The organism is Pseudomonas sp. TH49 (assembly GCF_016650625.1).
Taxonomy (GTDB): Bacteria; Pseudomonadota; Gammaproteobacteria; order Pseudomonadales; family Pseudomonadaceae; genus Aquipseudomonas; species Aquipseudomonas fluorescens_H.
The window spans coordinates 112,621-170,291 of record NZ_JAEKFL010000002.1 but is presented as its reverse complement, the minus strand read 5'-3'; the positions used below and the strand labels follow the sequence as shown (position 1 = coordinate 170,291).

Annotated in this window: 51 protein-coding genes (1 of these 51 running past the window's edge); 27 read left to right on the top strand and 24 right to left on the bottom strand. The window is 61.4% G+C overall.

What is annotated here, in order from left to right; translation table 11 throughout:
• The 4 genes from JFU48_RS18115 to JFU48_RS18100 all read right to left on the bottom strand — a co-directional run.
• On the bottom strand, window positions 1–966 hold the 5' portion of the coding sequence (locus tag JFU48_RS18115) for a lipocalin-like domain-containing protein (protein WP_201137191.1). Its footprint begins 105 nt before the window's first position; the window shows 966 of its 1,071 coding nt (coding positions 1–966); it begins with the start codon at window positions 964–966; its stop codon lies beyond the left edge, outside the window.
• Window positions 956–3,427 carry an FtsX-like permease family protein gene (locus JFU48_RS18110; RefSeq protein WP_201137190.1) on the bottom strand — a complete coding sequence of 824 codons (2,472 nt, stop codon included), beginning with the start codon at window positions 3,425–3,427 and terminating at the stop codon, window positions 956–958. The genes JFU48_RS18115 and JFU48_RS18110 overlap by 11 nt, the downstream gene beginning before the upstream one ends.
• On the bottom strand, window positions 3,424–4,077 hold the full coding sequence (locus JFU48_RS18105) for an ABC transporter ATP-binding protein (RefSeq protein ID WP_003226276.1): 654 nt from the start codon (window positions 4,075–4,077) through the stop codon (window positions 3,424–3,426). The genes JFU48_RS18110 and JFU48_RS18105 overlap by 4 nt, the downstream gene beginning before the upstream one ends.
• 304 nt (window positions 4,078–4,381) lie before the next feature.
• Entirely contained in the window at window positions 4,382–6,079 is a 1,698-nt protein-coding gene (locus tag JFU48_RS18100) for a sulfatase-like hydrolase/transferase (RefSeq protein WP_201137189.1), read from the bottom strand.
• A gap of 389 nt (window positions 6,080–6,468) precedes the next feature.
• On the opposite strand from JFU48_RS18100, the gene JFU48_RS18095 reads away from it, so the two are divergent.
• The 17 genes from JFU48_RS18095 to JFU48_RS18015 all read left to right on the top strand — a co-directional run bounded on the left by JFU48_RS18095 (window position 6,469) and on the right by JFU48_RS18015 (window position 25,383).
• Window positions 6,469–7,821 (top strand): UDP-glucose dehydrogenase family protein, encoded by a 1,353-nt coding sequence (locus JFU48_RS18095; protein ID WP_003226282.1) that lies wholly within the window; start codon window positions 6,469–6,471, stop codon window positions 7,819–7,821.
• A complete protein-coding gene (locus tag JFU48_RS18090) occupies window positions 7,818–8,855 on the top strand; it encodes an NAD-dependent epimerase (protein WP_201137188.1) in 1,038 nt (345 codons plus the stop codon). Before JFU48_RS18095 ends, JFU48_RS18090 begins: the two co-directional genes overlap by 4 nt.
• 18 nt (window positions 8,856–8,873) lie before the next feature.
• Complete coding sequence (locus JFU48_RS18085) at window positions 8,874–9,620, top strand: sugar transferase (protein WP_201137187.1); 747 nt, start codon at window positions 8,874–8,876, stop codon at window positions 9,618–9,620.
• Window positions 9,620–10,267 carry a CpsD/CapB family tyrosine-protein kinase gene (locus tag JFU48_RS18080; RefSeq protein WP_003226287.1) on the top strand — a complete coding sequence of 216 codons (648 nt, stop codon included), beginning with the start codon at window positions 9,620–9,622 and terminating at the stop codon, window positions 10,265–10,267. The genes JFU48_RS18085 and JFU48_RS18080 overlap by 1 nt, the downstream gene beginning before the upstream one ends.
• A 21-nt stretch (window positions 10,268–10,288) precedes the next feature.
• Window positions 10,289–11,317, top strand: a complete 1,029-nt coding sequence (locus JFU48_RS18075; RefSeq protein ID WP_201137186.1) for a polysaccharide biosynthesis/export family protein — start codon at window positions 10,289–10,291, stop codon at window positions 11,315–11,317.
• A 21-nt stretch (window positions 11,318–11,338) separates the two neighbouring features.
• On the top strand, window positions 11,339–12,931 hold the full coding sequence (locus JFU48_RS18070; protein WP_201137185.1) for a GumC family protein: 1,593 nt from the start codon (window positions 11,339–11,341) through the stop codon (window positions 12,929–12,931).
• Complete coding sequence (locus JFU48_RS18065) at window positions 12,928–14,019, top strand: glycosyltransferase family 4 protein (RefSeq protein ID WP_201137184.1); 1,092 nt, start codon at window positions 12,928–12,930, stop codon at window positions 14,017–14,019. Before JFU48_RS18070 ends, JFU48_RS18065 begins: the two co-directional genes overlap by 4 nt.
• Window positions 14,016–15,386, top strand: a complete 1,371-nt coding sequence (locus tag JFU48_RS18060; protein WP_201137183.1) for an O-antigen ligase family protein — start codon at window positions 14,016–14,018, stop codon at window positions 15,384–15,386. The genes JFU48_RS18065 and JFU48_RS18060 overlap by 4 nt, the downstream gene beginning before the upstream one ends.
• A complete protein-coding gene (locus JFU48_RS18055) occupies window positions 15,383–16,351 on the top strand; it encodes a glycosyltransferase (RefSeq protein ID WP_201137182.1) in 969 nt (322 codons plus the stop codon). Before JFU48_RS18060 ends, JFU48_RS18055 begins: the two co-directional genes overlap by 4 nt.
• Entirely contained in the window at window positions 16,344–17,480 is a 1,137-nt protein-coding gene (locus JFU48_RS18050; RefSeq protein ID WP_201137181.1) for a glycosyltransferase, read from the top strand. The genes JFU48_RS18055 and JFU48_RS18050 overlap by 8 nt, the downstream gene beginning before the upstream one ends.
• A 13-nt stretch (window positions 17,481–17,493) precedes the next feature.
• Window positions 17,494–18,495 carry a polysaccharide deacetylase family protein gene (locus tag JFU48_RS18045; RefSeq protein ID WP_201137180.1) on the top strand — a complete coding sequence of 334 codons (1,002 nt, stop codon included), beginning with the start codon at window positions 17,494–17,496 and terminating at the stop codon, window positions 18,493–18,495.
• Window positions 18,492–19,796: a lipopolysaccharide biosynthesis protein gene (locus JFU48_RS18040; protein ID WP_003226303.1), complete on the top strand. Its 1,305-nt coding sequence runs from the start codon at window positions 18,492–18,494 to the stop codon at window positions 19,794–19,796. Before JFU48_RS18045 ends, JFU48_RS18040 begins: the two co-directional genes overlap by 4 nt.
• The gene (locus tag JFU48_RS18035) at window positions 19,793–21,712 is read left to right on the top strand and encodes a hypothetical protein (protein ID WP_201137179.1); all 1,920 of its coding nucleotides are present in this window, start codon (window positions 19,793–19,795) and stop codon (window positions 21,710–21,712) included. The genes JFU48_RS18040 and JFU48_RS18035 overlap by 4 nt, the downstream gene beginning before the upstream one ends.
• A 223-nt stretch (window positions 21,713–21,935) precedes the next feature.
• Window positions 21,936–22,625, top strand: a complete 690-nt coding sequence (locus tag JFU48_RS18030) for a GNAT family N-acetyltransferase (protein WP_103520025.1) — start codon at window positions 21,936–21,938, stop codon at window positions 22,623–22,625.
• A 4-nt stretch (window positions 22,626–22,629) separates the two neighbouring features.
• On the top strand, window positions 22,630–23,814 hold the full coding sequence (locus tag JFU48_RS18025) for a GNAT family N-acetyltransferase (RefSeq protein ID WP_201137178.1): 1,185 nt from the start codon (window positions 22,630–22,632) through the stop codon (window positions 23,812–23,814).
• Window positions 23,786–24,586, top strand: coding sequence for a ChbG/HpnK family deacetylase (locus JFU48_RS18020; RefSeq protein WP_201137177.1), 801 nt, complete (start codon window positions 23,786–23,788; stop codon window positions 24,584–24,586). Before JFU48_RS18025 ends, JFU48_RS18020 begins: the two co-directional genes overlap by 29 nt.
• 104 nt (window positions 24,587–24,690) lie before the next feature.
• Window positions 24,691–25,383 carry a GNAT family N-acetyltransferase gene (locus tag JFU48_RS18015; protein WP_201137176.1) on the top strand — a complete coding sequence of 231 codons (693 nt, stop codon included), beginning with the start codon at window positions 24,691–24,693 and terminating at the stop codon, window positions 25,381–25,383.
• Between the two features lie 135 nt (window positions 25,384–25,518).
• Here JFU48_RS18015 and JFU48_RS18010 read toward each other — a convergent pair whose 3' ends face one another.
• On the bottom strand, window positions 25,519–26,325 hold the full coding sequence (locus tag JFU48_RS18010; RefSeq protein WP_201137175.1) for a class I SAM-dependent methyltransferase: 807 nt from the start codon (window positions 26,323–26,325) through the stop codon (window positions 25,519–25,521).
• Between the two features lie 201 nt (window positions 26,326–26,526).
• Complete coding sequence (locus JFU48_RS18005) at window positions 26,527–27,414, bottom strand: LysR family transcriptional regulator (protein ID WP_103483592.1); 888 nt, start codon at window positions 27,412–27,414, stop codon at window positions 26,527–26,529.
• A gap of 129 nt (window positions 27,415–27,543) precedes the next feature.
• Between JFU48_RS18005 and JFU48_RS18000 the strand changes: the two genes are divergently transcribed.
• Together JFU48_RS18000 and JFU48_RS17995 are read left to right on the top strand one after the other, a co-directional pair.
• Window positions 27,544–28,560 carry an alpha/beta hydrolase gene (locus JFU48_RS18000; RefSeq protein WP_201137174.1) on the top strand — a complete coding sequence of 339 codons (1,017 nt, stop codon included), beginning with the start codon at window positions 27,544–27,546 and terminating at the stop codon, window positions 28,558–28,560.
• Between the two features lie 207 nt (window positions 28,561–28,767).
• The gene (locus JFU48_RS17995; RefSeq protein ID WP_201137173.1) at window positions 28,768–30,195 is read left to right on the top strand and encodes a mechanosensitive ion channel family protein; all 1,428 of its coding nucleotides are present in this window, start codon (window positions 28,768–28,770) and stop codon (window positions 30,193–30,195) included.
• 192 nt (window positions 30,196–30,387) lie between these two features.
• Here JFU48_RS17995 and ycaC read toward each other — a convergent pair whose 3' ends face one another.
• The 5 genes from ycaC to JFU48_RS17970 all read right to left on the bottom strand — a co-directional run bounded on the left by ycaC (window position 30,388) and on the right by JFU48_RS17970 (window position 35,109).
• Complete coding sequence (gene ycaC / locus JFU48_RS17990) at window positions 30,388–31,011, bottom strand: isochorismate family cysteine hydrolase YcaC (protein WP_003226320.1); 624 nt, start codon at window positions 31,009–31,011, stop codon at window positions 30,388–30,390.
• Between the two features lie 67 nt (window positions 31,012–31,078).
• Window positions 31,079–32,917 carry an amidohydrolase gene (locus JFU48_RS17985; protein ID WP_201137172.1) on the bottom strand — a complete coding sequence of 613 codons (1,839 nt, stop codon included), beginning with the start codon at window positions 32,915–32,917 and terminating at the stop codon, window positions 31,079–31,081.
• 31 nt (window positions 32,918–32,948) lie between these two features.
• Window positions 32,949–33,575: an antibiotic biosynthesis monooxygenase gene (locus JFU48_RS17980; protein ID WP_003226324.1), complete on the bottom strand. Its 627-nt coding sequence runs from the start codon at window positions 33,573–33,575 to the stop codon at window positions 32,949–32,951.
• The gene (locus tag JFU48_RS17975) at window positions 33,568–33,984 is read right to left on the bottom strand and encodes a DoxX family protein (RefSeq protein ID WP_103520179.1); all 417 of its coding nucleotides are present in this window, start codon (window positions 33,982–33,984) and stop codon (window positions 33,568–33,570) included. The genes JFU48_RS17980 and JFU48_RS17975 overlap by 8 nt, the downstream gene beginning before the upstream one ends.
• A gap of 201 nt (window positions 33,985–34,185) precedes the next feature.
• Entirely contained in the window at window positions 34,186–35,109 is a 924-nt protein-coding gene (locus tag JFU48_RS17970; protein WP_201137171.1) for a LysR family transcriptional regulator, read from the bottom strand.
• Window positions 35,110–35,291: 182 nt separating this feature from the next.
• Between JFU48_RS17970 and JFU48_RS17965 the strand changes: the two genes are divergently transcribed.
• Together JFU48_RS17965 and JFU48_RS17960 are read left to right on the top strand one after the other, a co-directional pair.
• On the top strand, window positions 35,292–35,723 hold the full coding sequence (locus JFU48_RS17965) for a helix-turn-helix domain-containing protein (RefSeq protein ID WP_201137170.1): 432 nt from the start codon (window positions 35,292–35,294) through the stop codon (window positions 35,721–35,723).
• Window positions 35,724–35,857: 134 nt separating this feature from the next.
• Window positions 35,858–38,674 carry an ATP-binding protein gene (locus tag JFU48_RS17960; protein ID WP_201137169.1) on the top strand — a complete coding sequence of 939 codons (2,817 nt, stop codon included), beginning with the start codon at window positions 35,858–35,860 and terminating at the stop codon, window positions 38,672–38,674.
• Here the strand turns inward: JFU48_RS17960 and JFU48_RS17955 are convergent.
• Window positions 38,630–40,087 carry an ATP-binding protein gene (locus JFU48_RS17955; protein WP_201137168.1) on the bottom strand — a complete coding sequence of 486 codons (1,458 nt, stop codon included), beginning with the start codon at window positions 40,085–40,087 and terminating at the stop codon, window positions 38,630–38,632. The genes JFU48_RS17960 and JFU48_RS17955 overlap by 45 nt on opposite strands.
• A 160-nt stretch (window positions 40,088–40,247) precedes the next feature.
• Complete coding sequence (locus JFU48_RS17950; RefSeq protein ID WP_201137167.1) at window positions 40,248–41,198, bottom strand: GlxA family transcriptional regulator; 951 nt, start codon at window positions 41,196–41,198, stop codon at window positions 40,248–40,250.
• Between the two features lie 212 nt (window positions 41,199–41,410).
• Here JFU48_RS17950 and JFU48_RS17945 point away from each other — a divergent pair, with 212 nt between their 5' ends.
• Complete coding sequence (locus tag JFU48_RS17945; RefSeq protein WP_201137166.1) at window positions 41,411–42,133, top strand: pirin family protein; 723 nt, start codon at window positions 41,411–41,413, stop codon at window positions 42,131–42,133.
• Window positions 42,134–42,182: 49 nt separating this feature from the next.
• Here the strand turns inward: JFU48_RS17945 and JFU48_RS17940 are convergent, their stop codons facing one another.
• Both JFU48_RS17940 and JFU48_RS17935 read right to left on the bottom strand, forming a co-directional pair.
• Window positions 42,183–42,599 (bottom strand): hypothetical protein, encoded by a 417-nt coding sequence (locus JFU48_RS17940; RefSeq protein ID WP_103483629.1) that lies wholly within the window; start codon window positions 42,597–42,599, stop codon window positions 42,183–42,185.
• Window positions 42,600–42,848: 249 nt separating this feature from the next.
• Window positions 42,849–43,724: a LysR family transcriptional regulator gene (locus JFU48_RS17935; RefSeq protein WP_201137165.1), complete on the bottom strand. Its 876-nt coding sequence runs from the start codon at window positions 43,722–43,724 to the stop codon at window positions 42,849–42,851.
• A 173-nt stretch (window positions 43,725–43,897) separates the two neighbouring features.
• On the opposite strand from JFU48_RS17935, the gene JFU48_RS17930 reads away from it, so the two are divergent.
• A complete protein-coding gene (locus JFU48_RS17930; protein WP_201137164.1) occupies window positions 43,898–44,896 on the top strand; it encodes an NAD(P)H-quinone oxidoreductase in 999 nt (332 codons plus the stop codon).
• Between the two features lie 109 nt (window positions 44,897–45,005).
• The gene (locus JFU48_RS17925) at window positions 45,006–45,950 is read left to right on the top strand and encodes an alpha/beta hydrolase (RefSeq protein ID WP_201137163.1); all 945 of its coding nucleotides are present in this window, start codon (window positions 45,006–45,008) and stop codon (window positions 45,948–45,950) included.
• Here JFU48_RS17925 and JFU48_RS17920 read toward each other — a convergent pair.
• The gene (locus JFU48_RS17920; protein WP_201137162.1) at window positions 45,947–47,758 is read right to left on the bottom strand and encodes an ABC transporter ATP-binding protein; all 1,812 of its coding nucleotides are present in this window, start codon (window positions 47,756–47,758) and stop codon (window positions 45,947–45,949) included. The two genes, JFU48_RS17925 and JFU48_RS17920, sit on opposite strands and share 4 nt — an antisense overlap.
• 202 nt (window positions 47,759–47,960) lie before the next feature.
• Between JFU48_RS17920 and JFU48_RS17915 the strand changes: the two genes are divergently transcribed.
• Window positions 47,961–48,374, top strand: a complete 414-nt coding sequence (locus JFU48_RS17915; RefSeq protein WP_103483608.1) for a VOC family protein — start codon at window positions 47,961–47,963, stop codon at window positions 48,372–48,374.
• 57 nt (window positions 48,375–48,431) lie between these two features.
• Here the strand turns inward: JFU48_RS17915 and JFU48_RS17910 are convergent, their stop codons facing one another.
• From JFU48_RS17910 to JFU48_RS17890, 5 genes are all read right to left on the bottom strand, one after another.
• Entirely contained in the window at window positions 48,432–48,761 is a 330-nt protein-coding gene (locus JFU48_RS17910) for a hypothetical protein (protein WP_003226343.1), read from the bottom strand.
• Between the two features lie 106 nt (window positions 48,762–48,867).
• Window positions 48,868–49,896: an RNA 3'-terminal phosphate cyclase gene (gene rtcA / locus JFU48_RS17905; protein ID WP_201137161.1), complete on the bottom strand. Its 1,029-nt coding sequence runs from the start codon at window positions 49,894–49,896 to the stop codon at window positions 48,868–48,870.
• 8 nt (window positions 49,897–49,904) lie between these two features.
• Window positions 49,905–50,693 (bottom strand): nucleotidyltransferase domain-containing protein, encoded by a 789-nt coding sequence (locus JFU48_RS17900; RefSeq protein WP_201137160.1) that lies wholly within the window; start codon window positions 50,691–50,693, stop codon window positions 49,905–49,907.
• 14 nt (window positions 50,694–50,707) lie between these two features.
• Window positions 50,708–51,934, bottom strand: a complete 1,227-nt coding sequence (locus JFU48_RS17895; RefSeq protein ID WP_201137159.1) for an RtcB family protein — start codon at window positions 51,932–51,934, stop codon at window positions 50,708–50,710.
• A gap of 336 nt (window positions 51,935–52,270) precedes the next feature.
• On the bottom strand, window positions 52,271–53,818 hold the full coding sequence (locus JFU48_RS17890; protein WP_201137158.1) for a vWA domain-containing protein: 1,548 nt from the start codon (window positions 53,816–53,818) through the stop codon (window positions 52,271–52,273).
• 205 nt (window positions 53,819–54,023) lie between these two features.
• On the opposite strand from JFU48_RS17890, the gene rtcR reads away from it, so the two are divergent.
• The gene (gene rtcR, locus JFU48_RS17885) at window positions 54,024–55,631 is read left to right on the top strand and encodes an RNA repair transcriptional activator RtcR (protein ID WP_201137157.1); all 1,608 of its coding nucleotides are present in this window, start codon (window positions 54,024–54,026) and stop codon (window positions 55,629–55,631) included.
• Window positions 55,632–55,723: 92 nt separating this feature from the next.
• Complete coding sequence (locus JFU48_RS17880; protein WP_201137156.1) at window positions 55,724–55,996, top strand: hypothetical protein; 273 nt, start codon at window positions 55,724–55,726, stop codon at window positions 55,994–55,996.
• Window positions 55,997–56,031: 35 nt separating this feature from the next.
• Here the strand turns inward: JFU48_RS17880 and JFU48_RS17875 are convergent, their stop codons facing one another.
• The 3 genes from JFU48_RS17875 to JFU48_RS17865 all read right to left on the bottom strand — a co-directional run bounded on the left by JFU48_RS17875 (window position 56,032) and on the right by JFU48_RS17865 (window position 57,642).
• Entirely contained in the window at window positions 56,032–56,451 is a 420-nt protein-coding gene (locus JFU48_RS17875; protein ID WP_201137155.1) for an RDD family protein, read from the bottom strand.
• Window positions 56,452–56,533: 82 nt separating this feature from the next.
• Complete coding sequence (locus JFU48_RS17870; RefSeq protein WP_098964618.1) at window positions 56,534–56,881, bottom strand: hypothetical protein; 348 nt, start codon at window positions 56,879–56,881, stop codon at window positions 56,534–56,536.
• A 98-nt stretch (window positions 56,882–56,979) separates the two neighbouring features.
• Window positions 56,980–57,642, bottom strand: coding sequence for a DUF2625 domain-containing protein (locus tag JFU48_RS17865; RefSeq protein WP_201137154.1), 663 nt, complete (start codon window positions 57,640–57,642; stop codon window positions 56,980–56,982).
• Between the last annotated feature and the right edge of the window lie 29 nt (window positions 57,643–57,671).

Sequence of the window (57,671 nt, the reverse complement as noted above, 5' to 3'; positions counted from 1 at the left end):
GAGTGCGTCGAGGCGGATGTCGAGGTGTTTGTCCGGAATGCTGATCGACCAGCGCACCGGCATCTGGCGTCCGGCGACCTTGGCGGTGTCCTGCGCGGTCAGTTTGATCTGCTCGCCGTGCAGGGTTTCGGTCTGCCCGTCGGCGCTGATCCAGGTGCCGGTCAGATAGGGCGCACCATCGGTTTGCCGGGTGCGAAACAGCATCAGCGATTCACCGCTGTCCAGGTGCAGGGAAAACCAGTCCCAGCCGGTCTGATTGGCTGCCAGCGGCTGACTACTCCACTCACGATCCAGCCACGCCGGGCCGCTGACGGTGTAGGTCTGGCCGTCGATTTGCAGGGTGCCGTTGGCCTGAAAAAACGGCTGACTGTAGTAGTACGAGGCCTGGCCCTGTTCGGATTTGCGGCTGAAACCGTTGTCACCTTGCAACACCAGCGGACGACTGGAGGTGAGGTGCAGTTGATAGCTGAAATCTTTATCTCGGGCACTGAGTTGCAGATCCGTCAGCGGATCCTGCACCTGACTGGCGAAGCGCCAATCATCGATCCACGCCTCGAACGGCGCGACGTTCACCCCGGCCTGCCCCACTCCGCCTCGGGCATAGCGCTCGGCGGCATGATGCGCGGTGGCTGAAGTCACTGCGGCATGCCCGAGCCAGATCGTCTGGTTGGCCCAGCCCGATTGTTGCGCCACGGGTTTCAAGGCGCTGCGAAACAGCGTCCATTGCACGCCGAAATCGTGGCCCTGCTGATCCTTGAGATTGGCGGTGACGTACCACCATTCAATGCGAAAACCATCGTGCGCGCCGTGATCCGCCGGGAAGCTGAATACCCGCCCCGGCACCACCGGTGTGAACTGCGCGGCCTGATCGCCGAGCCCGGCAAAACCCTTCTGCTCAGGCACAGGCTGATCGCAACCGCCCAATAGCAACAGCGCGAGCAGCAGCGCAACCAGGTTAATCCTCATGGGCAAACGTCCTCAACAGATCCGCCGGTTGCGTGCGGTACAACGAATACAGCGGCCACGCCGAGGCCAATAGCGTCGCCAGCAACGCCAGCCCGAGCAACTGCAGCAGTTGCAGCGGAAAGATCCGCAACGGCAAGCGCCAGCCGAACGCCTGCACGTTGATCACCGCATCCAGACACCACGCCAGCGCGATCCCCAACGGCAACGCCAGCACCAGCGTCAACACCGCCAGCAGCCAGGTCTGGCCGAGGTTAAGCAGCATCAACTGACGGCGCGTCACACCCAGCGCCCACAGCGGCGCCAGTTGCCCGAGGCGGCTCTGGCTCTGGGTCAGCAGGCTGATGAACAGCGCCACACCGGCCACCGCCAGGGTCAAGCTGTTCAGCGCGGCGGTGGCGGCGAAAGTGCGCTCGAATACTTGCACCGACCAACCCTTGAGCCGCGCCTGATCGACGATGCGGCTGTCATCGAGTTGAAAGCGCGTTTGCAGTGCGCGCAAAAACGACGGGATGTCGGGCGGCGCGATGCGCAAGTTGAAACGGTTCGGCGTCAGTGACGGCCATAACCGCAGCAAATGATTGCTGTTGACCAGCAGGTGGCCCTTGGGATTGCCGTAGTCGGCGTAGATCCCGACGATTCGCGGTGACCACGCACCGCCCGGCGTCGGCAAACTCAGATGATCCCCTGCGCGAACCTTCAGGCGTCGCGCCAGTTGTTCGCTGAGCATCACCGCGTCATCAGTTGCAAGATGCGCCCACGGATCACCGGCAATCGCCTCGAGCAACGGCCAGTGTTGGCGATAATAGGGATGATCGATCACCCCGAAGACATCCGCCGGCCACCCCTGCAAGGTCACCGCCACTTGCCAGTTGGGCAGCACCGCGCTGACGCTCGGCTGTTGTTTGAGCCAGGCGTACATTTCGCGGGACTGCGCCGGATTGACCGGGTTGAGGTACAGCTCGGCACTGAGACGTTGTTCGAGCCAGTCGTCGAAGGTCTGGCGAAAACCGGCGGTCATGCTGCCCGCGCCGATGTTCGCCGACAGCGCCAGCAGCAACGCCATCAGCGCCAGACTGAGTGCCGGCAGTTGCTGGCGGCAGTCGGCGAGAAACCACTGGCCGAGTACCGAGCGACTGCGCCCGAGCAAGGGATTGAGCACCGCGCTGAGCACCACCGGCAACGCCAGCGCGGCGCCGAGCAGCAACCCGGCCATCAACACAAACCCGCTACCGAGGCTGTCACCGAACAGCAACGCCAACAGCGCGATCAGGCCCAGCAGCGCCGCCAGCCAACCCTGACGTCGCAACCAGCGCGCATGTTGCAGATGCCAGGCCTGCGGATCCGCCACCGCCAACAGCGGCAGTCGTGCCGCACGCAACAGACTGTTGGCGCCGGCCAGCAACGCGCCGAACAGGCTCAAACCGATACCGCTGAACCACCACCACGGACTCAGGCGCAGCTGCCCCGCCACTTCTGCGCCGTACAGACCGCGCAGACTGGCGGCGACATCCGGCAGCAGCACGCTCGCCAGCCAGTAACCGCTGATGACCCCGAACACCCCGCCAACCAACGCCAGCACACCGAGTTCGACGATCAGACAGCCGATCAACATCCGCGCACTGACCCCGCAGGCGCGCAACGTGCGCAGCAGACCACGACGCTGTTCCAGCGCCAGACCGATGGCCGCGTGCACGATAAACAGCCCGACCAGAAACGAGAGAAAGCCCAAGGCATCGAGGTTGAGGTGAAAGCTCTCGGTCAGGCGCGAAAGATTGTTTTCCTCGGCGCTGCTTTTAAGCTGCAACCGACCATTGAACGCGGGCGGTAGCTCGGCATGAAAATTTTTCGGAAGTAACAGGCGTGACAGTTGCCCGGGCTGTTCGAGCAGGGTTTGCGCGACACCGATGTCCACCAGCAACACGCCCGGCGCCATGTCCTTTTGTGTGTGCAGCGGCGGCAGGGTCTGGCCGTTGACGGTCAGCGGCGTGGCGCCTTCGCTGAGGTTCAAGGCCTGCAACGTTTCCGGGGAAATCCACGTGCTGCCCGGCGGTGAGAAGAACTCGACGATGCGCTCGATCGGCATCGCCTGCCCGGCCACCGCAGCGTCCGTCGGCAGCGACACCGGTTCGATGCCCATCAGTTGCAGGCGCTGCTCCTGGTGATCCTTGAGCATCAGCCGGCCTTGCAGCAGCGGCGAGACTGGCCAGCCCGCGCGGCGTAGATCAATGAACCACTGCTGGGTAAACGTCGCCCCACTGGGCTCAACAAGACTGGCCTGCGGTTCGCCTCCAATCATCTGACTGGCCCGGGCGTAACTGTCGCGGGCCTGACTGTTCAGCGCTTCGACCCCGGTCAACAGACTTGTAGCCAGCCACAACCCGGTCAGCACACTGAAAAACTGCACCGGGTGCCGCCGCCAATGACTGAGCAGCGCGCGCAGGGTTTGCCAGAAAACGTTCACGTCAGATGGCCGTTGGACAACACCACGCGCCGCGCCAGGCGGGCCGCCACGCGCGGGCTGTGCGTGACCATCAGCAGGGTGGTCGGCGTGTCATCAAGCAGCTCCAGCAACAGACGCAGCACTTCATCACTGGTGGCTTCGTCGAGGCTGCCGGTGGGTTCGTCGGCGAGCAGCAATTTTGGCCGTGACGCCAAGGCCCGGGCCAGCGCAACCCGCTGCTGCTGGCCGCCCGACAACTGCTCGGGATAACGCGTGAGCAAATCGCCCAGGCCCAGACGCTGCACCAGATGCGCCTGCCAGCGCGGCTCGTGCCGCCCGGCCAGACGCGCCTGAAACGCCAGATTGTCCTCGACCCGCAGACTGCCGATCAGGTTGAACTGCTGGAACACCAGACCGATTTCGGTGCGACGCCAGTCGGCCAGTTGCGCCTCGTTCATCTGCTCCAGCCGATGTTCGCCGCTGTGGATGCTGCCGCGATCGACCTTGTCGAGGCCGGCGATCAGGTGCAGCAAGGTGCTTTTGCCGCTGCCGGATTCGCCCATCAGCGCCAGACTGCTGCCGGGTTCGAGCGTCAGGTCGACGCCTTGCAGCACCGGGAGCGGGCCTTGGGGGGTGAGGTAACTTTTGAAGACGCCTTGAACCTGAAGCATGCCGCCATCCGCTGGGTCAGTGTGGGGCAAGGATAGCGGATAGCGGCCTGATTGGATCAGAGGTGTTCGTACTGGCCTCATCGCTGGCAAGCCAGCTCCCACAGGGATTGAGGTGGCTCACAAATACTGGACTCACCATCAAGTACTGTGGGAAGTATCTTCAGGTCAGTGGTGTTTGAACTGGCCCCATCGCTTGCAGGCAAGCTCCTACAGGGGTTGAGGTTGTCCACAATTACCGGGTTCACCCTGAAACACTGTGGGAGCTGACTTGCCAGCGATGAGGCCAGTGAAACCGGCACAAATCTCACTCCCCGGTTGCCACACTGGTCGCAGCCTCCCCCGGCGTGACAATCGTCTTCAGGTCAATGTGCTTCCACTCAGGCTTGGCCCCCAACCGCGCATTGAAGCGATAGTTGAAGGTGAAATCGTCCGCGGTCGGCAGCGTCAGCGGTTTGCCATACACCGCTTCGATACCCGCCAGGTCGTAACCCATCAACTGCAGCAGCGTCGGGAAGATGTTGTAGTGGCTGGAGCGATCCTTGTTCTGCGCCAATGCCTGCGTCCAGTCCGGGCCGTGCACCTGATCGCCCCGAATCACCACCAGCGGCACCAGCCCTTCTTCCTCGACCGGATCGCCGCCGCAGTGGGTGTTGAGCCCGGGATTGCCGCGCTCATGCAGGTCCTGGCCGTGATCGGAGGTGTAGATCAGCAGTGCATTGTGCAAATTGGCCTGGGCAAAGACCCGGGCGAAAAACTCGCCGACGTTCCACAGCACGGTGTTTTTGTAGGCGTTGCGGTACAGCACCCAGTCATCCGGCTGGCCGTTGAAACCGTCGCGTTTACCGGTGTCGGCCACTTCGGTGAACTGCCCACGCGGCAGAGTCGGACGATACGCCATGAAGGCGTCGGGGTATTTGTCGTGCACCGGGAAATGCGCGCCGACCTTGTTGATCACCACCAACTCCGGCTGATCATCGTTGAGCAGTTCGATCAGTTTCGCGGCGGCGGCCATGTCGCGATCACGCACACTGGTCTGGTCAAACTGGACGAATTCGTCGATGTCCTTTTTTTCAGTGTCGGTCATCAGGTTCTGCAAATTGCCGCCGGTGCGCTGGGCGTCGATGTACACCGTGCGCAACCCGGCTTTTTTCGCGTACTGCCAGATCGACGGCAGCGTGCTGTTGATGCGCATGTAATCGGCGCGAGTGCCGCCGTAGCGCAGGGTGACGTTGGTGTCGGCGCTGCAGTTGGCGATGGACGCGGCGTAGCCGTAGTTGAAGATGTCGACACCCGGATGCGCCTGCTTGAGGTTGCTGTGCACCCCGAACGGCGCGTTGATGTCCAGGTAATTGCCGGAAATGCTTTCGTCGATGATCAGCACGATGTCGTGATTGATCGCCACGGTGTTGCGCGCCAACGTCACCGGCTCACGCGGGCCGACTGTGTTGTGCAGCGCTTCATAGGCGAACAGGTTCAGATAGGCCAGCGGCGTGTACATGATCGGCAAGCCCCGCGCGCCCTCGCCCGCCCGCAGGAACAACACCGTACTCAACAGCAACACGCCACATACCGGCGCTGCCACGCGCAACGCATTGGGCACCACCAGTGCATGACGCGGCTTGAGACCGATACCGAACAGCAACAGCAGCCCGCTGAGCGCGCCATGAATGATCGCGTCGCGATACTGGTAGGCGGCTTCCTGGATGAAGCCGCCAGAGTACACCAGCGACACAAAGCTGCTGTAGCTCAGGTAATCCGCGGTGACCCGGGTATAGACATCAAAAAATACGGCCGAGACAAACAGTGTTATTGCGAACAAGTGGCGAATGAGAGCCTGACGAATATAAGCCGTTAGATATAACGCTAAAGTAAGCGCCAAAAACATCGCGCCAAAAAGAAGTACAGCAAAACCGACACCGATAGCATTTAACCGCTCAATGTAATATTCGGAATAAAGCAGCAAATAAACAATCAAAAGTAATTCTTTGGCATATCTGAACATGGCGATACCGCTCGTGCAAAACGGCAGAGAGTCAAAGGTTTGTCGGTCAGAACCTGACACTAGCACCCAGCCATCAAAGCGCAAGAATTGACTGTTTTCTTTAGAAAGCGTCAAAAAACCGGTGACTCAAATCTGACACACGCAAAACGCTAGAAGCCTTTAAATTAAAGACTTACAACCGTTTATCGCTTATTTTAAATCTGAACAAATCTGCAGAAAAACAACAAATCCAATCGCAGCAATGACTTGATGGCCAATCGCCAAAAAGCGCTCAAGTGTTATACAGGTGCAACATGTCATTTTGCTGACACGCTTTCCAAACCCTGCGCTATACCCCTTTTACAGTCTTCTTCCGAACTTCTTCTTTTCGCTCTATCGAGGGTGCGCAGATGGACGTGAGCGTATTTGGCACCGGCTACGTCGGATTAATTCAAGCCGCCGCACTTGCAGATGTAGGGCATCGGGTTTTATGCGTTGATATTGACCCCAACAAGATTAAACAACTGCAACAAGCCGTGCCGCCTATTAGTGAGCCGGGGTTATCCGCTGCGCTGGAAGAAAACATCAAGGCCGGGCGTCTGCTGTTCAGTACCCAGGCCAGCGACGCGGTAGAACATGCCGAACTGATTTTCATCGCCGTGGGCACGCCGGCCGATGAGGACGGTTCCGCCGACCTCAGCCATGTGCTGAACGTGGCCCGGCAGATCGCCTCGCACATGGAGGCTGATCGCACCCTGATCATCAAGTCCACGGTGCCGGTCGGCACGGCGGACCAGGTTGCCGCCAAGGCCAACGAAGAGCTGCAACGTCGTGGCCGCAGCAGCCTGAAGGTACGGGTGGTGTCCAACCCCGAATTCCTCAAGGAAGGCAGCGCCCTCGCCGATTGCATGCGTCCGGACCGGATCATCGTCGGCACCCGCGATGACGCAGCCCGCGAGCAGATGAGCGAACTGTACGCGCCGTTCTGCCGCAACCACGAAAAACTGATGTTCATGGACAACCGCAGCGCCGAGCTGACCAAGTACGCGGCCAATGCAATGCTCGCCACGCGTATCAGCTTCATGAACGAACTGGCCAACCTCACCGAACTGCTGGGCGCCGACATCGAAGCGGTGCGCAAAGGCATCGGCTCCGACCCGCGCATCGGCTACCACTTCATCTACCCCGGTTGCGGATTCGGCGGTTCGTGCTTCCCCAAGGATCTGCGTGCCCTGTTACACACCGCCGAACACAACGGCATGCCGCTGAAACTGCTGCGCAGCGTCACCGACGTCAATGACAGTCAGCGGCACATTCTGTTCAGCAAACTCAAGGCGCAGTTTCCGCAGGGTCTGGCCGGCAAGTCGATCGCGATCTGGGGCCTGGCGTTCAAACCCAATACCGATGACATGCGCGAAGCGCCCAGCCGCTACCTGATGGACGCACTGTGGGCCGAAGGCGCCAGCGTGCAGGCCTACGATCCGGAAGCCATGTCCGAATGCCGGCGCCTCTACGGCTATCGCAACGACCTGCATCTGTGCGCCACTCGCGACGACACCCTGGAGGATGCCGATGCGCTGGTGATCTGCACCGAGTGGAAAAACTTTCGCGTGGTGGATTTCGAACTGCTGGCGAGCAAGCTGCGTTCGAAGGTGATCGTCGACGGTCGCAATCTCTACAACCCGGAACACGTAGCGGCGGCCGGCCTGCATTACAGCGGTATCGGCCTGCGCCACATTACGCCGGAAGGATTGCGCCCATGAAAATCCTGGTCACCGGCGCAGCCGGCTTCATTGGCGCCCATTGCGTGTTGCGGCTGATGCGCGACGGGCATGCGGTGGTCGGCCTGGATAACTTCAACGGCTACTACGACCCGCAGCTGAAACACGATCGGGTGCAATGGATACGTAATCAGGTCGGGCATTTCCCGATCGCGCGGATTGATCTGGCCGATGCCGCGGCGATTGAAGCGCTGTTTGTCCGCGAGCAACCGCAAGTGGTGATCCACCTCGCGGCGCAGGCCGGCGTACGCTACTCGCTGGAAAACCCAAAGGCCTACCTCGACAGCAACCTCAGCGGTTTCCTGAATATTCTCGAAGGCTGCCGGCATCATCCGGTGGAGCACCTGATCTACGCCTCGTCGAGCTCGGTCTACGGCGCCAACCAGCACACGCCTTATTCGGTGCATGACGGTGTGAATCACCCACTGTCGCTGTACGCCGCGACCAAAAAAGCCAACGAGCTGATGGCTCACAGCTACAGCCATCTGTTCGGCATCCCGAGCACCGGGCTGCGCTTTTTCACCGTGTACGGGCCATGGGGTCGGCCAGACATGTCGCCGATTCAGTTCGCCCGGGCGATCACCGATGGCACCCCGCTGAAACTGTTCAACTACGGCGAGCACCAGCGCGATTTCACCTACATCGACGACATCGTCGAAAGCATCGCCCGGCTCACCGACCATCCGCCGCACTCCCACCCGGAGTGGGATCGCGAACACCCCGATGCCGGCAGCAGCATGGCCCCGTGGTGCCTGTTCAACATCGGCGGCCACCACCCGGTGGAGCTGAAAACCTACCTGGCGTTGATGGAAAAACACCTCGGCCAGAAAGCCATTGTCGAGCTCTTGCCCATGCAACCGGGCGATGTGCTCAACACCTGTGCCGAAACCGATGATCTGGCCCAGGCCACCGGGTTCCAGCCCCGGATCGAGCTGGATGAAGGCCTGGGGCGTTTCATCGCCTGGTTTCGCGACTACTACCCCACTGCCTGTCGCCCACGCGCCGCTCGCGGCTGAACTTCAGCGGAGGTTCTCATGACTGGACATGAACAAGGTGTACCGATCAATCAGATGCGTCGTGACAAACGCATGGATCCCGAACACCGAATGCGCCTGGATACCGCCATCCACATGCAGGGTCGTGGCTGGTTGACCGGTCGCGACGGTGGCCGGCCATGGACGCTGTCACGCACCAACCGGGTGCTGGCCTGCTTCGGTGCGCTGATGATCCTGGTGGTGTTTTCGCCGCTGCTGCTAGGCCTGGCACTGACCATCAAATTCACCAGCCCGGGACCGGTGATGTTCGTGCAAAAACGCACCGGCTATCGCGGCCGCACGTTCGGCATGTACAAGTTCCGCACCATGGTCTGCAACGCCGAAGAACTGAAGGAATCGCTGCGCCACCTCAACAAGCACGGGGTCGACGCCATCGATTTCAAGATCGACAAGGACCCGCGCATCACCGGGATCGGCGGTTTCCTGCGGCGCACCAGCCTCGACGAACTGCCCAATCTGTTCAATGTGGTGAGCGGTGACATGCGCCTGGTCGGCCCGCGTCCGACCTCGTTCAACGCCTACCGCTACAAGGACAGCCACCTCGCGCGCCTGAGCATCTACCCCGGCATGACCGGCCTGTGGCAGATCTCCGGGCGCAGCAACATCGACTTCGACCAGCGCGTTGAGTTGGACCTCAGCTACATCGCCGAGCAAAGCCTTTTGCTTGATCTGAAGATCCTGTTGAAAACCCCCTTCAAAGTATTCAGCGGCCACGGAGCAAGCTAATGGACGGTTCAACCAACAAAAGCCTGAGCATTGCCAACCCCAGCGAATCGAACCTGATTTCGACCGTGCTGGATCTGGATCTGCGGATCCTGTTCCTGACCGCCGCCAACCCTGGTGCCGGCACCACCACCAGTGCGCTGGCGCTGGCCAGCCAACTGGCGCAGATGAGCAGCGGTCAGGTGCTGCTGGTCGACGCCAGCCAGTCGGCGAGCAACCTCACCCAACAGTTGAACCTGAGCAAGGAGCGCGGCCTGCGCGATCTGCTGTTCAACCCGGACAACCCGCCGCTGTTGCAGGACTGCGTGGTGCAGGTGTCGAGCCTGCCGTTCCATGTCCTGCCCAACGGTCGGCCGATCCGCACGCTGGAGCACCTGACTGCCGAGCGCCTGAGCCCGTTGCTCGATCAACTGGGCAGCCAGTACCGCTTTGTGGTGATCGATGGTGACGCGGTGTACTCCGCCGCCGACACGCTGGTACTCGCCACTCAGGTCGATGGCGTGGTGTTCGTGGTACGCGCCGAGGACACGCGCTGGGAAGTCGCCCAGGCCGCCGTGCAACGCCTGACCCAGGCCGGGGCGAAAGTGGTTGGCAGCGTCTTCAACCGGCGCAAGTACTACATGCCCAAATGGCTTTACAAAAACCTGTAAGCAAATGCGAAGGATGACGCCATGAACGCCAAGATACTTGTTCTGCTGATGCTGCCGCTTGCAGGCTGCTCCAGCACTTCCGAAACCCAGAACATGCCGGTGAACATTCTCACCGCCACCCCGGCCAACGCCCAGGCCACCGATATGCCGAAGATCGAGCAGACGTTGCGCCCGCAAGACGTGCTGGACGTGATCTTCCACATCAGCACCAGCGGTTCGGACGCCTACCGCGTGCAATCGGGTGACCAGATCGGCCTGAACTTCACCGCGGCCAGCCAGCTCAACGGCAACCAGTTGGTGCTGCCTGACGGCACCATCAACCTGCCGGGCGCCAACACCTCGGTGAAAATCGCCGGGCTGACCGGCGACGAAGCCCGCGAAGAAATCCAGCGTGCCTACCAGCGCAAACAACTGTTCCAGCCCAACCGCAATCAGCTGACGGTGCAGGTCATCAGTCCGCTGACCAATGAGCAGAACCTCAAAAGTGCCCTCAACCATCCCGCCACCGGTATGAGCCGTGAGATCACCGTGGGTAACGACGGTTATGCGAGTTTTCCGGAAATCGGCGCGGTGCCACTGCAAGGCATGACCATCAACCAGCTGGAAACCTTCCTCAACCAGAAGTACGCACAACTGCCAGGTCGGATGAGCGTCGATGTGATGCTCAAATCCACCGCGGGCAACGAGATCTATGTGCTGGGTGAAGTCGGCCAGCCGGGTTCCTATCCGATTCGTCGCCCGGTCTCGGTACTTGAAGCATTGACCCTGGCCCGTGGCACCAACATCAAGGCGCGCCTCGACTCGGTGGTGATCATGCGCCGCAACGGCAATCAGGTGCAGGCGGTGCATTACGACGTCGAGAAAGCCCTGTCCGGCGACGCTTCGCAAATCGCCTATCTGCAACCGGACGACATGCTCTACGTGCCCAAAACCAAACTGGCCAGTGCCGGCGAGCTCGCGCGGCAATTGGCGGACGTGGTGCTGTTCCAGGGCGTGGGCATGAGTTTCAGCTATCGCCTCGACAACAAGAACGACAACAGCAGCAACTAACCGACTCTCAGGTGACCGATCATGAATCCAAAGGAAAACTACCTGCATGAGTTCTTCAGGATCTTCTTCGCCAACAAGCAACTGGTGAAGCGCGTCTTCCTGATCTTTGCAGTCATCGCGTTGGTACTGCCGCTGGTGCTCAAACAGAGCTTCGATATCACCGCCCAGGTGATCGTGCAGTCGAAAAAACTCTCCCAGGGTGACGCCACCACGTCACTGACGGTCGATAACGCCACCTTCATTCCGCCGTCGCTGGCGGACATGGAAACCGAGAGCAATATCCTGCGCTCGCCCGCGTTGATCCGGCAGACCATCAGTGAGCTGCGCGACAAGGGCGAATACAGCCCTCCGGTCGGCATGTTCGCCAAACTGATCGGCGATCCGTTCCGCCGTTATGTCACCTCGCCCCTGCGCCAATACGTGATCAACCCGCTGCGCAACATGCTCGGGCTGGAGACCGATCCGGTGCGCGACACCGTGCTCGACGGCCTCACTCAACAGGCCATCGACAGCCTGAAGATCGAGACCCTGCCCGGCTCCAACGTGATCTCGATCGTCTACAGCTTCCCCGATCCGCATCAAGGCACGACGTTTGTCGCCACCCTGCTGCAGAACTATCTGGTGAGCCGTCAGGCGCTGCAATCGATCGACCTGCCGCAATCCTTCTACGAAACCAAGAAGCACCTGTATCAGGTGCGTCTCGATGGACTAGAGGGCAATCGCCAGGCGCTGCTGGAAAGCGTCGGCTCGTCCGATCCGAAGGAAGAAATCACCTTTCGCCTGAACGCGATCAACACCGAAGAACAAGCGCTGAACCTGTACCAGGATCGCCTGTTGCAGAGCCAGCGCTGGCTTGAATACCTGAAAACCGCATTGGCCGCCGCCAGCACCAACAAGCTCAACGACTACACCTTCCCCTACACCTTCACCACCACCGTCGACAACGTGGCGTTCGAGGATCGCGAAGTCAAACAGTTGGGCGAGCAACTGACCACCCAGGTCAGCCGCTACATGAATGACCTCGCGGTGTTCCAGCCCGGCAGCGAGCCGATGCTGCTGACCCGCGAGCAGATCGCCCGCACCCGTCAGCAGTTCCTCAAAGTGGTGAGCAACCGCATTCAGGAACGCACCAACGACCTGGCCGTGGTGCAACAGGTGATCGATCAGAAAACCGCGCGCATCGCCGACTTCAAGAACCGCATCCACACCTTGCAGCAGACCCAGAGCAAGCTGCGGCAGATGGACACTGAAATCGATGCGCTGCACACGGCGTTCTCGACCTACGCGCAACGCTTTGCCGAAAGCAGCACCGCCGGTTCACTCAACGACGACCTGTCTAACGCCAAGGTGCTGAGCCCGCCGTTCGAACCGACCGAGCCGGCGTTCCCCAAACCGCTGCTGATCATCCCGTTCGGGCTGTTCACCGGACTGCTGCTGGCGATTGCCCTGGTCTATGTGCGTGAGTTCTTCGATCACCGCTTCAAGCATCCGGCGCAAATCACCCACGAACTGGGTCTGCCAGTGTTGCTGGTGATCAACGACGAAAACGTTCTGCCACGCAATCCGCACAAGAACTGGACCGTGCCAAGCTTCGTGCACTGGGTGCGCAATTGAACACGCCGTCCACCCCGAATGCCGCGCTGCCGATCATTCATTTGCTCAGCAGCGGCGGCTTCTATGGGGCCGAGCGCATGTTGCTCGATCATTGCCTGGCGACACCGGGGCAGCACCAGGTGCTGTGTCTCGATGCACCACCCGCATTGATCGCGCGCTTTCGCGAGGCCGGGGTGGACTGTCGTGGCTGCTCCGGGCTGGGCGAGTTGATGCGCCATCTACGTGCCCGGCGCAGCGAGCAACCGCTGATCAACACCCACAACTTCAAAGGGCTGTTGTTCGGTTGGGTCGGGGCGACGCTGTTGCGTCTGCCACTGGTCATCACCCAACACGGCTTCACCCCGCGCAGCCGCAAGCAGAAGTTCTACACCTGGCTGAGTCTGCAGTTGTGCCGCACCGCTTCGGTGGACCGGGTGGTGTGCGTGGCCGAGAGCATCGCCGTGCTGCATCGTCAGGCCAGCGTGCAGGCGGAAAAACTGCAAGTGATCCCCAACGGTTTACCGGCCGCCGCCGCGCTGGTCAGCACCGTTGACCGCCAGCGCTGGCTCGCCGGTTACGTCGGGCGTTTGAGCAGCGAGAAAGGCCCGGATTTGTTTCTCGATGCACTGATTCCGCTGTGTCACCAGCACCCGCAACTGGACGCGGTGATGCTCGGCGACGGCCCGGAACGTGAAGCGCTGCAAACACGCATCGACGCCGCCGGATTGACCCAACGGATTCGCCTGCCCGGTTACCAGACCGCCATGCAACCGTGGTGGCAGCAACTGGATGCGCTGGTGATCAGCTCGCGCACCGAAGGCACACCGATGATTCTGCTGGAAGCGATGCAGGCCGGCGTGCCGGTGGTGGCTTTCGCAGTCGGCGGCATTCCCGATGTGCTCGAACACCGTAATAACGGCCTGCTGGCGGCACCCGCCGACAGCTCTGCCCTCGCCCGCCAGCTCGACAACCTGCTGAGCGAGCCGAAGCTGGCCCGGCATTTGTGCGACAACGCAAAGCGTACGCAACAGGATCGCTACGACCTCAAGGCTTTGGCCGAACGCTGGTCGCAGCTGTACATCCGCACGGCACGGGAGGCACGCGCATGATTTTCCCGCTCTCGATCGTCACGCTGCTCGGTCTGGTGTGCATCGGTCTGCTCGCCAGCCCTTATCCGTTTCTGGCACCGGGCGCCGTCATTGCTCTGGTGGGTTTTACAGTGTTGTACCGCAAGCCGACCTGGGGCCTGCTGGGCATCGCCGCGCTGGTGCCGTTCGAAGGCTTCTTCAAGGACAGTTCGCTGTCCGGGAGCAAACTGATCGGTGCCTCGCTGGCGGTGATCCTGATGCTGCAACTGGCCATGCATCAGATTCCCTCCGAGCGTCTGCGCAGCAATATCTGGCGGTTTCTGCTGTGGTTTCTGGTCCTGTATTTCCTCAGCCTGCTCAATACCGATGACATGGGTATGTCGCTGGGGCACCTACGTGAGCTGAGCGTCGGCCTGATCCTGTTTGTCATCACCCTGCTGATCGGCCGCGAACTGAACCTCGATCTGTTCGCCCGATTGGTGACCCTGAGCGTCAGCGCCACCTGCGCCATGGCGATGTTTTCGACCAAATTCCAGGATCAGGGCCGCGCCGCCGGGCTGCTCGAAGACCCCAACGCCTTCGCCCTGCTGATCGCCTTCGCCATTCCGCTGGCCCTGCTGCTGGTGATTCGCGGCCCGAACCTGTTGCACCGCTTGTTCTGGGGCGCTTGCTGCGTGCTGCTGCTCGGTGGCATGACCAAGACCGAGTCGCGCTCCGGGCTGGTGGTGGTGGCCTTGAGTCTGTTGATCGGCTGCTGGCACTACCGCGCGCAACTGACCCGGATTCGCCCACGGCACCTGGGTTTCGCCATGCTCGGCGCAGCGATCGTGATTCCGCTGGCGATCTACGCGATGCCCGCCGGTTACATCGCACGCATTCAGTCCCTGAGCGTGTTGAGCGCCGGGGCCAAGGGCCACGACGACGAATCCCTCGGCCGCCGTGCCTCGTACATCGTGGTCGGCGGGCAGATGATCCGCGAGAATCCGCTGCTCGGCTCCGGCCCCGGCACCTTCCCGCTGCACTACGCGACCACCGGCTATGCCAAGGCATTTTCCGCCAACCGCAAGATCGGCGACCTGTACCGCCGTGCGCACAACACCTACCTGGAAATCTTCAGTGAACTGGGGATTCCCGCCGGCCTGTTGTTCGTCGGCATGCTCGGCCTGGGCCTGTACAACTTGATCCGCGCCCGCGCCGCGTGGATGCTGCGGCGCGACTGGCAACAGGCGGATCTGATGACCCACCTCGGTGTGAGTTTCCTGTCGTTGACCCTGTTCCTGATGTTCCTCAGCGCACCGAACCAGAAGTACGTGTGGATCATGCTCGCGCTGACCAGCGTCCTGCGCCTCAAAGCCGAGCAAGCACCTCTGAGGGAGTCCAGAGCATGATCCGCATCAGCATCATCATCCCGATGTTCAACGAGGCCCGGCACATCGGCCGCACGCTGCTGGCGGCGCAGAAAGCCGCGCACGCAGCCAATGTCGAGTGCGAGCTGATCGTGGTCGACAACGGCTCGAGCGATGACGGCCCGCACATCGCCCGGCAGTTCGGTGCGCAGGTGCTGGTGCTGCCTGGGCTGCTGATCGGTGCGCTGCGCAATCGCGGTGTCCTGCTGGCAAGCGGCGAGTGGCTGGCGTTCATCGATGCCGACGTCGAAATGCCCGAAGACTGGCTCAGGCCACTGTTCGAACTGGAGGAAAGTGGTCAGGCCGATGTGTTTGGTCTGGATCTGCACACTCCCGCCGCTGCGCCGTGGTACGCGACGGCCTGGCAACGGCGCACGCTGCGCACTTCCGGGCAGGCGTCGCACACAGTGGACTGGCTGCCCAGCTCCAACTTGCTGATGCGTCGGCGCTGGTTCGAGAAGGTCGGCGGCTTCGACGAACACCTGCGCACCGGCGAAGACAAGGAATTCACCCTGCGCCTGAGCGAACAAGGCGCGCGCCTGTTGTCGGTGAACAACAACGTGGCCCTGCACTGGGGCTACGAGATGAACTGGCGTGAGTGGATGGGCAAGGAAATGTGGCGTCAGGGCAGTCATCTGCAACTGTTGCGCACCCACGGCTTCAGCCTGCGTCTGCTGCGCTTTCCGCTGCTGTCGCTGATGGCATGGCTGCTGGACTTGCTGGCAATTTCCGCGCTGCTCAACGGCTTTCCGCATCACGCAGCGGTCATGGTGATGCTGACCCTGATTCCGGCGCTGGTGCTGAGCATTCGCCAGAGTTCACGCCATCACGACATTGGCCTGACCCTGCAACTGTGGGGCCTGCACTGGGTGCGTCTGCACCTGGCCGGGGCGGCGCTCATTCTCAGTGTGTGTCATTGGAATGCCAGGAGGCCTGCCCGTGGCTGAATTCATTTTCTGGCTGTGCCTGCTGCTGCCGGTGTACGCCTACCTCGGCTACCCGCTGCTGCTGACCGTGCTGGCGCCGCTGTTCCCGGCGTGGCGCCACAGCCCGGCGCCACCGCTGAACATCAGCATCGTGATCGCCGCGCACAACGAGGCGCGGCACATCGAGCACAAGTTGCGCACGCTGCTGGCGCAGGACTATCAGCCGGCCACGCTGCAGATCATTCTCGCCAGCGACGGTTCGACCGACGACACCGGGGCCTGCGCGCACAAAGTGATCGATTCGCGCATCACCGTGCTCGATCTGCCGCGCCTGGGTAAAGCGGCGACGCTGAATGCCGGCGTGGCCCTGGCCACTGGCGATATTCTGGTGTTCACCGATGCCGACAACCAGTGGTCGCGGGAAACCCTCGGCTACCTGCTCGCGCCACTCAGTGACCCGAGTGTCGGCGCCTGCGCCGGGCACATGGTGATTCCGGTGACGGGCGGTGGCCTGAGCGTCGGCGACAGTCTGTACCGCCACTACGAAGGCTGGCTGCGCCGGGTGGAGAACCGCACCGGCTGCATGGTCTCGGCCGACGGCGCCCTGCTCGCCCTGCGCCGCGAGCTGTTCCAGAGCGTGCCGGCGGAGGTCAATGACGACTTCTTTCTCAGCACCTGTGCACCGGTGGCATTCAAGCGCATTGTGTACGTGCCCGAGGCGCAAGTGATCGACCACGGTGTCGACGAAGCGGACAAACAATTCCGCCGGCGTCAACGCGTCACCGTCGGTGGCCTGCAAAGCCTCGCCCAGCGCAGTGAGCTGCTCAACCCACTCAAACATGGCCTGTATTCGATTGCGCTGATCAGCCACAAGCTGATCCGGCGTCTGGCACCGATCCTCCTGCTGCCGTTGCTGCTGAGCAACTTCTGGCTGTGGGACGACCACGGTTTCTATCGACTGGCCCTGATCGCCCAACTGTTCGGCTACGCCGTGGCGATTGCCGGACTGCTGGATTCACAACACCGGTTACCCAAACCGTTCCGCCTTGCGGCATTCCTGCTGGTGACGCTGGCAGGCATGAGCATCGGCCTGTGGCAATTCCTGCGCGGCCACCGTTACGCCCAGTGGAACCCTGAACAAAACCGTTGAGAGGACCGAAGCCATGGCGATCAAACAATTGATAAAACGTACCAGCGGCTGGCTTTACCTCAACTCGCCCGTAGGACGAAACCAGTTGCACGGTGCCGGGGTGATCCTGATGTTGCACCGGGTGCTGGACAACGATCGCGCTGCCGACCTGCCGCACCGCAATGAACTGTGCGTCGGCCCCAAGGCGTTCGATCACCTGCTGGTGTGGCTGCGTCGGCATTTCGATTGTGTACCGCTGATGGATATCCTGACGCCCGGCCCAGCGCGCGACGAGCGCCCACGGGTGGCGCTGACCTTCGACGACGGCTGGCGCGACAACGCAGTCAACGCCTTCCCGCTGCTGCAGAAGCACCAGGTGCCGGCGAGCATTTTCCTCTCCACCGATTTCATCGGCAGCCGTCAGCGCTTCTGGTGGGAAAGCCTCGGCGAAACCCTGTGGGGCAGCCATGGCGAAAAGACCCGCCTGCACTTGATCGAATGCCTGCACGCGATTCATCACCCGGTGCCGGTGCTGGTCGACGACATTGACGTCGACCGCCGCAGCCTGTCGCTGCTGCATTACCTGCAAAGCCTGAAGAGCCTCGAACCGCAGATGCTCGAACGCCTGACTGACGAATGTCCGCCGGAATCGTTGCCGCAAGCGCTGGACTGGCATCAGGTACGCGCGCTGGAGGCCTCGGGACTGGTGCGCTTCGGCCCGCACGGCGCCAGCCATAAAATCCTCACCGAACTGGACGATGTGCACCTGAGCGAAGAAATCAGCCGCAGCCGTGAAGCCTTGAACAACGGCTGCAACCGGCCGCTGCCGGTGTACTGCTACCCCAACGGCAACAACGACGAACGGGTGCGCAAGCAGATTGCCGCGCACGACTACCGGTTCGCCCTGGGCACCGGCACCGGCATCTATCGCGGCGAAGGCGATCCGCTGAACCTGCCGCGTTTCGGTGTCAGCCAGCGCACCGCGCGTAATCCTGAGCTGCTGTCGTGGCGCATCTTTCGTGGCAACCGGCCATGAGCCGCAGCCACTATCTCAGGCATCTGGCACTGAGCATGGGCACCAAACTGGCGATGATCGCCCTGCGTCTGCTGCGCAACGTGTTGCTGGCGCGGATCCTCGGGCCGAGTGAACGGGGGCTGTTTGCGCTGCTCAGCACCTTGCCCGACCTGATCAGCGCCGCCACCAGTGGCGGGTTGAACTCAGCCGTCGGCTATCAGGCCGCCAAGCAACGGCCGATGGGGCTGCTGCTGAGTCAGGTGCTGGTCTTCGGTTGCTTGCTCGCCGGTCTGCTGACCTTGCTGGTGGTGGCGCTGGTGCGTGAGTTCGGCAGTGAGCTGGATGTGACTGTGCAGCTCGGCCTGCTGGCCTGGCTGTTGCTGCTGGCGGTGCCGCTGACCGTGCTGAAAAGCGGCCTGCTGACCCTGCACAACGCCTCCGGCGGCGTGGTCGCGTTCAACGCCTTGCGCCTGACCGAATCGCTGGCGCCGTTGCTGCTGTTTCTCGCGCTGTTCTGGATGTGGAAAAGCGCGGCGCTGGAAGCCGCGCTGATCAGTTGGCTGGCCGGGATCAGCCTGGTGGTGCTGGCCGGTTGGGTCTGGCTCAAACGCGCGCAACCGCTGCAGTTGCAATGGGATCGCGCCAGCCAGAACGAACTGCTGCGTTACAGCGCGCGCAGCCATCCGGATCTGCTGTTCCAGCAAGTGATTCTGCGCTCGGACTACCTGTTCATCGGCGCCCTGCTCGGCAGCACCGCGCTGGGTCATTACGCCATGGCCAGCGCTGCCGCCGAACTGCTGCTGATCGTCCCGGAAGCGGTGACCACGCCGCTGATGAAGCGCCTGCTGCAACAGGACGAAGGCATGGACAAGGTCACCCCGCTGGCCCTGCGCCTGACCGCCACGGTGATGCTCGCTGCGTGCCTGAGCATGGCAGTGATCGGCAACTGGCTGATCGTCACCCTGTTCGGCATCGCCTACCAACCGGCGTATCCGGCGCTGCTGGCGTTGCTGCCGGGGCTGCTCGGCCTGTGCTACGCCAGCATCCTGCGTCTGGACCTGCTGGGGAAAAACCGCCCCGGCACGGTATCGCTGTTGATGGGCCTCGGTGCCCTGCTCAATCTGGCGCTGAACCTGGTGTTGATTCCGGCCTACGGGATCGTCGGCGCGGCGGCGGCTTCGTCAATTGCCTATCTGGCCGTCACAGTGGCGATGCTGGTGCTGTACTGCCGTTTGAGCGGCGTGGCGTTCTGGCAAACCCTGATCATCCTGCCCAGCGACATCACGCCGATGTTGCAAATGCTGCAACGGAAGGCCGCATGAAAGGCCTGGTCCTGCTGCTCGGTCTCGGCCTGTCGCTGGACGCCTTTGCCGCGTCGATGCGCTGGGGCGAGATCCGCGACGGCAGCCTGTACCTGCAAACCGATCGCCCGGACACCGTGACCGTGCGCTGGACCCCGGCGTGGCAGGCCGACGCCAACGAAGAGCATCTGTACCTGCTCGACGGCCAGGGCAAATTGCAGGGCGAACGCTTGATCAAGGCCAGCGAAACCCGCGGCACCCAGAGCTGGGCGTTGCTGCCGGGTGCTGCCAGTTATCGCCTGGAAATTCCCGGCTACAGCTTCCGCAATTACCGGGTCGAGCACGACGATCGCACCGTCGCGCTGTTCGAGCCGGCCAAGGTGCATTTCAGCGCCCAGACGCAGAATGGCGACGAGTTGTATTTCAAGGTCGCGCCGGGGGAACACGCGGTGCTCGCCGGCAAGTTTCATGGCGGGGTCAACGCGCTGCAGGTACAACGGGTTGGCGATGATCAGCCACTGACGCTGGCGCTCAAACCCTATCGCGCCTATTGGCAGTTCGATCAACTGACGCTGCCGGTCAGCGCGCGCGAACAGGTCTGGCGCCTGCGCCTGCAAGGCAGCGGCAAAGCGGCGTTCTGGCTCGACGGCACGGCCAATCGGTTTGCGCAGACTCCGCAGCAACTCAAACCCGTGCGCGAGGAGACCGGCCAGATCCACCTGGCCCTGCACGACAAAATCCTCGGGCGCACCCCGGATCTGGGCATCGCCCTGCCCTATGTGCTGCCGCCCGCCGCCAGCCATGCCGCGCTGGATGCACTGAAACCGACCGCCGCCAGTTACTACAGTTTTGTCGATGTCACGGCGAAGAATCCGCACTTCGAAGACGCGTTCCGCGAGGTTTATCAGGAGCGCTTCGGCATCCGTCAGGACATCACCCTGCTCGCCGGCAGCCAGCGTCAGGCCGATCTGCGTGCCGATGTGCAAAGCAATGGCGGGCTCAATGCGTGGCTGGCCAGCACCCGCGCCTTGGGCGGCAACGGCACGCACTACATTGGTTTTGCCGACGAGCCGAACCTCAACTATTCGAGCTTCGAGCAATACCGGGCGATTTTCACCAGCATGGCCAGACAGGTGCGCAGCGATCCGGCGAATGCCAGGGCCGGCGTGCGCATCGCCATGCCGGCCAGTTCACGGCTGGTCAACGGGCCGTTCGCCGACAACGCGGCAGACAAGCGCGGCATCGACTGGGCGCGGCGCTTGCTCGGCGAGTCCGCCGAGCAGATCGACGCGCTGGCGTGGCACGAATGGATGATCCGCGACCTGCTCGCCACCCGCGTCTACCGCGACAGCGTGCGCCGCGCCGCTGAACTGGTCGGCCTCGACGCCCATGGCCAGCCGCGCAAGGCCTTGTTGCTGGATCAGACCAATCTGTCCAGCGGCTCCAGCCTCAGCCCCTACGATCAGGAGACCCATTACGCCTCGCTGTGGTGGGCCTCGGTGGTGATCAATGCCTCGCAGGACGGTTTGCTGACGATGCTCAACTGGTTTCAGGCCGCCGATGAACCGCAGTACCCCAAGGGCATGATCCGGGTCTTGGGCGCTGAGCGTTTCGAGCTGAAACCGGTGGGGCTGGCCCAGCAATTCATCGCGCAACACTGGCTGCACAAGGTGCTGTGGCTGGAGAACGATGGCTTTGAAGTCGATGTGCTGGCGATGGCCGGCGACGACCAGCGTGGCCTGCTCGGTGTGAACAAGGGCACGCGTTTGCAGCGTGTCGACCTGAGCGGCGCCAAGTGCCCGCTGAACAACGGTGCGTTGCGTTACTTCGGCGCGGACAACCGCAGCCGCGACGCGCCGTTTGCCTGTCGCGCCGGACGCGTCAGCTTCGAGTTGCCAGGGGAAACCCTGTTCGCCCTGAGCTGGAGCGCGTCATGAACCCAATCCCGATCAGTCACGAGAAAAGCCAGGCGAACATAAACTCTGTGGTGAGGGGATTTATCCCCGATGGGCTGCGAAGCGGCCCGGGTTTTTCAAGCTTAAAAGCGACGACTGCTGCGCAGCCGATCGGGGATAAATCCCCTCGCCACAGGAATCCCCTCACCACAGGATTCCCTCACCACAAGGGTTCGCCGCGCCAAAGAGTTCAGGAGTACAGAACATGGGTACCGTCAGCAAACTCAGCGAACACATCAAACAAAAAGGCCTGCGCGCCACCCTCGGCAAGGCGTGGAAGCACTACGTGTTTTTCCATCAGGAACTGCTGTGGATGGAGCGCGATCTGGTCAGTCCGGTGCCACCGCACAGCCTCAAACCGTATCCGCCGCTGCGGGTAGTGAAGATCACCGCCGACAACGCCAGCGCCTTCGCCCGCTACTTCGGCGACCGCGTCGGGACCATGGCCGAGCTGGCCAACGAAGGGCACACCGGGCACATGCACCTGGACGATCAGGGCGATGCCGTGGCGTTCATCTGGGGCAGCGCGCGGGACTACTTCGACCGGCATTACTACGGCTGCCTGTTCCCGGTGAAACCCGGCGAGTTCTTCGAATTCGGCGGCGAGCTGACCCGTGCCTACTGGGGCACCGAACTGTCGGTAGACCTGCAACTGGAACTGTGGAAAGCCATGGCGGCCCAGGGCTGCGACAAGGTGGTGGACGTCTGCGAGTTCCACAACATCCCGGCGCTGAAACTGCACCTGCGCATGGGGTACACCGAGCAAGGCCGGATCATGAATGTCTATACCCTGTTCGGTCGCTGGCGCTTCTACCGCGAAACCCGCTACAGCGGTTCGCGACTGGATGCGCTGCGCAAACCGTCCCGTCCACCTGTCACAGCCACGGCGGTCTGAGCCTATGCCGGCGCGATTCGAATGGCGCACTTCGCTGTGCGCCGCCGACTTCCCGGCAGCCGCCTATGAAGCGCTGCGCCTGCAAGTGACGGACCACACGCCGTTCAACCACCTGGGCTGGTTGTGCGCGGCCGAGCAGGCACTCGACGAGAGTGAGCGCCTGCACATCCTGCTCGGTTGGGAAGCGGAAGAATTGCGTCTGTGCCTGCCGCTGGTCGCGGGCCGCGAGCGTTTTGCCGGAGTGCCGTTCCGCGTGCTGCACCACTTGGGGCATCCGCTGGCGGACCGGCTGGCGCTGCTGTCATTGCTCAACGGCGAGGACATGCGCGAAGCCTTGCGCCTGATCCACCGACAGCTGCCGCACGCGCTGCTGCAACTTAACGAATTGTCCGAGCCTGCGGGTGAAGAAAGCGTGCTCACCGAATGGATGGCCCACAGTTCTAAAGGCGAACGCCGTCTCAGTTGCCGGGTGCCGGTGCATCTGATCAGCGACGCCGATCATCAGGAAGTTTCCGGTGACCCGCGCTACAAGCTGCGGCGGGCGCGCAAACGGATTGCCGCGTGTGGCGCCCAGGTGCGGCGCATCACTCCCGACGCGCTGAGCATGGGTCCGCTGTTGAAGGCGATCAGCGAAGTCGAAGCGGTGAGCTGGAAAGGCGACGAAGGCGTGGGGATTTTCGCCAGCGAACGCAGTCGGCAATGGATCGAACGCGCCTTCACCGCCCTCGCCGGCCAGGGATTGGTGCGGGTGGTGACGCTGGAACTCAACGGACGTTGCATCAGCTATCGCCTCGGCCTGCTCGAACAGGACCGACTCTACGATTACAACCTCGCGTTCCTGCCGCAATACGCCGATCTGGGCAGCGGCCGGGTGCTGCTGGAGGAGTGGATTCGCTGGGGGCTGGACGAGCATTGGCGCTGGATCGATGCCTCGCGGGTCAGTCTGGAAAACTCCAGCCACCAACTGCACGAACGCATGACCGGACAACTGGAACACTGGCGCTGGAGTTTCTATTCCTGGCGCCCCAGCGGGATGTTGCTGGGGCTGGGGTTGCGGCTCTGGCATCGATTGAAACCGACGGTGCAGCAATGGCGAGCGCGGCGTGCAGCCAAACCGGCATTGCCCACCCCACCTGTCGTCATCACCACGGAGGGCGATCATGCCTCGCCAAGTCATAGTCAACGCTGACGATTTCGGGTTGAGCCCGAACGAAAACGCGACGATCTTCGCCGCGTTTCAGGCCGGGGTCATCAGCTCGGCCACGGCCATGGCCAACATGCCGGCGTTCGAAGCAGCCTGCGCGATGGCCCGGCATCCGACGCTGCAAGGTCGGGTCGGGTTGCACTTCAACCTGACTTACGGCCGGCCGTTAAGCACTTCGATCCTGCGCAGTCGTACCTTCTGCGATGGCCACGGCGTGTTCGATCTGAGCCTGCCGCGCCACAGTCTGTGGCTGAGTCGCGAAGATCGCGACGCGGTGCGTGAGGAGTTGCACGCGCAGTGGCAACGCTGTGTCGAACATGGCGTGCGGCCGAGCCACATCGACTCGCATCAGCACGTGCACAACATCTGGCCGATCGGCGAAATCGTCGCCCGGTTTGCCGCCCGGCAAGGCGTGCCGATTCGCCTGGCACGCAACCTGGGGCAGAACCTCAGTCTGCCGAAACGCCTGTTCAAAGGTTTGCTCAACTGGCGTTTACAAAGTCTCGCCGGGGCCACGGCGGACTATGTGTGTACCCCGGTAGACCTGCGCAACGACCCCGCGCCGACCGACGGCGTGCTGGAAATCGTTGCCCACCCGAATCAGCTCGGGAGCGATTTCGGTGATGCCTATCTCAACCCCGGAGAATCCCTGAGCCGCGTGCTAGAGCAGCGGCTGCCGGGCGTTCCACGGGTTTCCTACGCCGATCTGAACAAGGACTTTCTACGCGGTGCCGCGGCACTCGATCGACCTACATAACTTGCAATACTTTCGAAGATGGCGCTTCGAAACGGCGTTGCAGGTGTGATCTATACCCACAAAAGCAACATCCACTACACCGGGCCTCGGCCACGGAGGGCAACATGAGTGTTATCGAAAAACTGCGCGAACGCATTCGTCAAAAAGGCCTCGGCCGTGTCTTCGCCACGCTGTGGAAACGCCACGTGTTCTTCCACTGGGAGCTGCTGTGGATGGAGCGCGACCTGGTCTCCCCGGTACCGCCGCACAAGCTGCGCCCATACGAAGGTTTGCGCAAAGTCGATATCACGCCGCACAACACCGGGGCCTTCGCCAAGCACTTCGGCGACCGGGTCGAGACCATGGCCGAACTCGCCGCCGAGGGTCATACCGGGCACATGTACCTCGATGCCGATGGTCATGCAGTGGCATTCATCTGGGGCAGTATTCGCGACTACCACGACCGCCACTATTACGGCTGCTGGTTCCCGGTCAAACCCGGTGAGTTCTTCGAATTCGGCGGCGAAATGGCCCGGCCGTATTTCGGCACCAGCCTGTCGGTGGACGTACAAGTCGCCCTCTGGGAAGCCATGGCCGCCCAGGGCTGCCACACCGTCGTGGACACCTGCGAAACCCGCAACATCCCGGCGATGAAGCTGCACCTCCGCATGGGCTACCACGAACAGGGGCGCATCACCCACGTCTATGGCCTGTTCGGCCGCTGGCGCTTCTACCGCGAAACCCACTATGACGGCTCACGCCTGGAACCACTGCGCAAACCGGAACGGCCGGTGGTGAGTGCGACAGCGCAGGCGTGAGCCGACCTTGGAATCTGCGGCGGCAGTGAGGCCGCGTTCGCGAGCAGGCTCGCTCCCACAGGGATCTCGTGTACGACACCGATCAACTGTAGGAGTGAGCCTGCTCGCGATGGGGCCAGACGGGGCAACGAACTCTCAGGTCTTGCTGGCGACCAAGGTGAAGCACAACGGCATCTGCGCTGGCTGATTCAGGTACTGGTCATACACCTCTTCGCGGTTCGAGTGCGCATACTCCTTGAAGTGCGCGATGTTCAGCCCGGCCGCGATGGCACCGCTGAAGATGGCGCCGAGGGTGTGCACGAACCAATAGGACTTGGCAGCCTGCTGCTCGACCTTGCCCACGTAGACGATCGGCTCTTCCTGCACGAATGGCTCGGCGCGGAAGTAGGAGCTGGCGAGGCGGTACGGGTCTTCGCCTTCAGGATCGACCATTTCCAGAAACGGATGGGTTTCGTAGATCACCAGTTTGCCGCCCGGTTTGAGAGTCAGCGCGACATGGCGGAAGAACTCGCCGATGTCGGGCATCCAGTTCAGCACGCCGATGGTGATCAGCGCCACGTCGAAGCGGCTGTGCAGCGCAGCCGGCAGGTGATGGATATCGCTTTCGATGAATTCGCCGTTGTGTGGCGAGCGCTGGTTCAACTCGCGGGCCTGTTCGAGAAACGCCTCCGATTGATCGACGCCGACCACACTGCGCGCGCCGAGGGCAAACAGCGACAGGCTTTCGCGGCCGTTGTTGCAACCGAGTTGAATCACCTCTTTACCGTCGACGCCGACCTGCTCCAGCAAGCCGCGCAAGGTATCGTCGAGGCAAGAGAAATCAGCCTGGGACACGTCGTTCAACAGCGCTTGCCATTCGGCCGATTCACGGTGGTGGCGAGCGGAATCGTTCCACGCCTGTCGATTGCTGTCGATGGCGGTTTTATTGTTGAGCACTTCCATGGCGCACTCCGGGCGATGCTCGTGATTGAGCGGCCACGAGTCTAGAACAGCTCGGCAATTCGGGTTGTTGCGAACTTGTAAGCCAACCCACAGTGCCATTGTGGGAGCGGGCTTGCTCGCGAAGGCGGTGTATCCGTCAACATGGATATCGACTGACACGACCTCTTCGCGAGCAAGCCCGCTCCCACACTTTTGGCGTGGTCACATTTGGTTGAGACGTTCACGCAGGAATTCGACCAGCGCCTGCACCGGGCGCGAAGCCTGGCGATGTTGCGGATACACCGCGGACAAGGTCAGCGGTTCAGTGCGGTAATCGTCGAGGACCGGCACCAGTCGCCCATCCTTCAGCGCCGCGCCAACGATGAACGTCGGCAGATAGGTAATCCCCATCCCCTGCACCGCCGCATCGCGCAGCAACTCGCCGTTGTTCACCCGCATGCGCCCGGTGACGTTGACCAGCAGCGGCTTGCCCTGCCCCGCATTGAAGCGCCACTGCACCGAACGACCGTGGCCGTACGGCAGACAGTCGTGGCTGTGCAGGTCTTCGGGATTGAGCGGCGTACCGCGTTCGGCCAGATACGCCGGGCTGGCGCAGTACACCCGTTCGATGGCGGCGATGCGCCGCGCAATCAACGTCGAGTCTTCCAGCACACCGATGCGCAGCGCCAGGTCGTAGCCTTCGCCGAGCAGGTCCACCGGACGGTCGCTCAAATCCACTTCCACGGTGACCTCGCGATAGCGCTGCAGGAACAGCGGCAGCAGGCATCCCAGATGCGCCACGGCAAACGACAGCGGTGCACTGACGCGAATCGTACCGCGCGGCTCGGCGGTCTGCCCGGCGATGCCCTGCTCGACCTGTTCCACTTCGCCCAGCAGGCGCAGCGCCGATTCATAGTAGCTCTGGCCCAGTGGCGTGACGTCGAGGCGCCGGGTGGAACGGTTCAACAAGCGCACACCGAGGCGCTCTTCGAGCTGCATCAAACGGCGGCTGACGAACTGCTTGGACAGGCCCAACTGATCGGCCGCGGCAGTGAAGCTGCCGGAGTCCATGACCTGGCAAAAAATACGCATGTCTTCGAACGGGTTCATTGTCACTCTCTGGTAGACAGTCAAACGCTTTATAGCCGCTTTTTCACTTTTCGACAGCTCATTAATCTGTGTTCACGGTTTGAGAACAGCCCGACACAACACCAAAAACTTTCGAAAAAGGAATTGAGCATGAACATCAAAAAGACCCTGACCGCATCCCTTCTCGCCCTCTCCGTCGGCAATGCTCTCGCGGCTGGCAGCCCGGGTGTCGAACACAACACCCAGGCCTTCCTCGAAGCCCTCGCCGCCGGCGGTGGCAAACCGCTGGAGCAACTGAGCCCGAAGGATGCCCGTGCAGTGCTGACTGGCGCTCAGGCCTCGGTGAAGGTTGATCTGTCCGGAGTTGAAGTCAGCGACAAGGCGATCACCGTCGATGGCCAGACGATCCACCTCAAAGTGGTGCGTCCAGCCAAGGTCAAAGGCGAGTTGCCGGTGTTCATGTTCTTCCACGGCGGCGGTTGGGTGTTGGGCGATTACCCGACGCACCAGCGCCTGATTCGCGATCTGGTGGTCGGTTCTGGAGCGGTCGCGGTGTACGTCGATTACACGCCGTCGCCGGAAGCGCAGTACCCGACAGCGATCAACCAGGCCTACGCGGCGACCCAATGGGTGGCTGAGCATGGCAAGGACATTGGCGTCGACGGCAAGCGTCTGGCGGTGGCCGGCAACAGCGTCGGCGGCAACATGGCGGCGGTCGTGGCGCTGATGGCCAAAGAAAAGCAGAGCCCGGCCCTGCGCTTCCAGCTGCTGATGTGGCCGGTGACCAACGCGCAGTTCGACGACGGCTCGTACCAGCAATTTGCCGAAGGCCACTTCCTCACCAAGGGCATGATGCAATGGTTTTGGGACAACTACACCACCAACCCGGCCGAGCGTGCGCAGATCCACGCCTCGCCGCTCAACGCCAGCAGCGACCAGCTCAAGGGCCTGCCCGCCGCGCTGGTGCAGACCGCCGAATTCGACGTGTTGCGGGATGAAGGCGAAGGCTACGCACGGCATCTGGATGCGGCCGGCGTGGCGGTGACCTCGGTGCGTTACAACGGGATGATTCATGACTTTGGCTTGCTCAATCCGCTGAGTCAGATTCCGGAAGTGAAAGCGGCCGTGCGGCAGGCGGCGGCGGAGTTGAAGACGCATCTGAACTGAGGCCCCCTCCCTCGCCACACCTGACGGTGCGGCGAGTTTTTTGCCTGCAGGAACCCTTGTGGTGAGGGGATTCATCCCCGATGGGTTGCGAAGCGACCCCGCTGCCAACCAGAAAGGCAGGGGACTGCTGCGCAGTCCATCGGGGATGAATCCCCTCACCACAAAAGCCTCTTCAACACCAACGTTCATGCAGTTCCGGAGATCGCCATGTCCATCCTCCTCACCCACCCACTGTCCTGGAGCGCCGCCCTGCTGCTGCTCGACGCGTTGCTCTGGCACCTCGCCCCGTTCCAGCATCGCGCACCGAGAGTCGGTATTCGCCTGGCGCTGTTCCTTGGTTTCAGCGCACTGATCATCAACGCCGAGATCAGCCCGTTGCAGGCGCCGTTGTTCGCCGATGACCCGGTGATGCAACTGGGCGCAACAGCACTGGGAATTGTCTGGTGGCTGTACGCCGCGCGTGTATTGACCGAAGTGATCGGCCTGGCGCTGATGCGGCGCATCGGGCACAGCGGTCGGCTGTTGCAGGACGTGATCGGCGCGCTGGTGTTTCTGGCAGCGATCGTCGCGGCCGCCGGTTACGTGCTGGAGCTGCCGGTCAAAGGTTTGCTGGCGACCTCCGGGGTGGTGGCGATCGTCGTCGGTCTGGCGCTGCAAAGCACCTTGAGCGACGTGTTCTCGGGGATCGTGCTCAACACCACCAAACCGTATCAGGTCGACGACTTCGTGGTGATCGACGGTGTCGAGGGCAAGGTGCTCGACATCGACTGGCGCGCCACGCATCTGCTGACCAGCACCGGCACCCTGGCGGTAGTGCCGAACTCGGTGGCGGCCAAGGCGAAGATCGTCAATCTCAGTCGTCCGAGCAACCTGCACGGCGTCTCGATCAGCATCAAGGTGCCGAATCACATTCGCCCACGACGGGTGCTCGACGCTCTCGACCGCACCCTGCAAGGCAGCAGCAGCCTGCTGCTCAATCCGCCGCCCAAAGCCGTGTTGAAAGAGGCCGGTGAGGAGATGTCGGAGTATGTCGCCAGCGGTTTCATCAGTGAACTGAGCAACAAAGGCGAAGTGCGCAATCAACTGTTCGACCTCGCCCACCGGCATCTCGAAGCCGCAGGTATTTCCCGGCATCCGGATGGCGTGATCGAACCCTCGACCCGCGCCCGCGCGTTGCTCGATGAAGTGAAAGTCTTTCGCTCGCTGAGCCATGAAGAACGTGATCGCCTCGCCGAATCGATGGTCGCGCAGCAGTACGTGGCTGGTCAGGTGGTGCTGGATCTGGATGAAGTCCCCGACAGTCTGTTTGTCATCGCCACCGGCGTGGTCAGTGCGACCGTGCCCGATGGCAACGGCCAGACCGAGGCCGGGCGCATGGGGCCGAGCGAGGTCATGGGCGAACAGAGCATCCTCGCCGATACGCCGTCGCAAGCCACGTTCACCGCGCTGACTTCGAGCATCATCTACCGCCTCGACAAAACCCTGGCGCGTCAATGCATGGCGCAGCGCAGCGAAGTCGGCCAGGCGCTGAACAAATTGCAGGCCGTGCGACAGCAGAGCAGTCGGCTGGCGCTGATGGCGAAACCGGCGGCGGTACACAAGGGTGGTTTTTTGGGTTGGCTGCAAAAGCGCTGATGCGAGAGCAAGATCAAGAGCCCCCCTCACCCCAACCCTCTCCCCCAAGGGGGCGAGGGGGAAAGGGAGCCGATCTCCGTGTACTTCAATTTCGGAGATCGGCTCGGTATTGCAGGTCGGCGTATCGCGAACAAACCCCTCGGTCAGTCCCCTCTCCCTCTGGGAGAGGGCTAGGGTGAGGGGCTTCAGGCATCACTTGGCCGTGAACTTGGTGTAGCTGTTGATCAAGTTGCGGTAGTTCGGCAGGCGCTCGGACAGCAGATGCGCCAGGCCTTCCATGTCGTTGCGCCAGTCACCCTGCAGCTCGCAAGCCACCGAGAACCAGTTCAGCAGGTGGGCACCGGCCGCCGACATCCGCGCCCACGCCGCCTGCTGCACAGTGGTGTTGAAAGTGCCGGACGAGTCGGTGACCACGAACACTTCATAACCTTCGGCAATGGCTGACAAGGTCGGGAACGCCACGCACACGTCGGTCACCACACCGGCGATGATCAATTGCTTGCGGCCGGTAGCCTTGATCGCTTTGACGAAGTCTTCGTTGTCCCAGGCATTGATCTGGCCTGGACGCTGAATGAACGGCGCGTCCGGGAATTGCTCGCGCAGCTCAGGCACGATCGGGCCGTTCGGACCGGCGTCAAAACTGGTAGTGAGGATGGTCGGCAGCTTGAAGAACTTGGCGATGTCGCCCAGTGCCAGCACGTTGTTCTTGAACTCGTTGGGGGTGAAATCCTGCACCAGCGAGATCAGACCGGTCTGGTGATCGACCAGCAGCACGACCGCATCATCTTTGTTCAGACGCTTGTAGGGAACGCTCATGGGAAACTCCTTGGGGTGGATGTTGCAAGAAGCGCCGTGCCGGTTGGCCGGCGCTTTTTTGTAGGGATCAGAAAGCGAAGCAGGAGCAGCCGAACGCGCCCCAGAAACCGGCGAAGTCGCTGACCGGTGCGTTCGACAGTCGAGCCTTTCCATGGCTGTGCGAGTGCACCGCGCAGGCACCGACACACTGGTGCACTTGCGCCTGCAACGGCGAGTTCGGCCGCCAGTGGCCCGGCACCTTGACCACCGGCGACCAGTCCGGCAGCACGGGGATTGAGCGGGGGCCGAGGTCTTCGAAATCGCCGGCGGCGTAGACGATCTTGCCGCCGACCACGGTCAGCACCGACTCGATCCACTTGATTGCTTCTTCCTCGACATGGAAAAAGTCCGCGCTCAGCGCCGCCAGATCCGCCAGTTGCCCGACCTTGATCTGGCCCTTGTTGCCCTGCTCGGAGGAGAACCAGGCGCTGCCGTGGGTGAACAGTTCCAGTGCGGTAGTGCGCGGCAGACCTTCTTCGTACAAGGCCAGACCGCCGACGGTGCGGCCGCTGACCATCCAGTACAGCGAGGTCCACGGGTTGTAGCTGGACACCCGCGTGGCATCGGTGCCGGCGCCTACTGGCACGCCTTCGGCGAGCATGCGTTTGATCGGCGGCGTGGCTTCGGCGGCTTTCGCGCCGTAGCGGTCGACGAAGTATTCACCCTGGAACGCCATGCGATCCTGAATCGCGATGCCGCCGCCCAGCGCCCTCACCCGCTCGATGTTCTGCGGGGTGATGGTTTCGGCGTGGTCGAAGAACCACGGCAGACCATTGAATGGAATGTCGCGATTGACCTTCTCGAACACGTCGAGCATGCGGCTGATCGATTCGTTGTAAGTGGCGTGCAAGCGGAACGGCCAGCGCTGCTCGACCAGATGGCGCACCACCGGTTCCAGCTCTTGCTCCATGGTCTGCGGCAGGTCCGGGCGCGGTTCGAGGAAGTCTTCGAAATCGGCGGCGGAGAACACCAGCATCTCGCCGGCGCCGTTGTGCCGCAGGTAATCGTCGCCCTGGTGCAACTTGACGCTGCCGGTCCAGTTCTGGAAATCGCTGAGTTCTTCTTTCGGTTTCTGGGTGAACAGGTTGTAGGCGATGCGCACGGTCAACTGGTCATCCTTGGCCAGTTGCTCGATCACCTGATAGTCATCCGGATAGTTCTGGAAACCTCCGCCGGCATCGATCGCACTGGTCAGGCCGAGGCGATTGAGTTCGCGCATGAACTGACGGGTCGAGTTGACCTGATATTCCAGCGGCAGCTTCGGCCCCTTGGCCAGCGTCGAGTACAGAATCATCGCGTTGGGTTTTGCCACCAGCATGCCGGTCGGGTTGCCGTTGGCATCGCGGACGATCTCGCCGCCCGGCGGGTTCGGCGTGTCGCGGGTGTAACCGGCGACGCGCAGGGCGGCACGGTTGAGCAGCGCGCGGTCGTACAGGTGCAGGACAAATACCGGGGTGTCCGGTGCCGCCTGGTTGAGTTCTTCGAGGGTCGGCATGCGTTTTTCGGCGAACTGGAATTCGTTCCAGCCACCCACCACGCGCACCCATTGCGGGGTCGGCGTGCGGTCGGCCTGCTCCTTGAGCATGCGCAGCGCATCGGCCAGCGACGGCACGCCTTCCCAACGCAGTTCGAGGTTGTAGTTCAGGCCGCCACGGATCAGGTGCAGGTGCGAGTCGTTGAGGCCGGGGATCACGCAGCGCCCGTGCAGGTCGATCACTTGCGTGGCCGAACCACGCAGGGCCATGGCTTGGGTGTCGTTACCGACGACGACAAAGCGTCCGTCCTTGATCGCCACCGCACTGGCCAGCGGTTTGCTGCGGTCTACGGTATGAAATTGGCCATTGAACAGAATCAGATCGGCGTTCATCGCAGTTCCTTTCGAGAGAAATGAATGGGGTTCAGCGTGACGGCTGTTTCGCGGGCTCGACGTGAGCATGGGCCTGACCGGCTTCCAGCCACGGCGCGAACAACCGGGTCACGCGGGGCATGAACACGTACACCACCGACAGGACGATGGTCAGGGTGATCAGGAACGTGGCGACCACGTAGTTGGAAAGCAGCGGATGCAGCTTGAGCAGCGGCCCCCAGATCAGCGGCACCAGCAGCGTGTGCGGCAGAATCACCAGTAGGGTGATCACTGCTTGTTTCCAGCGCGGCGGCGGCTTGGCGGCATCGGCCAGTGGTGCGAACCAGAATTCGTTGACCGGCGCGACTTCGGTCTGGTCGCCATCGGCGAGCATCGGCGCCGCTTCATCCACCAGCGCCTGACGCTGCGGCGACTCCAGCCACAGCTGCATGGCCTCGGTGGAGCAAAAGCGCAGCACGCAGGTGTAGGTGTCGAGGCCTTTGAGCTTGCCGCGCACCACGTCAACCCCGAGGTGGCCGTCGCGCTGCCCGGCGACCCTGACGATGTTGCGCAACCACGCCTCGTAAGGCTGTTCGAATCCGGCCTTGACCCGATGCTTGACGATCAGGGTCACGGTCTCACCGACCCCCGGTGCTTTTGGACTCAGGGCTTCAGGCATAACGCAGCACTCCGGGCAGACGGACATTGAGCGCCAGGCGTCCCGGCCCGGCGATAAACACAGTGGCGAACAGGATCAACAGCAACCAGCCGAATTGCCCCTCGGCCACACTCCATTGCGGATGCACGACCAGCAGCGCCACCAGCAGAACAAAAAGAATAGGCAAGCAAGCCAATCGCGCCAGCACCCCGGCGACGATCAGTAGCGGGCAGAGCACTTCGGCGAAAATCGCCAGGCTGAGGGTCAGGTGCGCCCCTAGATGAAACGGGTCTTCGATCTGCTGCAATTGCGCATTGAAATTCAACAGCTTGGGCAAGCCGTGGACCCACAGCAGAAACAATCCGCCGCTGACCCGCAGAAACAGCAAACCGGCGTCGCGCGCCCGTTCATCCCTTTGCAAAGCGTTCATGACCCCACCCTTTATTTCTTATCGGGGTGAATCATGCTCGGTGCGGGCGGTGGGAAATTGAATGGATGTGCTCTCTTTCAGGCCATCCGGACTTCTGTAGGAGTGAGCATGCTCGCGATGCGCTGTGTCAGGCGCCAACAATGGTGACTGTGGAGGTATCTTCGCGAGCAGGCTCACTCCTACAGCGGGTTTGCGGTGTGCTCAAGCAATCGGGATATCCAGCGGCGCCGCCATGAACTGGCTGATTCGCGAGCGCAGCCAGCGCTCGGCCGGGTCGTTGTCGTGCACCCCGCTCCACGCCATCGACAGCTGCGCGGCGTCGATCGGAAACGGTGGATCTTCGGCGCGCAGGTTGCAGCCTTCGACCAGCGCACACGCGGCGTAGTCCGGCACGGTGGCAATCATTTCGGTGCCGGCGAGCAACGCGCGCAAACCGCTGAACTGCGGCACACCGAGCACCACGCGCCGCCGCCGGCCGAGCTTGGCCAGATCCAGGTCGATATTGCCGCTCAGGTCGCCGGAGAACGACACCATCGCGTGCGGGCGCTCGCAGTATTCGTCCAGTGTCAGCGGCCCGGGACGGTCGTCGCCGCGCAAAACCTTGCAGGGAATGTCGCGCAGTTTCTTGCGCTTGGCGTTGGCCGGCAGATCGGTGGTGTAACTGACCCCGACCGAGATTTCCCCGGACGCCAGCAGCGCCGGCATCAACAGATAGTTGGCGCGGCGCACCACCACGACAATCCCCGGTGCTTCTTGCTGGAGCTGTCGCAGCAGCGGCGGAAACAGGCCGAACTCGGCGTCATCCGACAGGCCGATGCGGAACACGTCGCAACTGCTCGCCGGGTCGAACTCCTTGGCCCGGCTGACCGCGCCGGAGATCACGTCCATCGCCGGTTGCAGCTCTTGCAGAATCGCCAGCGCGCGGGCGGTCGGCTCCATGCTGCGACCGTTGCGCAGCAGCAACGGATCATCGAACAGGTCGCGCAAACGTCCCAGCGCCGCGCTCACTGCCGGCTGGCCCATGAACAGTTTTTCAGCAACGCGGGTCAGGTTCTTTTCGAACATCAGCGCTTCGAAAATCACCAGCAGGTTCATGTCGACGCGACGCAGATCGTTACGGTTCATGGGCGGCAATTCCTTCTATGACCAGTCGCAAGTGCTGAGCACTTTACCCGATCAACGGCGGTTTGCATCCGGGTCAGGCCTGCGAATTAACAACGATTAACTCGTCAGCCTGGCTCTCCCGTCTTAACAATGCAGGCCTCTGCGCAGCGTTGTTTTTTGCCCCCACGACACGGACTTTGGCCATGGCTCATTTACAGCAATCAGTCGCCCTCGCCCCTGCCAGCGAACCCCGCAAGCCGCTCATCGGCGGCCTCAGCCCGCAACGGGAGCGACAGGTCAAACAACTGATCCTCGAACGCCTCGGAGAAAGCCTGGAAGTGGCCGAGCTGGCACGCGCCTGCTCGCTGTCGCGCAGCCATTTCTCCCGGGCGTTCAAGGCCAGCACCGGCCAGGCACCCCAGGACTGGATCCGCGAACAGCGCATCGCCCGCGCCAAGCTGCTGATCCGCCATACGGGCCTGAGCCTGACGCAGATCAGCCTGGAATGCGGCTTCTGCGATCAGGCACATTTCTGTCACATGTTTACTCGCAGCGAAGGGATCAATCCGTTCGCCTGGCGCTGTCAGGTCATGCGTGAAAACCAGGACACCCGGACCCGGCCCATGACCTTTTGAGCGTTACGCAGGAGCCCGGCGTTGCACTGATGGCCAAACCTGAGGAATATGCTGCGATACCTTGCACCCGACGATCTGCGTCCTCACGCAGCGTTCATTTGCCAGGATCGCCGCATCACCGCAGGAGTGTGCTGTTGAGTCTTTCCCCGAATCAGGCCATCGGCTTCGGCCCCTATCGGATCTACACCGGGCAGCGGCTGGTCATGGAAGGTGACCAGCCGCTGCGCCTGGGTCGGCGCGCCATGGACATTCTGCTGATGCTGCTGGCGCATGCCGGTGAAGTGGTGAGCAAGCAGCAACTGCTCGCTGGCGTGTGGCCGGACAGTGTCGTCGAAGACATCAATCTGCGAGTACACATGGCCGCCCTGCGCAAGGCGCTGGGCGATGGTCAGGCCGGCCAGCGCTACATCGTCACCGTGGCCCAGCGCGGCTACAGTTTCGTTGCCCCGCTGACGGTGCAAGTCAGCGGACAACGGCTGCTGGAGGCAGCACCCGGACGCCATAATTTGCCGTTGCGCCATACCCGGATGATCGGCCGCCAGCCACTGGTGGACAATTTGATGCAGCAACTGCCGCGACAGCGTTGCATCACTCTGGTCGGCCCCGGCGGAATCGGCAAGACCACCGTCGCCCTGCGCGTCGCCGAGCAGTTGCTCGGACGCTATCGCGACGGCATCCGCCTGCTGGATCTGGCACCGCTCAACGACCCGACGCTGATCGCCTCGCAACTGGCAACCCTGCTTGATCTGGCAGTGCACGACGGCGAGCCGCTGGCGGGTGTGATCAACGATTTGCGCGAGCGGCAGATGCTGCTGGTGATCGACAATTGCGAGCACCTGATCGATGCCGTGGCGCTGCTCGTCGAGAGCCTGCTGAGCGGCGCGCCGCAGGTGCACATTCTGGCCACCAGCCGTGAAAGCCTGCGCGCTGAAGGCGAGTTCGTGCAGCGTCTGGAATCCCTCGATTGCCCGCCAGCGATGGCCGTTCTTGATCGCCAGCAGGCGATGGGTTTTGCTGCCCTGCAACTGTTCGTCGAACGGGCCATGGGCGCCCATGAACACTTTGAACTGAGCGACGCCGACGTACCGCTGGCCATGGAAATCTGTCGGCGCCTGGACGGTATTCCGCTGGCCCTGGAGCTGGCGGCAGCGCAGGTCGAGAGCCTGGGCCTGAGCGGTTTGCTGGAGCAATGGCAGGGCCATCTGCACCCGCTGGCGGCGGGCAACCACCCGCGCCATGCGCGGCACCAGACATTGCACGCCACACTGGACTGGAGCTTCAACCTGCTCAGCCCCTGCGAGCAGACCTGTCTGCGCCGCCTCGGGGTCTTTCGCGGCAGCTTCAGCCTGGCATCGGCCGCGGCGGTGATCGTCGGTCAGCACATCGATCCGACGCAGGTACTCGCGTCGGTCACGCAACTGGTGGGTAAATCGCTGCTGAATGTGGATGTTGGCGATGAAGAAGTGTTTTATCGCCTGCTCGACACGACCCGCCATTACGCCCGGGAAAAACTCGAATACAGCGGCGAGCACGAAACCCTGCGCGAACGCCACGCCGAACGCTGTCTGGCATTGATGGAGCAGGCGCAGACCGAATGGGAAAGCACTCCGAGCACGCAATGGATCGAGCGCTATGCCCGAAGCCTGGAAGACTTGCGCGCCGCCCTCGACTGGAGTTTGCACGGCAACGGCTCGCGCCATCTCGGCATCCGTTTGACAGCGACGTCGGCCGCGTTGTGGCAGGAGCTGTCGTTGCTCAAGGAATATGGCGACCATGTGCGCCAGGCACTGACCTTGCTCGGCGGTGCCGAGCAACCCTGCCCACGTCTGGAGATTGCCCTGCAACTGGCACTCGGCAGCGCCTGCTACCACACCTGGGGCGGTTCGCCGGAGACTGTCGACGCCTTCACTCAAGCCAACGCATTGGCGCAACAGCAAAACGATGTCGCCGGACAGTTGCGTGCCATCTCCGGGCACCTGGCGGTCAATCTCAGTTGCGGGCATTACCAGGCGGCATTGCTGCAAAGCGAACAGTTCGATCGTCTCGGCGGCCACGACGAGCCACTGCTGTCGTTGAGCATTCACCGCTTGCGCGTCCTAGCCCTGCACTTCGCCGGCGACCAGCCGCAAGCGCGGGTCAGTGCCGAGCAAGTGATCCAGCGCATGGCCCACAGTGGCTATCGCAACCGCTTCACCCACGGTTTCGGCGTGCAGTACGACCAAAGCGTGGCTTCGCTGACCATTCTTGCCCGGGTGCTGTGGCTGCAGGGGTTTCCCGAACAGGCTTGGCGCACCGCTCGGCAGGCGCTGGACATCGCGGTGCAGATCAATCACGGCACTTCGATCTGCTACACCCTGGCGCTGGCCAGCTGTCTGATCGCGCATTACAACGGCGACGACAAGAACGCTCGCGCGCTGTTGCAACTGCTGTTGGAGCAGGCGCAGAAGCACTCGGTGCTGCTGTTCTATCGCTGGGGCCGGCACTATGCGCAGGTGATCGATAACCATCTGGCCCAGCCCGACGCTCCGGCGGATAACGGGCTGATCAAGGAGCTGATGGTCACGCTCGATGCTCGGCATATCGATGATGCGTTGCTGGAGCGGGCGCACAGCGGTGCGGCAGGCTGGAGCACCGCTGAAGTATTGCGGGCCGAGGCTGAGCGGTTATTGGCGGATGAGGCGGGTTGTCCGCAGGGACGCCTCAGCGAGCAGGCAGAACAACTCCTGCAAAACGCTCTCGCCATCGCCCGCTCCCAGGGCGCATTGGCCTGGGAGCTACGCAGCGCCACGTCTTTGGCTCAACTGTGGCAGCGTCAATCACGCCATCGCGAGGCACTGGATCTGCTGACCCCGATCTACCAGCGCTTCACCGAAGGCTATGCCACCCCGGACCTGCGCAAAGTGCGCTTACTGCTCGACGCGTTGCGTGGCCAGTTGTCCGCCCGCGCTTGATCGATTTCGTCCGCTGTACAGGACATGACGCTGCAGGTTTTCCATCCGTTCAGCGCTGGTTTCCAGCTGTTCGCGGACATAACAGCGAAGGGTGTTGAGCATCCGATACCGCGTCGAATCTCCACCGCGCTCCATCGTCAGCCATGACTTGGCGGCCAGGCGTTCAATCACCGCCCGCAGATGCGCACCGTCAATGACCCGCAGCGCAGCGTCCGCGGTGAAGGCCATGTTGAACACCGACAGGCGCTGCAATACCCGTCGTTCACAGGGACGCAGATCCTGATAACTCCAGTCCAGCGCGGCGCTCATGGATTGATGCCGGGGCATCGCGGTGCGTCGGCCATGACTGAGCAGGCGCAGACCGTTGCCCAGTTGCGCTAGCAGGCCCACCAGCGCCAGCGCATCGATTTGCGCTGCCGCCAGCTCGATGGCCAGCGGCAAACCGTCCAGTCGCCGACAGATCGCGCACACGGTGTGCAGATCCTGCTCGCGCAGGCGGAAATCGTGCTGACGGGCACGCGCACGGCTGACCAGCAATTGCACCGCCGAATAGCCCATGAGTTCGTCGACACTGGCCGGCGCCGACGCCTTGGGGAAGGTCAATGGCGCAATCGGTTGCAGGGTCTCGAGATGGGCTTGCAGCGGTTCGCGACTGGTGACCAGTAGCGTCAGCCGTGGCGCCGCCAACAGCAATCGTTCCACCAGCGCCCGGCATGATTCGCGACGTCGCTCGCCGTTATCCAGGATCAGCAAGGCATGCCGCGACGCTAACGTATCGAACGAGGTATCCAGAGTGTGCAGCAGACAGTCGAGCAACGACGGCGCATCACCGGCAATGGACAGGTCGATGTGCCAGACACCGTCGCGATAATGCTGCAACAGCAACTCGGCCACCCGCAGCGCCACCGTGGATTTGCCGATGCCCGCCGGGCCTGTCAATGTCATCAGCCGGCATAGCGGCATTTGTCGCACCAGGCTGCCGACCAGCGAATCGCGGCCGATGACCGGGGTCAAGCGTGCGGGCAGGTTATGTTGCGGCGCCTGCAGGGTTTCGAATACCACTTGCGCGACACTGTCGCCGTGCACCGGGGCGATAAAGCTGTAACCACATTGCGGCACATTGACGATGTAGCGCTGGCCGTTTTCACCATCGCCCAGCGCCCGGCGCAACGCAGCGATGTGCACCCGCAGGTTGATCTCTTCGACCACACTGTCCGGCCACACCCAGGCGATCAACTGCTCCTTGCGCACCACTCGACCAGCGTGCTCGACCAGCACCTGCAAAATATCGAGGGCGCGCCCGCCCATGCGCAACTGTCGATCCCCTTCGAGGATCAACCGTTGGCGCAGATGAAAGGCGTATGGCCCGAAATGCAGGACCGATGCAGCGGGTAAGTCGTTGTGGCTGTTCATGCCGTTTTCCGGCGCCAGTGCTCGCGGGCAGCATGCCCTCGGCGTCCAGTGCCTCTCCCTCCCAAGCGTTGCCGTTTATCTTGGCAGGCGCCGGTAACGGCACAACCTCCGTACGGGGCGCAACACGGACATCCGGATGCACCGGACGGACACAACCGCTCTAGCTGAACTGTTCGCGGTATTGCGCCGGGGTCAGACCAAGCTTTTCAGTGAACAGAAAACGCATGTGCCGCACACTGCCGAAACCACTTTTATAGGCGACGGTCTTCAACGGCAGCTCGGTGGTCTCCAGAAGATTACGTGCGCAATCGATCCGGGCGTTTTGCAGAAACTCCATCGGCGTCATGCTCACATCCCGCGCGAACAGCCGCGCAAAGTGCCGGGTACTCATGTTCGCCAGACCCGCCATGCGCTCGACCGTGAAGGCTTCTTCGAGGTGTTCCAGCACATGGTTCTGCACCCGCGTGATCGCGGTTTCCTGGGGGGATACTGCCGCCATCAACGGACTGAACTGTGCTTGTCCGCCCTGTCGTTTCATCACCACCAGCAGAACCTTGGCCACGTCCTGAGCGACTTTTTTCCCATGATCCCGGGCGACCACGGCCAGCGCCAGATCGATACCGGCGGTCACGCCCCCCGAGGTAATCAGATTGCGGTCTTCCGTGTAGATCCGGTCGGTCTCCACCTGCGCCTCGGGGAAGGCCTTGATCAGTCGTTCGGTGTAGTTCCAGTGCGTGGTCACGCGATAACCGTCGAGCAGACCGGCATGCCCGAGCACAAAGGCCCCGGTGCAGATCGAACCGTAGCAACCAGCCTGCCTCACCGCGCGCCGCAGCCAGGCGAGCAGCGCCGGGTGTCTTTCGTTATAGGCACCCGGCCCACCCGGTACCAGCAACAGGTCGAAGGCCTGGGTCGGGTCGTCGATATGCCGGTCGGTCTGCACCTGCACACCATTGGACGCCCGCAGCATCCCGCGCTCAGTGCCCAGGGTAATCAGTTGATAGTGATCTTCGGGCTTCAAGTAGCGATTGGCGACCGAAAACACCTCCATGGGACCGGCCATGTCGAGCAGAAGAAAGTCGGGAAACAGCACCATTGCCACGGTTTTCATGGGTGAACATCACTGAAATCAAGGAAAAGGAAGCAAGCCTCGCATTATGGCCAAGTGCGTAGAGAGCGGCGAAAAGAATGCGTGATCGACTGCGCAAAACTGTCAACCTGAGAGGGACAGTATTTCAATTTCCATCTACTTATTGCATCCATCGTTTAACAGTAACCTTCTCCTCACTCGGACGAATCAACGTCCCGCAAGGAGAATCCATCATGCTGACCCTTCGCAAAGCTTCCGACCGTGGCCTCGCCAATCATGGCTGGCTGAAGTCCTTCCACACCTTTTCCTTTGCCAGTTACCGCGATCCGCGCGAACAGGGTTTTTCCGACCTGCTGGTGATCAACGATGACCGCGTGGCGGCCGGCAAGGGTTTCGGCCAGCACCCACACCGCGACATGGAGATCTTTTCCTACGTGCTTGAAGGTGCGCTGGAGCACAAGGACACCCTGGGCACCGGTTCGGTGATCCGCCCCGGTGATGTGCAACTGATGAGCGCCGGCAGCGGCGTGGCCCACAGCGAGTTCAACCATTCGGCCACCCGGCCTGTGCATTTTCTGCAGATCTGGATCGTGCCGGAAGTGGCCGGTGCCAAGCCGCGCTACCAGCAAGAGCACTTCAGTGCGCAGAAAAAACGCGGCCGCCTGCAACTGATCATCTCGCCGGACGGCGCTGATGGCTCGCTGAAAGTACGTCAGGACGCACGGGTCTACGCCGGCCTGTTCGACGGCCAGGAAAGCGCAACGCTGAAACTGCCGGCCAACCGTTATGCCTACGTGCATGTGGCGCGTGGCAACGTGGAACTCAACGGCGTGCAGTTGCAGGAAGGCGACGGTGTGCGGGTTCGTGAAGAACAGGCCCTGACCTTGAGCAACGGCGTGGATGCCGAAGTACTGGTGTTTGATCTGCGGCCGCAGGAGTTGCCGCAAATGCCATGAGGCACGGGTTTAACGCCTGCAAAAACGGCCTTCATTTGAAGGCCGTTTTTTATTGCGGTGGCAGTGGCGTTGGCAACTCCGGCGATTTGAGTGTGTGGGCATCCTTACCCGCCTGGACCGCCGCGAAGGTGGTTTGTATCGCTACGTACATGTTGGCTTGGTTGGCGTAATAGGCCCCAACGACGATGGCGACTATTCCAAGTAACTGGACAGCCGTTGCTGCCCAGACATTGGCCTTGACGGTGGCGCCCTGCCTCGCTGCGTCCTGCGCGCCGTCGGCAATTCTGCGCATCTCTTGCGTAATCAAGTCGTAGCGTTTGTCTCGTTCGACTTGAGTTTTGTCCCGTTCTCCCTGAACAGATAAAAACCCGTCAATTTTCATTGATACCGCGTCCAGTCGAGCATCCATTCGTGTCTCGATGGTCTCGATCCTGGCATTGAATTCTTCTCGACTGATGGCGCCCATGACTTGCGTACTCTGACCGTTACCCGTTATGTCACTGCTTTGAAAGTGACTGAATTCCCTGGCTTCCAATTCGACACCTTTATCGGGCTACCGATACCGTCCGTGGTATGTCACTCCAGTGCAAGCGTGCGGCCTCGCACCAGCCTTTGGGTACGATAGCCCCCGGTCCTTCGGCCTACAAGCCAGCGGATTCTGCGTCCGGCGTAGGCCATTTCGTCAGACCTTGTGAGTTCGCCGAGAAAACGCGCCTTACTCGTTTTCCGACGCAAACACCTCGACGATCTGCTCGATCACTGCCCTCACCCGCGCGGTATGACGCAGGTCCGCATGGGTCACCAGCCACACCTCATACGGCTGCGGCCGGGTACGCTGCGGCCAGAGCCTGACCAGACCGTCGCGTTCGCCCATGTACAGCGGGATTTCTCCTACACCAATACCCGCCGCAATCGAGCGACGCATCAACAGGCTGGAACCGAGGCTGGCGACGATTCGTCCGCGGCTGATCGGCTCCCCCACCAGGTTCAGGTCCCGGTTGCTCTGCAGATACGGTTGATAAACCACCAGATCATGCCCGGCGAAAGCACTGCCGGGTTCAGGTTCTCCGTGGGCGTCAACGTAAGCTTTTGAGGCGAACAATCCCGTTGGCCAGCGCGCGATGCGCCGGGCGATCAGGTCCGGATTGTCGGGCCGGGTGTTGCGTACGGCGATATCCGCCTCGCGCTTGGCCAGACTGAGGATCTGCGTGGAGGCGTCCAACTGCACGCGTACGTCCGGATGCAGTTCATGCAGGCGGGCGATGGCCGGGATCAGGAAGTCGATGGCCAGCGAATCGGTGGTGCTGACCCGCACCGTGCCGGTCAGGCGATCATCCAGCCCCTGGATCTGCCGCTCCAGCTCCAGCGCCGAATGCTCCATTTTCTCCACGGACCTGAGCGCCGCTTCACCGACGGCTGTCAGCGCATAGCCGTCAGACGTGCGCAGGAACAACGTTGCGCTGAGGGACTTTTCCAGTGCAGTAATCCGCCGTCCGACGGTGGCTTGATCCACACCCAATACCCGCGCTGCGCCGCGCAGTGTCGACTCGCGACAGACCGCGAGAAATACCCGTGCGTCATCCCAATTCATCTGATCCCCCGTTGATGCAGATTTGCATCACTGTGCCGCCAAAACGCTGCGCTAAAGCAGCAACAATAGCCGATATCCTCACCCCTGTTCTCAAGCTTGAAATGCTTTTGCAGGGAATCATTGGCGCCCCTTTGAACTCCCACCTACAGACCACCTACGCAACAGGACCGGATATGACACTGCCCAGCGAAATGACCCGTATCGAAATCATCCAACCCGGTGGCCCCGAAGTCTTGCAGGCCAAACACGTGCCGCTGCCCGTCGCCGCTGCCGGCGAAGTGCTGATTCGCGTGCATGCCGCCGGGATCAACCGCCCCGACGCCCTGCAACGTGCCGGCAAATACCCGATGAAGCCCGGAATGAATCCGATCCCCGGCCTGGAAGTGGCCGGCGAAGTCGTGGCGCTGGGCGCCGGCGTCAGCGAGTTTGCCGTGGGCGACAAGGTGTGCGCGCTGACCAACGGTGGCGGTTACGCCGAGTACTGCACCGTCCCGGCCGGGCAAACCCTGCCGATCCCCGATGGTCTGGATTGGGTGCAGGCCGCCGCCATCCCGGAAACCTTCTTTACCGTGTGGGCCAACCTGTTCGGCCTCGGCGACGCCCAGCGTGGTCAGCGCGTGTTGATCCACGGCGGCACCAGCGGCATCGGTACCACCGCGTTGATGCTATGCCGCGAGTTTGGCATCGAAGCCTTTGCCACTGCCGGCAGCGCGGATAAATGCGCGGCCATCAGCGAACTGGGTGGCCAGCCGATCAATTATCGCGAGCAGGACTTCGCCGCGGTCATCGCCGAAAAGACGGCAGGCCAAGGGGTAAACGCGGTTCTCGATATCATGGGTGCCTCGTACCTCAACGGTAATGTCAGCGCATTGGCAATGGATGGCCGGCTGGTAATGCTCGGCTTTCTCGGCGGCGGACGGGCCAACGACGTCGACCTGCTGGCGATCATGGCCAAACGCGCGGTGATCACGGGTTCGTTGCTGCGTGCGCGTACCTCGGAGGAAAAGGCCGCAATTGCCGGGCAACTGCGCGAACACGTGTGGCCGGTGCTGGCCGCCGGGCGCTGCCTGCCGATCATCGACAAGGTCTACTCACTGAACGATGCGGCCCAGGCGCATGCGCGCATGGAAGGTGGCGATCACATTGGCAAAATTGTGCTGCGGGTGGACTGAGCCGCAGCATTTTGTAATCGTTGCAAGCACACGGCGGTCGAAAAAGTCACGCGCAGGCGGAGGCTTCTGGTAAAAAGCCTTCTTTGTCTGCGTTGTGGTGAACCGTTTAATGTTCCTGTCCTTCATGACTCGTTTGCGTCGTCGCCGTCTGGCGTTCGCCTGCATGGCTGCGCTGATCATTGGCGTGCCGACGAGTTGCGCGGTGCTCGAACACACCGAGCGCAAACTGCTGTTTCGCATCCAACCGGGCACGGCCGGCTGGTATCACGGCTTGCCGGGCAGCGTGCAGGAACTCGACTTGCAGCCCAAGAGCTTCAAGGCCGGGCAGAATATTCATGCCTGGTGGTGGCCGGCAGAAAAAGCCAATGCCCCGGCAATCCTCTATCTGCATGGCGTGCGCTGGAACCTCACCGGGCAGCTGTTCCGTATCGAACAACTGCGCGCGGCCGGCTACTCGGTACTGGCCATCGACTACCGTGGTTTCGGCCAGAGCAAGGGTGATCTGCCTTCAGAAAGCAGCGTGTACGAAGATGCTCGTGTGGCGTGGGAACGCTTCAAACTGCTGCAGCCCGACCCGAGCAAACGCCTGATCTACGGTCACTCGCTGGGGGGCGCCGTGGCCATTGATCTGGCTGCCGAACTCGGCCAGGACGCCGTTCGGGACAATACTCCGCTGCCGGTCAAAGGCCTGGTGATCGAGTCGACGTTCACCTCCCTCGCCGACGTGGCGGCCGCAGTGGCCAACACTTCACTACCGGTGCGCTGGCTGCTGTCGCAGAAGTTCGACTCCATCGACAAGATCGCCGAAATTCACATGCCACTGCTGGTGGTGCACGGCATGGCCGACGCGTTTGTGCCGCCGCGCTTCAGCGAGCAACTGTTCAACGCCGCCCAACAACCAAAGCGACTGCTCTTGGTGCCGGGAGCCACCCACAACAACAGCATGGCGCTGGGCGGGCAGAATTATCGCAAGGCGATTGATGCGCTGATGCAGTCCAAACCCGCGCCCCACGTCGCAGGACCCGCGCTGGCACGCAGCGCACAGGACTCCTAGCGATAGCCGCGAGCCTGCAGATCAAACAGCTTGGCATAGTGACCATCGGCGGCGATCAAGCTGTCGTGATCGCCCTGCTCCAGTATCCGTCCGGCCTCCAGCACCATGATCTGATCGGCGTTGCGCACACTGGAGAAGCGATGGGAGATCAGCAAGGTCATGCGACCCTCGGTGTGCTGGCTGAAATGCTCGAACACTGCCGCTTCCGCCGCCGGATCCAGCGCCGAGGTCGGTTCGTCGAGGATCAGGATGTCGGCATCGCGGCGCATATAGGCCCGGGACAAGGCAATCTTCTGCCATTGCCCACCCGACAACTCCTGACCGCCGGCAAACCAGCGACCCAGTTGCGTGGCGTAGCCGCGGTCGAGCCCTTCGATGAACGGCGCGGCCATGCCTTCAGCCGCTGCCGCGTGCCAGCGCGGTTCTTCGTTGAAGGCCGAAGTATCCCCCACGCCGATGTTTTCACCCACAGTGAACTGGTAGCGAATGTAGTCCTGAAAAATCACGCCGATACGCCGACGCAAGGTGATCTCTTCCCAATCCTGCAAATCGCTGCCGTCGAGCAGAATGCGCCCCTGATCCGGTCGATACAGGCGGGTCAGCAATTTGATCAGCGTGGTCTTGCCTGAGCCATTCTCCCCCACCAGTGCCACGCTCTTGCCCGGCACCAAGTGCAGGTCGATACCTTCCAGCGCTGCACGGGTTGCTCCGGGATAACGGAAACCGACGTTTTCAAAGCGCAGGCCATCGCCCGGTTGCGCGCCGACAGTGAGGTGACCGGAATCAGCCAGCACCGGTTCGGCCAGGTATTCGTACAGATTCGACAAGTACAGACCGTCCTCATACAAACCGCTGATCGCACTCAGGCTGCTGCTGACCGCACTCTGGCCCTGCTTGAACAGCACCAGGTACATGGTCATCTGGCCGAGACTGATATTGCCGTTCACGGCATCGATCACCACCCAGGCGTAAGCCAGATAGAACGCCCCGGTGCCGAGCAATCCAAGACCAAAGCCCCAACCATCGCGACGCAATGTCAGGCGCCGATCCTCAGCGTAGAGCTTGGCGAAGGTGTCCCGATAACGCTGCAACAGCAACGGCGCGAAGCCGAACAGCTTGACCTCTTTGATATAGGCCTCATGGGACAGCAAGGTCTCGATGTAATTTTGCTGCCGACTCTCCGGCGCACGGCGGGTGAACAAGCGGAAAGCGTCGCCGGAAAAATGCGCCTCGGCAAAGAACACCGGCAACGCGCCGATCACCAGTAATACCAGCGCCCACGGCGAAAAATGCACCAGCAGCACACCGAAGCTGATCAACATGATCAGGTTCTGGATCAGCCCCAGCGACTTCATCACCAACGCCAGCGGCCGGGTCGAAGCTTCGCGGCGCACGCGGACCAGTTTGTCGTAGAACTCGGAATTCTCGAACTGCACCAGCGACAGGGTCTGCGCCTTCTCCAGAATCAGCGTGTTGACCTTCTGCCCCAATTGCACCCGCAGCAACGACTGTTGCACCGAGAGCGCCCGTTGCGTGCCGGACAACAGCGCCAATACCCCCGCCTCCATCAGCACATAACGCAACACCGGCCACAGTGACGCATCGCCCTGCTGCGCGTGCAACTGCATCGCCGTCACGACCGCATCGACAATGCGCTGGCCCAGCCACGCAGCCAGCGCCGGCAGAACGCCGGCAATCAGGGTCGCCAGCACCAACCCCAGAAACAACCCGCGTGATGTCGCCCAGACCAGCAACAGGGCGCGCCGGGCCTGATCGAACAGGGCGTTGAAGCGGGAAATCAAAGGCATGGCAGATCAAGCTCGACAGGTAGTACAGGGTGTCATGGTACTCCGCAGGTTTTATCCGTGCTGAAGCGCGGCGTTTTCAGAAGAAAAACATCTGGAAAAACTCTGGCCGTTGCGGCGTCCAATGCTTTGCTATGGTTTAACCGCCTTTCGCGGAACCTGGCGAAAATCGCCTCACTCCGCGCCTACTGCCAGGAACGCCATCATGAGAATCAATCCCTACCTGATCTTCAACGGCAACTGCCGCGAGGCCTTCACCTTTTATGAACAAGCCTTGCAGGGCAAACTCGAAGCGATGATGACCTACGGCGAAACACCCGCCGCCGAACACGTACCGAAGGAGCACCACAACCTCGTCAACCATACCTGCCTGAAGGTTGGCGACCAGATGATCATGGCCTCGGACACCACACCTGACCGGCCAACCGGGGGTATGAGCGGGTGCTCGATCTCCCTCAACGTCGACAGCATTGCCGAAGCCGAGCGAGTGTTTAACGCGCTGGCCAAGGACGCTCGCGTCGACATGCCGCTGCAAACCACATTTTGGGCCGCCCGTTTCGGCATGCTGGTCGATCGCTTTGGCGTGTCATGGATGGTCAATTGCGAGACTGACCAGTGATGCTGACATTTCGTCAGGCATGAAAAAGCCCAACCTCTTCAGGTTGGGCTTTTTGGTTCATCGCTGGGCCAGCTCATGCCGCACGCATTGTTCGTAATAGGTCTGCTTGACCGCCGCGGGTTTGAGCCTGGAGGTGCTGTTGTACGTCTGCTCGGTAATGCCCATCGCCGTCATGCGCATCCACGGTTGCTGGAACTTGCGCACCTGCAACTGCTTGCGCGCGCCGTACAGCGAGATCCCCGACAGCTTCGACTGCTGCGCCCCGGCAGCGATGTCCGAGCCCCAGGTACAGGCAAACCGGTGACTCTTGCTCAACTCCTTCGCTTCAATGGCCGAAGCGAAGGCAGCCAGGGAAAGCGTTGCAACGGTTATGACAATCGTCCGCATATAGCCAACCTAACCTTTTGAAAAAAGGCGAGTTTGCCGGGGAAGCCCAAGCCTGGGGGCCAGCAAATTGCCGCTTTTCCGAGATTGACCTGTGCCTGCGCCGTGATCAGCGACCGCTGCGGACCTCAACCCGCAGACGCTCGGCGCCCTCCTCCGAACATTCGATATTCACCGGCAAGAAGCGCTCGATCACTGCGATATTGCTGTGCAGATGCTCGGTCATTCTCGGGGTGGTGAATGACCCGCCGCCGGCCAGCGCCATCGGCAGCAGCAACTGGTCGGCGAGGTGTTCCGCCACCGCAGCGTCACTGCGCAACCAGTCTGCCGCCTGATTGATTGCGGTATCAGCGACCTTCTCCGCCCGTAACAACACCTGGCCAAAGGCACTGAAGACTTCGGTAACCTGTTCGAACACGTACTCCAGCAACAACACATTACCGGGGCCACGCGCCGGATCGAGCGTGATCGACTGCAATGTTTCCGATGACCAGTTCAGGCGTTTGGCCACCCGATTCAGTTCTCGCTCGGCGACGCTCGGTGCGAGACCGGCCGTCAGCGCCATTGCTTGATGCGACAGCAGTGCCCCGCGCTCACACAGATCAAGTCGCGTCAGTTGCGACGGCTGCACCGTGACGTCGATCTCACCACCACCGGCCGGGACGAAGCCGTGACGCAACAGATCCAGCTCAATGCCGGCCCCCATGCGTCGCATCAGCGGCAACCAACTGCGCGTGAGGAAATCGGCAGGCGGCGCCAATGGATTATGCGTACCGCCGCTGATCCGCACGCGACTTGTGCCCGGCGCCTGCAACAGCGCCGGCAGCAGTGTCTGTAGCACCAACGTGCAACTACCGGCCGTGCCGATCGCAAACCGGTAATCACCCGAACGAATCGTTCCCGGCTCGAAATACAGCTCCTGCGAGCCCAACTCCGCTCCCGCGATCCGCGCGCCGCAGACTTCGGCGGCCGCCATCACCGCCGTCAAATGCTGACGCAATAGTCCCGGCCGACTGCGGCGGGCGCGAATCTGTTTAATGCGAAACGCCTGGCCCGTCACCATCGACAGGCTCAGCGCGCTGCGCAACACCTGACCGCCGCCAATCGCGCCGTCCAGTTCAATCACTTGCTGTTCCATTTCAATCCTTACGCGTACAACCCGACGGTCTCCCTGAGGTATTCATCCAGTCGTCGCGAGTCTTCCTGAGTTCTGAGTAATGTGGGCACATCGCGCTCGAGTTCGGCCGCGATGAACCTGTGCAGCGCCGGACGACGCGGACCATAGGTGCTCTCGTCGGCATTGCGTTTAAGTGCCAGCAACTCGTCGACTTCAGCCAGCAGTGCACGGTCGTCGACCGTGGTCAGCAGGTCAGCGAAGGTCATCGGTGGACGCCCACGCCCCTGATCGATCCAGCGCACCGCCAACAATGGCCGCAGCACGTAGAAGTACTTCTTGAACCGCACGCTGTCGCCTTGCAGGTACTGGCGAAAATTGTTTTTCGCCATCGACAGATAGTGGTTACGGGCTGCCGGCGGGCTGTAGAACGCTTCGGCCAGCTCACGCAGTTGCGCAACCTGTGCGCTTTCGCTGCGGTACACCAATGGCGAGTCGAGCCACTCCAGCAGCGTCGGGTTGGACTTGCGCAACAACCCGAGGGTCTTGCGCAGCTCCCAGCCGCTGACATCCAGCTCATCGTCCAATGGCCGCTCGATCACATCGCGCGGCGTGTCGACCTGAACGAACCACTGCGGTTTTTCCACGTACACGAACCGTACGTCGTAGTCACTGTCGGTCGAGGCAAAGCCCCAGGCCCGACTGCCGGACTCACAGGCGTACAACACCGTGACGTTGCGCTCGCGCTCTATACGCGCCAACTCTTCCAGTACCCGCGCACGCATCGTGTCGCACAGCGGGTGGCGTTCTTCGAATTCCATGCTTGCTGATCCTTTTATCCTTTGACGCACACCACTTGCCGCAGGGTGTGCAGCACTTCCACCAGTTCGCGCTGGGCGTGCATGACTTTGTCGATGTCCTTGTAGGCCATCGGAATTTCGTCGATCACCGCTTCGTCCTTGCGGCACTCCACATGCGCCGTGGCGCGGATCTGGTCTTCGACGGTGAAGGTGTTCCTGGCCTTGGTGCGACTCATGGTGCGGCCGGCGCCGTGGCTGCAGGAGTTGAACGACTCTTCGTTGCCCAAGCCGCGCACAATGAAACTCTTGGCGCCCATCGAACCCGGAATGATCCCCAGCTCACCTTTCTTCGCCGACACCGCGCCTTTGCGAGTGACCAATACTTCTTCGCCGAAATGCCGCTCTTTCTGCACGTAGTTGTGGTGGCAGTTGACCGCTTCCAGCGCCACCTCGAACGGCTTGCGAATGATCTGGCGCGTGGCCTGAATCACCGCGCGCATCATCAGTTTGCGGTTCTGTCTGGCGAAGTCCTGCGCCCAACTCACCGCTTCCACGTAATCATCGAAGTGCTGGCTGCCTTCTTCGAAATACGCCAGGTCGCGATCCGGCAGGTTGGCAATATGTTGCCGCATATCCGCCTGAGCCTTCTGAATGAACAGGTTGCCAATGGCGTTACCGACACCGCGAGAGCCACTGTGCAACATGAACCAGACCCGGTTGGCTTCATCCAGGCACACTTCAATGAAGTGGTTGCCACTGCCAAGCGTGCCCAGATGCCCGCGGTTGTTGGTGTTGGCCAGTCTCGGGTACTTGTCGGTGATCAGCTTGAAACGTGGCTGAAGCCCCGCCCACGCCTGATCGGCTTGCTGCGGAATCTCGTCCCATGCGCCCTTGTCGCGCCGCGAACGGTTCGAACTGCGGCCATGGGGCACCGCTTGCTCGATGGCGCTGCGCAGGCCTTGCAGGTTGTCCGGCAGGTCGGCAGCGGTAAGCGACGTGCGTGCGGCGATCATGCCGCAACCGATGTCCACGCCGACGGCCGCCGGGATGATCGCGCCCACCGTCGGAATCACGCTGCCAATGGTCGAGCCCTTGCCCAGATGCACATCCGGCATCACCGCCAGATGCTTGAAGATGAACGGCATCTTTGCGGTGTTCATCAGTTGTTCGCGGGCCTCGGTTTCTACCGGGACGCCTTCGGTCCAGAGTTTGATCGGCTTGCCGTTGGCGACTTCGAGCAGTTGGTAAGTGTGTTCTTTCATTTCTCTATTCTTTATTCGTTGGCCGATGATTCGGCGTGGTTCCGTCATGTGCAGCGACAAAAAAACAGACACTGTGGCTCTGCCAGTCGAGCCCCCGTTGCCGGGGCGGGATTCGAACCCGCGTTCCGATGGAGTACCTGTTGCATTCGCTGCCTTCTTTTTCAATTAAGGTGGCACGACAAAAGTTGATGACTGTTGCGCGTTGCCGCGCACCGGGGTTAACCGGCCTCAGATGTACAGCCATCAGGCATTCGTGCCGTCACACACGCTGACAAGGGTTTGATGAGACGTCTTGGATGTAGTCCCACCGGCATTCAGCGCCTGTGACAAATCAATTCATTGCATGCTCTCGATCGCTTCGACCCAGTGCTGCGCGCCGTAACGGCCGCTGGTGAACTGCTCGACCACATCGAACACTGCATCGCTGAAACCGCCGACATTCAGAATGTCATCGCGGTCCGCCGCCTGCGTTGCATAGCCCGGCTGGATATCGATGCACACCAGCCGCGCCTGCGGGTTGATCTGCTTGATGCGCTCCCACTGGCGCATGGTCTCACTGGCACCATGGCGTCGCGTATCGATCCAGGACTCGTTGTCCGATACCAGAATCAGCGTATCGACCCTGGCCTTGCTGTCCGCCAGTCTCTTCAGCGGCGCCGAGCAGTTGGTGCCGCCACCAAAGATACCGGCCAGTTTCTCGGCGTTGCTGATCACACTGTCCCGTGGGTTGAGCTGGATATCCACCACCTTCACTTCGAACGGCATCACCCGCGCCGCCGGCTGTTTGCGCAACACCGCTGCCGCGACCAGTGCCGCCACATCGATGCAACGCACTGCGGTGGTTGCACCCTGACGATAACCGGTCGCCGGGCTGCCCATCGAACCCGATACGTCCGGGCAAACCACCACCGCGCCTTCCAGCTTCGGCACGTTGGCCAGCGACAACTCAAGTGCGTCCTGCAATGCCTCGCGGATCTGCAGCGGTACGTTATCGCCAACCATCCGATAAGCCGCCAGCAACTGGTATGGATAAACCCGCGCCTTGGCCACTTCCTGCGGGTCAGCCAACCGCGCCGCCACGTATTCGACGCAACCCGGAACTTCAAACGCGCCATGCCGCGCCAGGGTGTTGAGGTTGATGCGCAATCCCTGCCAGCCCATGTTGTAAGCCTGCGCAGCCCATTGTTCTTTGCTCAAGGTTTCGTTGCCGAGCAGTTGGAACGGTACCGCGGGTACTTGATGACTTGCACCGCTGCGAAATGCCAGCAGATCGCGGGTCAACTCAGGCAATGCCTGCACATCCACCGGTTTGCCGATCAACCACGCGAAGAATGCTTCGCGCCAGGCCTCAGCCGGTTTCGGGTGAACCATCTTCACCACGTCCGCCAGCGATGGCTGGTTGCCAATCGACGCTTGCAGCAGTTGACGTTCGGTCGCGCGGTTCAGCCAGTTCTGCACCAGACGCTTGGGTTGCGAACCGAGGGATTTGCGCCCGGTGGCGCCACTGCGCAGGATCTGCACGTAGTTGCGCAACATCTTGCCGCTGTCGATCACTTGTTCAAACACCTCAGGTACCAGCGACGAACGGTTCGCCGTCAACGCCGCCAGCAGCAACGCCGGCATATCTTTCATGTGGCCTTTGTGGCGAGCGTAGACAGCAGCCTTCGCCACGAAACGGCTGTCGAGTTCAGCCACCAGCTTCAATACTTGATCCAGCTGACTTTCAGCGCTGGCGTAAAACGTCTGGTTCAGGCAACCGGTGACCGCCAGTTGAGCCAGTTGATGCTTCGGGGGGTAGGCATATGCCGAGGCGCCCGAAGCATTCAAAGTGTCGCAGGCTGGCAGTTGCTTCGATTGCGTGTTGAAGAGTTTGAAGTTGGCCATCGTGGCGTCTCGCTCTGTTGTCCTGTTCGTTGCGATAGGTATTGCAGCGGCTGTGCCAGTTTTGGAAAGTCGTAAAATTTATTTCTTATCTAATTGATTTATAAGGTTTTTTTTATTTTTTATGGTTTTCTTTTAGCTGAACCGAAGACAAACCAACCATGAGAAATCTATCATTTGATATCGTCATTTATCTTTTGAGATAGCCATGCCAAACAAACGCACCGTCGCCATCGGTTTTATCGGCGCCACCCTGGACCGCGTTGGCAAGGGCGCCAATCGCTGGAGCCATTGGCGGCCGAGCGTGGGCCTGTGCCAACAACCGGACGTGCTGATCCATCGCCTGGAATTGATTCACGGCATCGACGCGCGCGACATCAGCCTCGCTGAACGGGTTCGCGCCGATATCCAGCAGGTCTCACCGGAAACCGAAGTCCACCTGCACCCCATGGCACTGCGCAATCCGTGGGATTTCGAAGAGGTCTACGGCGCGCTGCATGACTTCACGACGGCCTACACCTTCGATACCGAACATGAGGACTATCTGGTTCACATCACCACCGGTACCCACGTCGCGCAGATTTGCTGGTTCTTGCTGACCGAAGCACACTATCTGCCGGCGCGCCTGATCCAGACCTCCCCCGCCCGACGTAAAAGCGAAGATGAACAAGCCACCGGCACCCACGCCCTGATCGACCTCGACCTGTCGCGTTATGACCGCATCGCCTCGCGTTTCGCCAATAAACGCCTCGAAGGCCTGGAGTTCTTGAAGTCCGGCATCGCCACCCGCAATGCGGCGTTCAACCGCTCCATCGAACAGATAGAGCGCGTCGCGGTGCGCTCCAAAGCGCCCATGCTGCTGATCGGCCCCACCGGCGCCGGCAAATCGTTTCTCGCCCGGCGCATCTACGAACTCAAGCGCAGTCGCCATCAAATGCAGGGCCGGTTTGTTGAGGTGAACTGCGCCACCCTGCGTGGCGATGGCGCGATGTCGGCTTTGTTTGGTCACGTCAAAGGCGCTTTCACCGGCGCACAGAACGCCCGCGACGGCCTGCTACGGGCAGCGGACGGCGGCATGTTGTTTCTCGATGAAATCGGTGAGCTGGGCGCGGATGAACAGGCGATGCTGCTCAAGGCTATCGAAGAAAAGCGCTTCTTTCCGCTCGGCTCCGACAAGGAAGTCGACAGCGACTTCCTGATCATCGCCGGCACCCACCGCGACCTGCGCAGCCGCGTCGCCGAAGGCCTGTTCCGCGAAGATCTGTACGCGCGCATCAACCTCTGGACATTTGATTTGCCCGGCCTGGCGGGCCGCCGCGAAGACATCGAGCCCAACATCGATTTCGAACTGGAACGCCACGCCCGCGATCACGGCCAGCTAGTGCGCTTCAACCTCGAAGCACGGCGGCGCTACCTCGCCTTCGCCAGCTCTCGGGAAGCGGCATGGCTGGGCAACTTTCGCGAACTGTCAGCGTCGATTACCCGGATGGCCACACTGGCTGACAGCGGACGAATTGATGAGGCGCAAGTGCAGGAAGAAATCGATCGACTGCGTTATGCGTGGGGGCTGACGCAAGCGGACGGGATGTCGGATGAACTACCGGGAGACGCCGAAAGCATGGACCTGTTCGATCGGCTGCAATTGAAGGCGGTACTTGACGTATGCCGGCAGGCAGACAGCCTGTCGGATGCAGGGCGCAGATTGTTTGGGGTATCGCGCCAGGCCAAGGCGCAGCCGAATGATGCAGATCGCTTGAGAAAATACCTCAGCCGGTTAGGGATTGAATGGGCCGACTTGCAAGCCGCAAAATCATAGTCCCCGCCGACTCTACCGCTCGTCCAACAGCAAGCACCTTGGGCCTGTTCATGCCTCCAATGGTTTACCCCCATCACGCGGAAGACTCAACAATGAACAAGTCGATTGTCACCATGACGCTTGCCAGCCTGCTGTTGACTGGCTCGCTCTCCTCGCAGGCCGCGGAGAAATCAGGAACGGTAGAAGCACCCGCCGTCTCACCCGGAGCCAATCAGGCGAACAGCTCCGAGTCCAACGACGAAAAAGCCAATAAAAAGGGCGAAGAAGCGTCAGGTTCAAACTCTGGTGCCGAACCCAAAGAAACCCAGAAAGATGCCGCTACCTCGAGTGACTCGGAGGATATTCAGCTAGATTCGAAACCTTAAAACTTGGGCGACTGCCGCCGCCTCATTTGACTCATCTAAACGCGGATCACAATTGTCGAGGCAAGCATGTCGCCCAAGCGTTTGCGCGAGCCAAAGAAGATGAAAATCCAGTCAAGGATGTTCAGAAACGGCGTTGTGATATTGCGTATGAACGATTGATACAGATTGCAGTTCAAGTAGCTACGCTCATCAATCACCGACATCCCCAGCAGCTTTTTACCCAGGCTTTGCCCGTTGGGCATTGCATCGGAAAACAGGTAATACGACACACCCGTACCAAGAGCCAGGATAGCAACAACATTTGGCGGCAAACCAATAAACTCCGCCAGCCGTCCTACGAAGAGGATCAAAAAGTAGGTGATCAACGTATCGATGATCTGCCCGCCCCAGCGACGGCCCAGCCCTGCGAGATTTTTGGGCGTTTGATATTCACTGCTGGTATTGCTGATGTCCATGCGCCTTCGCTCGATCGGAATTTAGATAGCTGGGTATCGGCATCCGATCGCCAATATTTAATGGCGCTTCAGGGGTGTGCGGTCAATCAAACCCACAAGATTGCTCCGAATGAATAGGCTCACTGAAGGTAAAGAAGTAGAACGATATTTTCTCGTCCTCTACGTCTTTTAATTCATATCTGATCCTGTCGAGCCCACGATCGATTCGGGTAACGACGAGCTCCATGAATTGAGTCAGCCCGCCACCAAAGCCACTTAGATCAAGCGCACTGACATCCTGAAAATTTATAGTGATAGCGCTTTCTGCTGCGTCATCGAGCGACGACATCGTCAAGGCCAGGTTGTACTTGAAGTCTTGAATTTCGATATTCAGCGAAACGACCGCATTGTGCTGAATCAAAAGCGAGTTCAAGCGAGATAACTTATCCATTTTCTTAGGAACCCATGACGAAAAAGATGTGGCCTGCACTTCATTCGTGTATCTGAGCGAGCATCTTCAGCCCTGGCAGGCAGAGTATCAACCCGACATCAGATTGGCTGCGCAGAACCATTGCCGAGCTTGCGTGCCAACTCGACATTCATTTCGAACTGTTCGCTAACATCAATCGCCGTACGACGACTCTTTTCGAGTGAGCCTTCCCGAGCCCAGAGAAACGGGAAAAACGAAAAGCACTGATCCGCTTCCAGCGCCTGCAGGTCGCGAATCCAGCCGTTCCAGCGCAAACCGTCGTAGAAGGTCGCAAGTCGATCGCTCAACGCCCAACCCAGAAAGTCGGTGTAAGCAATGTGCAATTGCTCCCACAATAGCGTGTCAGGCGCCCAGTAATACATCGCTCCAACTTCTTCACCCAAACCACCGCCATTGAGAGCAAAAAAACCTCCAGCGGCATCGTCCGCAACCAACAAATAAGCATCAGCACGGCCGTTATTCCAATCCAGAAGATTTCGCGGTAATTGCGGATGCCCGGAGCCGAGCACACGTAGCCAGCCGTGATCAATCAGCAGCCCACCCGTTTTGAAAGCGATCGCCCCCAAAGTCGATTTAGTCGTGACCTGAAGACCTGAAAGAACTCTGCCATTTTCGGCGGAGGGAGGGAGTAACTGATAGTTAGGTACGGCTTCCTCCAGCATTTTTTCAATGATGGGCAGCGCCGGATCCTGCTTGTCTATCAAGTGATCCAAACTTTTCATCCAGCGACCTTTTTTGCGGGGGTTTTGCG

Coding starts and splice junctions, on each gene's coding strand:
- JFU48_RS17910 (WP_003226343.1), bottom strand. CDS start 48,761: ATGCGGACGATTGTCATAACCGTTGCAACGCTTTCCCTGGCTGCCTTC.
- JFU48_RS18100 (WP_201137189.1), bottom strand. CDS start 6,079: ATGTTCAGATATGCCAAAGAATTACTTTTGATTGTTTATTTGCTGCTT.
- JFU48_RS18000 (WP_201137174.1), top strand. CDS start 27,544: ATGAACATCAAAAAGACCCTGACCGCATCCCTTCTCGCCCTCTCCGTC.
- JFU48_RS18015 (WP_201137176.1), top strand. CDS start 24,691: ATGAGTGTTATCGAAAAACTGCGCGAACGCATTCGTCAAAAAGGCCTC.
- JFU48_RS17925 (WP_201137163.1), top strand. CDS start 45,006: ATGTTCCTGTCCTTCATGACTCGTTTGCGTCGTCGCCGTCTGGCGTTC.
- JFU48_RS17940 (WP_103483629.1), bottom strand. CDS start 42,599: ATGGGCGCCATCAGTCGAGAAGAATTCAATGCCAGGATCGAGACCATC.
- JFU48_RS17955 (WP_201137168.1), bottom strand. CDS start 40,087: ATGAACAGCCACAACGACTTACCCGCTGCATCGGTCCTGCATTTCGGG.
- JFU48_RS17980 (WP_003226324.1), bottom strand. CDS start 33,575: ATGCCTGAAGCCCTGAGTCCAAAAGCACCGGGGGTCGGTGAGACCGTG.
- rtcR (WP_201137157.1), top strand. CDS start 54,024: ATGCCAAACAAACGCACCGTCGCCATCGGTTTTATCGGCGCCACCCTG.
- JFU48_RS17935 (WP_201137165.1), bottom strand. CDS start 43,724: ATGAATTGGGATGACGCACGGGTATTTCTCGCGGTCTGTCGCGAGTCG.
- rtcA (WP_201137161.1), bottom strand. CDS start 49,896: ATGGAACAGCAAGTGATTGAACTGGACGGCGCGATTGGCGGCGGTCAG.
- JFU48_RS17890 (WP_201137158.1), bottom strand. CDS start 53,818: ATGGCCAACTTCAAACTCTTCAACACGCAATCGAAGCAACTGCCAGCC.
- JFU48_RS18005 (WP_103483592.1), bottom strand. CDS start 27,414: ATGAACCCGTTCGAAGACATGCGTATTTTTTGCCAGGTCATGGACTCC.
- JFU48_RS18040 (WP_003226303.1), top strand. CDS start 18,492: ATGAGCCGCAGCCACTATCTCAGGCATCTGGCACTGAGCATGGGCACC.
- JFU48_RS17900 (WP_201137160.1), bottom strand. CDS start 50,693: ATGGAATTCGAAGAACGCCACCCGCTGTGCGACACGATGCGTGCGCGG.
- JFU48_RS18080 (WP_003226287.1), top strand. CDS start 9,620: ATGGACGGTTCAACCAACAAAAGCCTGAGCATTGCCAACCCCAGCGAA.
- JFU48_RS17950 (WP_201137167.1), bottom strand. CDS start 41,198: ATGAAAACCGTGGCAATGGTGCTGTTTCCCGACTTTCTTCTGCTCGAC.
- JFU48_RS18085 (WP_201137187.1), top strand. CDS start 8,874: ATGACTGGACATGAACAAGGTGTACCGATCAATCAGATGCGTCGTGAC.
- JFU48_RS17975 (WP_103520179.1), bottom strand. CDS start 33,984: ATGAACGCTTTGCAAAGGGATGAACGGGCGCGCGACGCCGGTTTGCTG.
- JFU48_RS18090 (WP_201137188.1), top strand. CDS start 7,818: ATGAAAATCCTGGTCACCGGCGCAGCCGGCTTCATTGGCGCCCATTGC.
- JFU48_RS18035 (WP_201137179.1), top strand. CDS start 19,793: ATGAAAGGCCTGGTCCTGCTGCTCGGTCTCGGCCTGTCGCTGGACGCC.
- JFU48_RS17880 (WP_201137156.1), top strand. CDS start 55,724: ATGAACAAGTCGATTGTCACCATGACGCTTGCCAGCCTGCTGTTGACT.
- JFU48_RS18070 (WP_201137185.1), top strand. CDS start 11,339: ATGAATCCAAAGGAAAACTACCTGCATGAGTTCTTCAGGATCTTCTTC.
- JFU48_RS17970 (WP_201137171.1), bottom strand. CDS start 35,109: ATGAACCGTAACGATCTGCGTCGCGTCGACATGAACCTGCTGGTGATT.
- JFU48_RS18095 (WP_003226282.1), top strand. CDS start 6,469: ATGGACGTGAGCGTATTTGGCACCGGCTACGTCGGATTAATTCAAGCC.
- JFU48_RS17985 (WP_201137172.1), bottom strand. CDS start 32,917: ATGAACGCCGATCTGATTCTGTTCAATGGCCAATTTCATACCGTAGAC.
- JFU48_RS17920 (WP_201137162.1), bottom strand. CDS start 47,758: ATGCCTTTGATTTCCCGCTTCAACGCCCTGTTCGATCAGGCCCGGCGC.
- JFU48_RS17945 (WP_201137166.1), top strand. CDS start 41,411: ATGCTGACCCTTCGCAAAGCTTCCGACCGTGGCCTCGCCAATCATGGC.
- ycaC (WP_003226320.1), bottom strand. CDS start 31,011: ATGAGCGTTCCCTACAAGCGTCTGAACAAAGATGATGCGGTCGTGCTG.
- JFU48_RS18025 (WP_201137178.1), top strand. CDS start 22,630: ATGCCGGCGCGATTCGAATGGCGCACTTCGCTGTGCGCCGCCGACTTC.
- JFU48_RS17965 (WP_201137170.1), top strand. CDS start 35,292: ATGGCTCATTTACAGCAATCAGTCGCCCTCGCCCCTGCCAGCGAACCC.
- JFU48_RS18010 (WP_201137175.1), bottom strand. CDS start 26,325: ATGGAAGTGCTCAACAATAAAACCGCCATCGACAGCAATCGACAGGCG.
- JFU48_RS17930 (WP_201137164.1), top strand. CDS start 43,898: ATGACACTGCCCAGCGAAATGACCCGTATCGAAATCATCCAACCCGGT.
- JFU48_RS18075 (WP_201137186.1), top strand. CDS start 10,289: ATGAACGCCAAGATACTTGTTCTGCTGATGCTGCCGCTTGCAGGCTGC.
- JFU48_RS18105 (WP_003226276.1), bottom strand. CDS start 4,077: ATGCTTCAGGTTCAAGGCGTCTTCAAAAGTTACCTCACCCCCCAAGGC.
- JFU48_RS18060 (WP_201137183.1), top strand. CDS start 14,016: ATGATTTTCCCGCTCTCGATCGTCACGCTGCTCGGTCTGGTGTGCATC.
- JFU48_RS18055 (WP_201137182.1), top strand. CDS start 15,383: ATGATCCGCATCAGCATCATCATCCCGATGTTCAACGAGGCCCGGCAC.
- JFU48_RS17870 (WP_098964618.1), bottom strand. CDS start 56,881: ATGGATAAGTTATCTCGCTTGAACTCGCTTTTGATTCAGCACAATGCG.
- JFU48_RS18030 (WP_103520025.1), top strand. CDS start 21,936: ATGGGTACCGTCAGCAAACTCAGCGAACACATCAAACAAAAAGGCCTG.
- JFU48_RS17875 (WP_201137155.1), bottom strand. CDS start 56,451: ATGGACATCAGCAATACCAGCAGTGAATATCAAACGCCCAAAAATCTC.
- JFU48_RS17995 (WP_201137173.1), top strand. CDS start 28,768: ATGTCCATCCTCCTCACCCACCCACTGTCCTGGAGCGCCGCCCTGCTG.
- JFU48_RS17915 (WP_103483608.1), top strand. CDS start 47,961: ATGAGAATCAATCCCTACCTGATCTTCAACGGCAACTGCCGCGAGGCC.
- JFU48_RS17865 (WP_201137154.1), bottom strand. CDS start 57,642: ATGAAAAGTTTGGATCACTTGATAGACAAGCAGGATCCGGCGCTGCCC.
- JFU48_RS17895 (WP_201137159.1), bottom strand. CDS start 51,934: ATGAAAGAACACACTTACCAACTGCTCGAAGTCGCCAACGGCAAGCCG.
- JFU48_RS18045 (WP_201137180.1), top strand. CDS start 17,494: ATGGCGATCAAACAATTGATAAAACGTACCAGCGGCTGGCTTTACCTC.
- JFU48_RS18020 (WP_201137177.1), top strand. CDS start 23,786: ATGCCTCGCCAAGTCATAGTCAACGCTGACGATTTCGGGTTGAGCCCG.